Genomic DNA, 57,671 nt, shown 5'->3' with positions numbered 1-57,671 from the left:
CGGGCGGTGGACGCCTCGCCGGCCGCGCTCTGGCGGGTCATCGAGGGCGTGGGCGGCGAGCACGGCTGGTACTCGTTCCCCCTCGCCTGGTCGGTACGCGGCTGGCTGGACCGGCTCGTCGGTGGTGTGGGGCTGCGCCGGGGCCGGCGCGACCCGCACCGCCTCCAGGTCGGCGAGGCGCTGGACTTCTGGCGGGTCGAGGAGATCATTCCGGGCGAGTTGTTGCGGCTGCGCGCGGAGATGCGGCTGCCCGGCCGCGCCTGGCTGGAGATGCGGGCACTGCCGGCCGAGAACGGCCACAGCCGCTACCAGCAACGCGCCGTCTTCCTCCCTCGCGGCCTCGGCGGTCACGCCTACTGGAGTTCGGTGACCCCGTTCCACGCCGTGATCTTCGGCGGGATGGCCCGCAACATAGCCCGCAACGCCGAACAATCCCCCTAACCCACCCCGCGCCCACACCGCCCACGCCGCCCACGCCGCCCACGCCGATCTTGCACTTTGTGTTGTCGATTTGCGTCTTTGGCACCCTAAATCCCCGCAGAAACTGCAAGATCGGCGCGAACGGAGTCGGCGGGGCGGGGCGGGGTGGGGCGGGGTCAGTTTGTGGTTCGGGCGGCGGTGACCTGGAAGGCGGCCCGTTCGCTTGGCGGGACGAAGTCGCGTACCGGCTGGTCGCGCAGGGCACGGGAGAGGACCTCGCCCACCCCGGTCACCATCCGGGCCTGCACGGCCTGACCGACCGCGTCGCGCGGGTCGTCCGGGTTGGCCGCCATCGAGGCGACCACCAACTGCGGGGTGAAGGCCACCACCGTCTCCGTCTCGTACCGCTCGGAACTGCCGGTCTTGCCGGCCACCGGGCGGCCCAGCCGGGATCGCAGATCGGGAGCCGTGGCGCCGTCGCACCGCCCGTACATCGACTGGTCGCCCACCGGGCAGCGGGCCGCGTCCGCCGCCGCCCGGGCCACGTCGGTGTCGAGTACCTGCCGACAGTCCGGCTTGGCGGCATCCACCGGCCGGCCGGCCGAGTCGTTGATCGAGACCACCGGCAGCGGCGCGCACCACGTCCCCTCCGCGGCCACCGTGGCGTACGCCGTGGCCAGGTCCAGCGGGGTCGTCGCGGCGACACCCAGGGTGAACGGGCCCCAGTCCTTCGCGCCGTAGCGGGCCAGCCGCTCGTCGGAGTCGGCCCGCAGCACGATGCCCAGCCGCTCGGCCATCTCGACCACCCGGTCGGCGCCGACCCGCTCGGTCAGCCAGGCGAAGTAGGTGTTCACCGACCGGCCGAACCCGGTCCACATCGTGCGGGGGCCGTCCATCGCCGACGGACTGGCGTTCGCCGGGCACCAGCGGCCGTCACAGCTACCCGCACCGGTCGCCGGGAAGCGGGTGAGCAGTTGCGTCGGCGCCGTGAACTCGGTCGACAGCGGCATGCCGGATTCCAGCGCGGCCAGCATGGTGAAGAGCTTGAACGTCGAACCGGCCTGATACCCGTCGATGGCCCCACCACCGGCCACGAGCTGGTTGACCGTGTTCGGATAGTTCTTCTGTCCGACCGGGTTGTCCTCGACGCTGTAGTTGCGGTTCACCGACATCGCCAGCACCCGGCCGGTGCCGGGCTGCACCACGGCGGTGGGTACCGCCCGCGCCTCGGTGGGCCGGTAGATGCGCAGGACCTGCTCGGTGGTGGCCTGCTGCACGGCCGGATCCAGCGACGAGACGATGGAGAACCCGCCCCGGCGCAGCGTGCGCTGTCGCTCGTCGGCGCTCGACCCGAACGCCGACTGGCTGCTCCACCAGCGGGTGAACCAGTCGCAGAAGAAACCCCAGTCCGAATGCCCGTCGGGCACCCCCGTGCAGTCGTTCGGCGTCTCGCTGGGCCGCAGCTGCAGCGGCTCGGCCTGTGCCGCCGCCGCCGCGTCGGCGGGGACCTGATCCGTCTCGACCAGGCGCTCCAACACGTACGTCCGGCGGTGCAGGGCGCTGTCGGCATCCCCGTTGATCGGGTCGTCACTGTCCGGCGACCGGACCAGACCAGCCAACAGCGCGGCCTGGGGCAGGGTCAACTCAGCCGGCGAGACCGAGAAGTAGCGCTTGCTGGCCGCACCGATCCCGTACGCCCCGGCACCGAAGTAGGCGATGTTGAGGTAGCGGGTGAGGATGTCCTCCTTGCTGAGCTCCCGCTCCAGCGCCAGCGCGTACCGCATCTCCTGGAGCTTGCGGGCGGTGGTGAGCTCGGTGGCCGCCTGGCGCTGCCGCTCGGTCAGCCGGGGATCGCTGCTGAGCACGTTGCGGACGTACTGCATGGTCAGGGTGGAGGCGCCCTGCCGGGTCTTACCGTCGCGCTTGTTCACCGTGAAGGCGCGCACCACACCGCGCAGGTCCACCCCGCTGTGCTGGTAGAACCGGACGTCCTCGGCGGCCACGATGGCCTGGCGCATCACCGGGGCGACCTCGCGCAGCGGGACCTCCACCCGGTCCTCCTGGTAGAAGGAGGTGATCAGGGTGGTGCCGTCGTTGGCGTAGAGGTTGGAGCGCTGCGCGGTAGGCGGCGTGCGGAGCGTGTTGGGCAGCTCCGAGTACGGCGTGGACAGGGCGCTGAAGCCGATCCCGAAGACCAGGGCGGCGGGCAGGGCGGCCCCGGCCAGCACCAGTCCGGCCAGCACGCCGGCGATCACCACGGTCAGCAGTTTGTCGAGTCGGGCCCGGATCATCAGCTCTCCCCGCAGGAGCCGGTCACGCTAGGACCCGTTCAGAATGACCCGGAACGCCCCTTTCGCCCCTGGTTTTCCCCAAACCCGGAGGAAACTCGCACCGCGCTCAGGGCAGCAGCGCGGCGGCCAGCGGCTCGCACCGCGCTCAGGGCAGCAGCGCGGCGGCCAGCGGGTGGACCGTCTCCTCGATCTCGTCCGCGACCCGGGTGAAACACTGGTCGCCGCGACCCCAGGGATCGTCGAGATCGTCGGTGGGCAGCGCCGAGGCGCCCAGCCGGTTGTCGTGCGCCGCCGCCACCAGGGCCACGCCCCGCGCGTACACCGCCTCCGGGGTCGCCTCGGCCGCCGGCAGCGCGGTGACGTCCACCGCGGCCAGCAGCCGGCCGAACTCACCCAGCACGAAGGTACGGGCCGCCGCGTCCGGACGGAGCGCCACCACGTACTCCTGCTGGTCGGCCGTCGCCGTCAGGACCAGGTCGGCGGCGTCGATGTGGTCCGAGCGCAGCTTGCGCGCCGCGAACCCGTCGACGTCACCGCCACGGTCGATGACCTGCCGCGCCGCCGGCGGGTTCATCTCCTCGCCCGCGTGCCAGCCGCCGGTGCCGGCGCTGTGGCTGTGCAGCAGCTCCTCGACGCCGGCCGGATCCTGCGAACGCCGCACCAACCGCTCCCGTGCCGCGAGGGCCAGCAGTCGCTCGGCCATCGGTGAGCGGCAGATGTTGCCCATGCAGACGTGCAGGACGGTGAACGGGGGCACTCAGGCCCCCTGGTGGACGTCGAGGAGATCCGGTACGACGTCGCGCAGCTTCTCCAGCGGGATCGCCCCGGCCCGCAGCAACTGCGGCACCTCGCCGGTCAGGTCGACGATCGTGCTCGGCACCGGATCCGGGCAGGGCCCGGCCTCCAGGTACGCACGCACCGAGTAGCTGAGCTGGTCGCGCGCCTCCTCGGCGGTCACCGCCGCCGGCTGGCCCGTCTTGTTGGCCGAGGAGACCGCCATCGGGCCGGTCTCGCGCAGCACCTCCAGGGCCACCGGGTGCAGCGGCATCCGCACCGCGACGGTGCCGGTCTTGTCGCCCAGGTCCCACTGCAGGCTCGGCGAGTGCTCGACCACGATCGTCAGCGCACCCGGCCAGAACGCCTCCACCAGGTCCCGCGCCGCCGAGGGCAGCGAGAAGACCAGGCCGTCCAGGGTGTGCCGCGAACCGATCAGCACCGGCGGGGGCATCTGCCGACCCCGGCCCTTCGCGTCCAGCAGCGCCTTGACCGCGTACGGCGTGAACGCGTCCGCGCCGATCCCGTAGACGGTGTCCGTCGGAAGGACGACCAGTTCGCCGTTCTTGACCGCCTCGATGGCCGCAGCGATGCCGCGGTCCCGATCGGCGGGCGATCGGCAGTCGTAGAGCATCACGAGGAGTCAGTCTGCCACGCCCGCCCGGGCACGGTGTGCTGGCCGTCCGCCCGTCGGGACGCGGTGGCGTACCGGGGGCGGCCGGTGAGGTCCGGATGCTCCGTGACGGCGTCGAACCGGCCGTCGTGGGCGAACAACTCCGGCACCGCCACGCCGTGCGTGTCGTCGTGCTCGACCCCGATCACGCCCCCGGGTCGCAGCAGCGCCGCCGCCCGGTCGATCACCGGTCGGATCACCGCCAGACCATCGACGCCCCCGAAGACCGCCTCCGCCGGATCGTGCCCGGCCACCTCCGGCGGCACCACCACGTCGACCGGCACGTACGGCGGATTGCAGAGCAGCACGTCCACCCGACCCACCAGGTCGGCGAGCAGGTCGGGCGCGGTCACGTCGGCCTCGACCACCTCGATCGGCCGGTCCCCCGCCGCGGCCCGCTCGGCCGCGTTGCGGCGTAACCACGCCAGCGCCGCCGAGGACCGCTCCACCGCGACCACCCGCGCCCCGGGCAGCTCCTGCGCCACCGCCAACGCGATCGCGCCGGTGCCGCTGCACAGGTCCACCACCAGCGGCTCGGATCTGCCCCGGCCCTGCTCGACACCCCACCCGGCCAGCAGTTCCGTCTCCGGCCGGGGCACGAAGACACCCGGACCGACCGCCAGTTCCAGGTGCCGGAAACCCGCCCGACCGGTCAGGTGCTGCAAGGGCTCCCGGCCGGCGCGACGCCCGACCAGCTCGTCCAGGCGGGCCAGTTGGGCGTCGTCCAGATCGTCGGCGAGGGCCAGCCGACCCCGGGGCACGTCCAGCACGTACGCCGTCAGCAGTTCGGCCTCCACGCGCGCCGGGCCTACGCCGGCCGCGGCGAGTACGCGGGCCGCCCGCGCCACCGCGGCGGACGGACGGGTGCGGCCTGTCCCTTCGGGGGGGTGTTGCGGCAGAGTGGTCACACGATAATCATGGGGCGTCGCGAGGCGACGCCATGAACGGGTGCGTCGAGGCGCACACGACAGGAGGTTGTGGGTGGGCTGGCTCGACCGGGTCCATGACCAGGTTGACACTCTCTCGCACGCCCGCGCTTTGCAGGAAGCAAGTCGCTCCGCGGAGTCGTACACCCTTCTGGAGCGTGTGATCCGCACCACGTCGGACCCGGCGGCCCGCGCGGACGCCATGGTCCAGCGTCTCTCCGCCTTGATCAATCTCGGTCGGACGGCGGAGTTCACCCGGGCCATCGAGGAGGCGTCGGCGGCCGTCCGCGACCTCGCCGAGCCCTACCTGCACGGGCACCTCAACGCGCTGGCCGCGCTCGCCGCCCACCACCAGGGCGCGCTGGACCGCTGCGTCACCCACCTCGTCAAGGCAGCGCGGGCCCTGAACGCCGTGGACGACCCGGACCGGGACACCGCCTGGGGCTGGCACGACCTGGCGATGGCCTACAGCTACCTCAGCTTCCACGGGTACGCCCTGGGCGCGATCGAACGCGCACGGCAGCTCGGGTTGACCGCCGGGATCCCGGAGGAGACGTTCGCCGCGCCGGGCATCCGGCTGCGCAACGCCGTGGCGCTCGACCACAACGGTGACAGCGACGGTTGCCTGCGCGTGCTGCGGGACGTGGCGACCGACCTGGCCCAGTTCGTCCAGAGCGGGCGGGCCGGGCGGCTCCGTCCCAGCAGCCTCGCCGCGTACGGGTACTCGGCGGCACGGCAGGCCGCGCTCGGCGACACCCTGGAACCGACCGGCGACGCCGGCCCGTCCCGGCTGCTCACCCACGGCGGTGACAGCGCCCGCGCGCGGGACCTGCGGCAACTCGGCATGGTCTGCCTGGCCGTCGCGGACGGTCGGCCCATCGAGGCGGTCGCCCGACTGGACACCATCCGGGTGTCCACCGAGACGCTCGGGGCGGCCGAGCCGGCCCGGCTGCGCAGCATCGCGCTCGCCCGCGCCGGCGACCATTCCGCGGCCCACCGGGCGGACCGGCTGGCGTTCCGGCTCGCCGCCCAGCGCAACGACCGGCTGCGCGACGTCTACATCGACGGCATCGCCGCCCGGATCGACCACGAGGAGATGCGTCGCGAGGCGGCACGGTACGAGGGTGAGGCGTTGACCGACCCGCTCACCGGCCTGCCCAACCGGCGTCGCCTGGAGCGGTACATCACTGCCGTCGTCACCCGGGGCGAGCGGGTCGTCATCGGCGTCTGCGACCTGGACGGCTTCAAGGCGGTCAACACCCGGCACGGCCACCACTCCGGTGACCTGGTGCTGCAACGCATCGCCGGGGTGATCAACCGGGTGATGCGCCGGGGAGACTTCGTGGCCCGCTACGGCGGCGACGAGTTCGTCGTGGTGCTCCCGGACACGGGCATGATCGAGGCCACCGAGGTGGCCCGCCGGATCGAGGCGGCGGTACGCAACGAGGACTGGGAGTCGCTGGTACCCGGCACCCCGGTCGGGGTGAGCATCGGCTTCGCCGAGGTCTCCGGCGGTAGCGGGCTGCGCGACGCGCTCAGCGTCGCCTTCGAGCAGGCCGACCGGGAGATGCTACGCGCGAAATCCCGCCCCCGCGCGAGCTGACCACTCCCCCTCTCTCGGGGTCGATCAAGGACTTGTGGTGCCCCACTAAAGCCCCACCACGGGACAATCTCCCCACCACGACTCCATGATCGACGGGAGCGGGCGGGGCGGGGGGGGTTAGCGGCGGGTTAGTTCTGTGTCGCCGGCCAGGCGGGCGGCGCGGTCGGCCTCGGCCAGGGCGTCCAGGACGCCGTCGAGGTCACCGGCGAGAGCCAGGTCCAGGTTGTACGCGGTGTAGCCGATCCGGTGGTCGGTGATCCGGTTCTGCGGGAAGTTGTAGGTGCGGATGCGCTCCGAGCGGTCCACGGTGCGTACCTGCGCCTTGCGGGCGTCCGAAGCGGCGGCGTCGGCCTGCTCCTGGGCGGCGGCGAGCAGCCGGGCCCGCAGGATCCGCATCGCCTGCTCCCGGTTCTGCAACTGGGACTTCTCGTTCTGGCAGGACACGACGATGCCGGTCGGCACATGCGTGATCCGTACCGCCGAGTCGGTCGTGTTCACCGACTGACCGCCCGGGCCGGACGAGCGGAACACGTCGATACGCAGGTCGTTCTGGTCGATGGTGACGTCGACGTCCTCGGCCTCCGGCAGCACCAGCACCCCGGCCGCGCTGGTGTGGATCCGGCCCTGCGACTCGGTCACCGGGACGCGCTGCACCCGGTGCACGCCGCCCTCCCACTTGAGCCGCGACCAGACACCGTTGCCGCCGTCCGGCACACCCTTGGTCTTGATCGACAACGAGACGTCCTTGACCCCGCCGAGGTCGGAATCCTGCGCGTCGATCACCTCGGTGATCCACCCGTGCCGCTCGGCGTACCGGGTGTACATCCGCAGCAGGTCGCCGGCGAACAGCGCCGACTCCTCGCCGCCCTCACCGGCCTTGATCTCGACGATCACGTCCTTGGCGTCGTGCGGGTCGCGCGGGATGAGCAACTCGGCGAGGCGCTCCTCCAGGGCCGGCAGGGACGCCGCGATGGAGTCCGCCTCGGCGGCGAAGGACGGGTCCTCGTCGGCCAGCTCGCGGGCCGCGGCCAGGTCGGCGCGAGCCTGCTCCAGCTCGCCGGCGGCCTTGTGCAGCGGCACCAGCGCGGCGTACCGGCGACCCACCCGGCGCGCGGTGGCCTGGTCGGCGTGGATGGCCGGGTCGGCCAGCCGCTTCTCCAGCTCCGCGTACTCGTCGAGGAGTCCGGCCAGACGCTCGCTGCTCATGCTGCGGATGCTCCTTCGAGGATGCGGCACCGGGAGGGCCAAGGGTGTTGGCGGGCGAAACGCGGACGGCGCCCGTGTCCGGTACAAAACCGGACACGGGCGCCGAACGGGGAGTTACTTGGCCTTCTTGGCCTGAACCTTGGCGTACTTCTGCTGGAACTTCGCGACCCGGCCGGCGGTGTCGAGAACGCGCTGCTTACCGGTGTAGAACGGGTGGCAGGCGCTGCAGGTCTCGACGTGGATCGCGCCGCCCTTGGCGGTGCTGCGGGTCGTGAACGTGTTACCGCAGGAGCAGCTGACCTCGGTGGTCGTGTACTCCGGGTGGATGTTTGCCTTCATCTCGCCTCGGTCCTCTCGTTGGTGGTCGCCGGGTCGCCGTCATCACTCGTCGCGCCGTACGCGACGGGCTCGGGCGTGAACCGGAACCGGTGTGGCCGATTGACCAGTGTGCCATGGGCCTGGGCCGACCCGGTAAGCGGGCCGCACACCTCGTCCGGCATCGTCAACACGGGCCTACCTGTCCGCATTCCCGCCGTCCGGGCAGGCATTCGTCCGGGGCCGTCGTGCCCCACCCGGGGTACGCGACGGCGGACGGGCCGGTCATGCCGAAGGGGGTACGGCCGCGGCCGTACCCCCTTCGTCGTCGGTCACCGGTGCGGGATCACTCCCCCGGCGTCGACTTCGCGATCTGCATCAGGAACTCGATGTTGGTGCGGGACTGCTTGAGGCGGTCCAGCAGCAGGTCCATCGCCGCCTGCGAGTCCAGCGAGTGCAGCACCTTGCGGAGCTTGTGGATGATGGCCAGCTCCTCGGGCGCGAGCAGGACCTCTTCCTTACGGGTGCCGGACGGGTTGATGTCGATGGCCGGGAAGGTCCGCTTGTCGGCGATCTTCCGGTCCAGCTTCAGCTCCGCGTTACCGGTGCCCTTGAACTCCTCGAAGATGACCGTGTCCGCCATCGAACCGGTCTCCACCAGCGCCGTGGCGATGATGGTCAGGGAGCCGCCGTTCTCGATGTTGCGGGCCGCGCCGAGGAAACGCTTCGGCGGGTAGAGCGCGGTGGAGTCGATACCACCCGACATGATCCGGCCGCTGGCCGGCGCCGCCAGGTTGTACGACCGACCGAGCCGGGTCACCGAGTCGAGCAGCACGACGACGTCGTGCCCCAGCTCGACCAGACGCTTGGCCCGCTCGATGGCCAGCTCCGCCACCGTGGTGTGGTCCTGCGGCGGGCGGTCGAACGTGGCCGCGATGACCTCGCCCTTGATCGACCGCTGCATGTCGGTGACCTCTTCGGGCCGCTCGTCGACCAGCACCACCATGAGGTGGCACTCCGGGTTGTTGCGGGTGATCGCGTTGGCGATCGCCTGCAGCACCATCGTCTTACCCGCCTTGGGCGGAGACTGGATGAGCGCCCGCTGGCCCTTGCCGATCGGCATGACCAGGTCGATGACCCGGGTGGTCAGGATGTGCGGCTCGGTCTCCAGCCGCAGGCGCTCCTGCGGGTAGAGCGGCGTGAGCTTGTAGAACTCGGGCCGACGCCGCGCCTCCTCCGGCTCCATCCCGTTGATCGTGTCCAGCCGCATCAGCGGGTTGTACTTGTCCCGCCGCTGGTCGCCGCTGTTGCCGCCCTCGCGGGCCGCCCGCACGGCGCCGGTGATCGCGTCACCGCGACGCAGGCCGTACTTCTTGATCTGGGACATCGAGACGTACACGTCGTTCGGGCCAGCCAGGTAGCCGGTCGTCCGTACGAAGGCGTAGTTGTCGAGCACGTCGATGATGCCGGCCACGGGGACGAGCACCTCGTCCTCGCCGACCTGCGGCTCACGGCCGCCGCCGGTGTCCCCGCCGGTCTCGCCGCGCTCGCCACGACCACGCCGACGGTCCCGGAAGCGGCTGCGCCGGCCACGCCGACCGCCGCCCTCGCCGTCCTCGTCGTCGCTGTCGCGCTCGACGCGCTGACCACGGTCGTTACGGTCGGCGCGCTCCGAACGGTCGTTGCGGTCGCCCCGATCGTTGCGGTCGTTGCGCTCGCCCCGCTCGGCACGGTCGCTGCGGTCGTTGCGCTCGGCACGCTCACCCCGCTCGGAGCGCTCGCCCCGATCGTTGCGCTCGCCCCGATCGTTGCGCTCGGCACGCTCGCCCCGCTCAGCACGGTCGCCCCGCTCAGCACGCTCGCCCCGATCGTTACGGTCGCTCCGCTCGGCACGCTCGCCCCGATCGTTGCGCTCGGTACGGTCGGCACGGTCGTTGCGCTCGGCACGCTCGCCCCGGTCGTTGCGCTCGACCCGGTCACGGCGGTTCTCGCCACGCTCGGAACGCTCGCCGCTCTCGACCTCGTCGGTGCGCGCCTCGGCGCCACGCGGCTCGGAGGTGCCGACCTCGGAGGTACGGGCCTCCGCGGCAGCGGTCCGGCTGCGCCGCGAACGACTGCGGCTCTCGGTCTCGGTGGCCGGCTCGGCCGGCGCCTGGTCGGTGCTGCGACCCTCGGCCGTCGGGCGGTCCACGGTCTCCCGCACCTCCTCACGCGCCGGAGCGGCCGCCGCGGCGACCTCGGCCCGCGGTCGAGGGGTTCCGGCGGCGTTGCCGCCCTGCCGCTCGGAGATCGCGGCGATCAGCTCACCCTTGCGCATGCGAGCAGTGCCGGAGATGCCGAGCGACGCGGCCAGGCTCTGCAGCTCTGGCAGCAGCATCGCCGACAGACCGGTACCGCTGCGCCGACGACGGGCGGGAGCGGCAGCGGTGGCATCGCCAGCGACGTTGGAAACATCCGACGTCACGTCGGTGGTGTCGCTCAATGGATTCCTTCCCTCGATAAGGCCGGGACTGCCCGGAGTCGGAGCTCAGGTGGCCGGGCGGCCTCGGTTCACCCGCCTCGCAAGGACGCGTCGCGGGAGTCTGTGACACAGCAGCCGGTGGTTTCCCGACCCACCAAACGTCGGTGGGTAGGTCTCGCCGTCTGCGGCGACCTGTGGAAACTGCGGTGCGGCGTGGGCCTTGGCAGGGGTGACGGGCTGACCGCCGAGAGCTTCGGGGGTGCGCCGCCCCGCAGGAGATCGCGTGCTTCGCGGCTGTGCTAGGTCTAGAGCGTAATCAACTCTTCCGACCTGCGGCAACAGGGTCCCGCTCGGCGTGTCCAAGTCTACCCCGGGCGACCCGGGCGCCGCTGACGTCTATCGGTAACTTCCAAATCTGCCAGTCTGTTCCCGCGTCGAAGCCCGCTGGCGGCTCGCCGAACGCCAGCACGCTCGGCCCGGCGCCGGAGACCACAGCCGCCACACCCGCCTCTCGCAGCGCGCTGACCAGCGACGACGTGCCCGGCATCCCGGCCGCGCGGTAATCCTGGTGCAGCCGGTCGACGGTGGCCGGCATCAGCAGCGCCGGATCCGTGGTGAGCGCGTGCACCAGCAACGCCGCCCGTCCCGCGGTCAACGCGGCGTCGGCGTGGGGCACGGTGGCCGGCAGGGCCGCCCGCGCGGTCGCGGTCAGGCCGCGCTCGGAGGGCACGAAGACAGTAGGTCGTACGGCGTCGGCGACCGGCAGGGACACCGCACGAGCGCCGGCCGTCTCGGTCCAGGCCAGCGTGAAGCCGCCGAGCAGGCACGGCGCGACATTGTCCGGATGGCCCTCGATCTCGGCGGCCAGCCGGAGGAGAGCCGGCTCGTCAAGCCGCTCCACGCCGTCGGCGACCAGGGCACGGGCCAGCAGCACCCCGGCCACGATGGCAGCCGACGACGAGCCGAGGCCGCGCGCCTGCGGTATCCGGTTGACGCACTCCACGCTCAGGCCCGTGGGCTGCGCGCCGAGGACGTCGAAGGTGGCACGCATGGCCCGCACCACCAGGTGCTGATCGTCGGCCGGCAGCTCACCGGCACCCTGACCGGTCACCGTCACCTGGACCCCGCCGGACGACACCTCGGCGGCCAGGTCGTCGTAGAGCCCGAGGGCGAGCCCCAGCGCGTCGAAGCCCGGACCGAGGTTGGCACTCGTCGCGGGAACCCGGACCCGGACCGGCCCGGCGGTGAAGTTCGTCGGCACGCGCTCATGCTAGGGCCCGACACCGACGATCCGGCCGCTCGCCCGCACCGTGGGACCGGCCGGGTGTCAGCCGGCGGCGTCGGAGACGGGCTCGGCGGCCGGGTCGGTCAACGAGAGACGCCGGGTGGCGATCCGCCAGCCGACCGCGTACACGACGGTGACCAGCCCGCAGCCGGCCAGCACCACCCGCTCGTCCACCACGTCCACGACCAGGGCCACCGCCAGTTGACTCACCGAGATGGCCAGTGTCGCGAGCATCATGTCGGTGGCGAACACGCGTCCGCGCAGCCGGTCCGGCACCTCACCCTGGAGGGCGAAGTTCGACATCACCCAGTTGCTGCCGCCGGCGAAGTGCGCCACGAACACCAACAGCAGCACCAGCGGGAACCAGCGGACGACGGAAGCGCCCACATAGGACAGCCCGTAGAGCGACATGGACAGCGCGAGGCCGGGCAGCAGCCAGGACCGGTTGGTCAACACCCGACGCATCAGGATGGGCCCGACCAACGCCCCCGCGCCGCGTACCGCGAAGAGCAGACCCGCGCCCAGCGAACCAACCCCGTACACGCTGGCGAGCAGCGGAAACACGGTCAGCACCCCGTTGCCCAGGCCGACCGCCGACTTGACCGTCACCAGCGCCAGCACCCGAGGTCGGTGCCCGATGTAGCCGAGCGCCTCGCGGACCGCCGACCAGGTCCGCTGCGCCGGCAACAACGGGTCGCGGGCCACCTGCAACGGCCGGCGGATCCGCGTGGCGAGGCCCGCGGCCAGCGCCAGGCCCGCCGCCGCCACCCAGAAGCAGGCGTACGGGCCGGCGGCCGAGCTGAGCACTCCACCCAGTGAGGCGCCCACCACCGTCATGGTGCCCCAGGCCGAACCGGCCACGGCGTTGCCGGCGGCCAGCTCGTGCGGCTCCAGAACGTTGGGCAGCGCCGCCTGCGCGGCGGGCGAGTAGAACGCCTTGGCGACCGCGACGGCCCCGATCGCCACCAGCGCCAACCAGGCCGTGCCACGGTCACGGACACCGAGCAGCAGCAACACACCGGCCAGCGCGGCCACGTTCGCGACAATCATGATCTTGCGCCGGTCGAACCGGTCGGCGATGGTGCCGGTGTACGGCAGCAGCAGCGCCACGATGCCGGTGTCCACCGCCAGCACCAGGGCGCCCCAGACGCCGCTTCCCGTCAGGTGGGGCAGCAGCACCAGCAGCGGCACCATGACGAACCAGTCGGCCCCGAAGACCACCAGCTCGGCGAGGAAGAGATTGCGGAAGCTCCGATTGCCGGTAAGGACCGAAAGGGTGGACGCCACGGACCGGCACCCTACCCGGTGGGCGTCGGGGCCACACCCGCTCCCAGCAGCGACGAGACGGTGACGAAGGTGTATCCGCGCTCCCGGAGTCCGCGAATCATGTCGGGGAGGCCGCGCAGCGCGACCAGCCGCCGCCGCTGACCGACGTCGTGCCCGAGCAGGATCGTCCCGGGCCGGACGCCGTCCACGATCCGGCGGGCATGACCGGCCGGATCGTCGGGAAACTCCCGCTCCACCATCTGCAACGACCAGAGCACCAGCCGGTAGTTCAACCGGGCGGCCGCGTGCAGCACCGCACCGCCCAGGTGACCGTACGGCGGACGGACCAGGCGGGGGGCCCGGCCCGTCACGTCGGTGATCACGTCGTGGGTGCGACTCAGGTCGTCGTACGCCTCGGCGGCGTCCAACTGGGCGAGGTCCCGGTGCGCCCAGCTGTGATTGCCCACCTCGTGCTCGCCGAGCCGGTCGCGTACGAGGTCGGGGTGCTTACGGACCTGGCTGCCGACCAGGAAGAACGTGGCGGGCACCCGGTGCTGGGCGAGGGTGTCCAGCACCATGGGCGTCCACTGTGGCGCCGGGCCGTCGTCGAAGGTGAGCGCGACCAGCCGCTGGGTGGTCGATCCCGACCAGACGACCGGCAGGACGCCCGCGCCGACGTCCTGCGCCCCGTTGCCGACGGTGGCGCTGGCCGGGCCGCCGGCAAGAGGCAGCCGCCGGTGGGTCAACCAGACGTCCGTGACGCCCGCCCCGGCGGCCGCTCCGGTCACCACCAGGGCGCTTCGGCGCAGCAGGTCGCGCCGGGACCACCCGCGCGCGCCCTCGGTCATCCGCCTGCCCCACTCGTCACCGCCGACATCTACCAGGAGTATGCAAGAAGTGACGCAAGGCTGCGGTCAGGTCGTTCGATCGATGTGGGCACAAAGAGCAGCGCCCCCGACAGGAGATCCTGCCGGGGGCGCTGCCCGCGATGTCGGTCGGCTACTCGGTCGGCTCCGACGGGGGCAGCGGCGACCTGCGGCTGCGGGGCAACCGCAGCACCTCGAACTGGTCCGTGCCGTCCACCAGCGCACCGGACGGCGCGGGGCGCGTCGCCGACGGCTGCGCGCTCTCGGCCGACGCGGCCGGTACGCCCGTCGGCACCGCCACCTGGTTCGGACCGTCCGGCTCGACGTTCTCCGACCCGCTCGGCACGGCGTCGCCGGAGCGCCGCCGATGACGCCGCTCCCGCAGCGACTCCTTGGTGTGCTCCACCATCGAGTAGAGCGTCGGCACCAGGACCAGCGTCAGCAGCGTCGAGCTGAGCAGGCCACCGATCACCACGACCGCCAGCGGCTGCGAGATGAACCCACCCTCGCCGGTCAGCCCGAAGGCCATCGGCAGCAGCGCGAAGATCGTCGCGACCGCGGTCATCAGGATCGGTCGCAGCCGACGCCGGCCACCCTCGACCACCGCCTCCTGGACTCCCATGCCCCGCGCCCGGTACTGGTTGATCAGGTCGAGCAGCACGATCGCGTTGGTCACCACGATGCCGACCAGCATCAGCACACCGATCAACGCCGGCACGCCGAGCGGCGTACCGGTGATCAGCAGCAGACCGATCGCGCCGGTGGACGCGAACGGGATGGAGATCAGCAGGATCAACGCCTGGGTGAGGCTGCGGAACGTGGCCACCATGATCAGGAACACGATCGCGATGGCGACGAGCACCGCCAGGCCCAGGTCGCCGAACGCGTCCGACTGGTCGGCGCTGACTCCACCGATGGTGAGGGTCGCTCCCGGGACGTCGATGCCGTCGAGCCGCTTCTGCAGCTCCTTCGTGGTCGCGCCCAGGTTGGACCCGGTCGCCGCGCCGGTCACCGAGACACTGCGCTCACCGTCGATCCGGGTCACCTGCTGCGGCCCCTCGGCCTGCGTGACGTCCGCGATGTCGTCGAGCTTCACCGGCCCGACCGGAAGGGCGCGCAGCTCCTCCACCGAGACCGGAGCGGTCGCGCTCAACCGCAGCACCACGTCCTGCTGACGCCCGTCGAGCGCCACCTGACCCAGCGGAGCGCCACGGAACGCCTGCGACACGAGCTGACCCACGGCGGCCTCGGTGAGGCCGACCCGACCGGCAGCGACCCGGTCGACGGTCACGTCCACCCGCGGCACCCGCGCGGCGAGGCTCGTGGTGACGTCCTCGACGTCCGGGACGTCGTCCATCGCCGTACGGGCCGCCTCGGCGGCGCGGGTCAGCACCTCCGGGTCGCTGGCCTGGACGATCACCTCGAGCTGACTGGTCGACGCGTCCTGGCCACCGCCGAAGCTGACCTCGCCCACGCTGGTGCCGAGCTTGTCGAACTCCCGGCGCAGCTCCTCGCGTACCTGCTTGGCGTCCTTGTCGCCGCCGAGCGCCAATGACCAGCTCGCGACGTTGTTACCGCCGCCACCCGCCCACGGCGTGTCGCCGCCGCCGGCCGTCACCTGGTACGTCTCGACTCCGTCGATCCGGCCGAGGACCGCCTCGACCTGCTTGGCCGCCGCGTCGGTGGCGGCCAGACCGCTGCCCGCCGGCAGCTCCTGCCGGAAGCTGAGCGTGTCCTGGCCGGAGTCGTCCAGGAAGTTCGTCTCCAGCTTCTGCGCCAGCCCGAAGGTGGCGAAGAGCACCAGCAGGCCGAGCCCGACGGTGATCCAGCGGGTCGACCGCTTACGGGTGGCGAAGCCGATCACCGGCAGGTACGCCCGCTGCAACGGGTTGTGCAGCTCCTTCTCCTCCGCGTCACGACGCACCGCCTCGTCGTCGACGGTGCCGCCACGCGGCTTGAGGAACCAGTACGCCAGCACCGGGATCACCGTCAGCGAGACCAGCAGCGAGGCGAGCAGGGCCACCGTCACGGTGATCGCGAACGGCGCGAAGAGCTGCCCCACGAACCCGCCGACCAGCGCGATCGGGGCGAACACCGCGACCGTGGTGAGGGTGGACGCGGTCACCGCGCCGGCCACCTCACGGACGCCGGTGATGATCGCGTGCTGCTTCTCCTCGCCGTACTCCAGATGCCGTTTGATGTTTTCCAGCACGACAATCGAGTCATCCACCACCCGGCCCACCGCGATGGTCAGCGCGCCGAGGGTGAGCAGGTTGAGCGAGTAGTCGCCGATCCAGAGGGCGATCAGCGCCACCAGCACGGAGAGCGGGATGGAGACCGCGGTGACCACGGTCGAGCGCACCGACAGCAGGAAGACCAGGATGACGATGACCGCCATCAGCAGGCCCAGCAGGCCCTCGGTGGTCAACGACTCGATCGACTTCTCCACGAACGGCGCCTGGTCGAACACCACCGTCAGGTCCGCGCCGGAGGCGTCCTTCAGGTCGGCCAGCCGGTCGCGGATCTCGTGGGAGATCGCCACCGCGTTGCCGTCCGGCGAAGCGGTGACGGCGATACCGAGGCTGTCCTTGCCGTTGGTCCGGGTGATCGCGGTGGCCGGGGCGAGCTGCTGCTCGACCGTCGCCACGTCACCGAGGCGCACCGGCGCTGCGCCGGGCGCGACGACGATGCCGCGCAGGTCGTCCACGGTGGCGACCGGCGTTCCGACCTGCACGGGCAGGGCCAGACCCCCCGAGGTCACCGCGCCGGCTGGGATGGAGACGCCGTTGGTCTTCAGGGCGGTGCCGATCGCGGTCGGCGCGAGCTTCGCCGCGGCCAGCTTGGCCGGGTCCGGGGTGACCACCACGACGTCGTCGCGGGTGCCGGTCACCTCGACCGTACGAACGCCCTCGATGCCCTCCAGCTCCGGCACCACCGTCGCGCGCAGCTTCTCGGCGAGCGCCCGCTCGTCCGCGCCGCCGGCCGCGGCCAGCACCACCGCCGGCAGGTCGTCGGTGCTGCCCGCGATGACCTGCGGGTCGACGCTGTCCGGCAACTGGGCGTCGATCCGGCTCAGCGCGGTCTGCATCTTGTTGACCACGTCGTCCAGGTCGGTGCCGAACTCGTACTCGACCTGGACGGTGGCCGAACCCTCGCGGGACGTGGAGGTGACCTTGTCCAGCCCCGGAATGCCCTGCAGGGCGTTCTCGATCGGCTCGGTCACCTGCGACTCGACGATCTCGGGTCCGGCGCCGGGGTAGGCGGCCACGATGAACGCGGCCGGGAACTCGAGCGACGGCAGCAGTTGCTGCTTCAGCGACGGCACGGCGAACGCTCCGAACGCCGTGGTCACCACCGCGATGAGGGCGACCAGCCCTCGGTTGGCGAGGCTGAATCTGGCGAGCAGCGACATCGGCCTGGCTCACTCCTGAAAGAGAATGCGGGCGGGGATACCTGAAAGTGTGCCGGACTCGATCACCGGAACCCCCGCCGCCCCCGGCGGCGGCCCACCGCCAGCCGCGCCAGCGCTCTCAGGCGAGGTCGAGGGCCCGGGCCGCGGCCAACGGATCGTTGCCGATGGTCAGCGGGGCGGGCGCGGTGGAGATCGCCCACTCCGGGTCCTTCAGGCCGTGACCGGTCACCGTGCAGACCACCGTCGAACCGGCCGGCACCGCGCCCGCCGCGGCCTGCTGGAGCAGGCCGGCCACGCTGGCCGCGCTGCCCAACTCGACGAACACGCCCACCTCACGGGCGAGCAGCCGGTACGCCGACAGGATCTCCCGGTCGGTCACCGCCGCGATGAGGCCGCCGGAGGCTTCCCGGGCGTCGAGCGCCTTCGTCCAGCTCGCCGGGTTGCCGATCCGGATCGCGGTGGCGATGGTGGACGGCTCCGGCACCACCTGGCCGGTCACGATCGGCGCCGCTCCGGACGCCTGGAAGCCGTACATCTTGGGCGCGCGGGTGGTGACGCCGGCGGCCTGCTCCTCCGAGTACCCCATCCAGTACGCGGAGATGTTTCCGGCGTTGCCGACCGGCAGGCAGTGGATGTCCGGAGCGTCGCCGAGCGCCTCCACGATCTCGAACGCGGCCGTCTTCTGCCCGTGCAGGCGGTCGATGTTGACCGAGTTGACCAGGGCGACCGGGTGATCCTGGGCGAGCTTGGCGGCGAGCGCCAGGCAGTCGTCGAAGTTGCCGCTGACCTGGAGCAGCTTCGCCCCGTGCACCAGCGCCTGGGCCAGCTTGCCCAACGCGATCTTGCCCTGCGGCACCAGCACCGCGCAGGTCAGCCCGGCCCGCGCCGCGTACGCCGCGGCGGAGGCGCTGGTGTTGCCGGTGGAGGCGCAGATGATCGCCTTGTTGCCGGCCTCGACCGCCTTCGACACCGCGAGGGTCATCCCCCGGTCCTTGAAGGAGCCGGTCGGGTTGGCCCCCTCCACCTTCAGGTAGACGTCACAGCCCAGCCGGGCCGAGAGCACGGGCGCCGGCAGCAGCGGGGTGTTCCCCTCGTGCAACGTGACGACCGGCGTGGCCGTGGTGACGGGCAGCCGATCCCGGTACGCCTCGATCAGACCCCGCCACATGTCAATCTCCTCGCTTTACCGCAGCTCCGACCCGAGCACCAGGTCACCCTGGACCACCCTGCCGGAGCCATCGATGGCACACCCCGGGTTACCCACCTGGCGGGACGCCCGAGCCGCCCTGATGGTCCAACGACTCAGGCGCCGCCCTCGACCCGCAGCACGCTCGTCACCGACCGGACGATGTCCAGACCGCGCAGCTCGTCGACGGTCGCGGCGAGCGCGGCGTCCGGCGCCACGTGGGTGACGATGACCAGCTCGGCGTCGCCGTCGCGGCCGGGAGCGCCACCGGCCGAGCCCTGGCGCACGGTCGCGATCGACACGTCGTGCCGGGCGAACACGCTCGCCACGGCGGCCAGCACACCCGAGCGGTCGGCCACGTCGAGGCTGACGTGGTAGCGGGTCAGCGCCTCGCCCATCGGCCGCACCGACAGGTCGGCGTACGCGCTCTCGCTGGCCGCGCGGACCCCGGCGAGCCGGTTGCGGGACACCGCCACCACGTCGCCGAGCACGGCGCTGGCGGTCGGCGCGCCGCCCGCGCCCCGGCCGTAGAACATGAGCTGACCGGCCGCGTCCGCCTCGACGAAGACCGCGTTGAACGCATCGCCGACGCTGGCCAGCGGGTGGCTACGCGGGATCATCGCCGGGTGCACCCGGACGCTGACCGTCTCCTGACCGGCCGCGTCGACGCCCCGGGCCGCGATGCAGAGCAGCTTGATCGTGCAGCCCATCGCCTGGGCGCTGGCCATGTCCGCGGCGGTCACCTCGGTGATGCCCTCGCGGTGCACGTCGGCCGCGCCGACCCGGGTGTGGAACGCCAGCGAGGCGAGGATCGCGGCCTTGGCCGCGGCGTCGAAGCCCTCCACGTCGGCGGTGGGGTCGGCCTCGGCGTACCCCAGCTCGGTGGCCTCTTCCAGGGCCTCGGCGAAGCCGGCGCCGGTGGCGTCCATCGCGGACAGGATGAAGTTGGTGGTGCCGTTGACGATGCCGGTGACCCGGTTGATCCGGTCGCCGTGCAGCGACTCGCGCAGCGGGCGCAGCAGCGGGATGGCGCCGGCGACGGACGCCTCGTAGTAGAGGTCCCCGCCACCCTCGGCGGCTGCCTCGTGCAGGGCCACGCCGTCCTCAGCGAGCAGCGCCTTGTTGGCGGTGACCACGCTCTTGCCGGCGCGCAGTGCCTCGACCAGCCAGCTCCGGGCCGGCTCGATCCCGCCGACCACCTCGATGACCACGTCCACGTCGTCGCGTTTGATCAGGCCGAGCGCGTCGGTGGTGAACAGGCTCTCGTCGATCGGCAGGTCACCACGGTCGCGGCCGAGCCGACGGACGGCGACGCCGGCGATCTCCAGTGGAGCGCCGATGCGGGCGGCCAGGTCGGCCGACTGCTCGTGCAGCAGCCGGACCACCTCCTGGCCGACCGTGCCGCAGCCGAGCAGAGCCAAGCGCACAGGTGACGTCATCCCACATCCAATGCCAGCAGGTCCTCTTCGGTCTCCCGCCGGACGATCAGGCGCGCCTGGCCGTCACGTACCGCGACGACCGGCGGCCGGGGCACATGGTTGTAGTTGCTGGCCATGCTCCGGCAGTACGCGCCGGTGCCGGGCACCGCGACAAGATCTCCGGGCTGCACGTCGGCGGGCAGGAATTCATCCTTCACCACGATGTCCCCGGACTCACAGTGCTTTCCCACCACGCGGGCGAGCAACGGCGCCGCGTCCGAGGCGCGCGAGGCCAGCGTCGCGGAGTAGGACGCGTCGTAGAGGGCGGTACGGATGTTGTCGCTCATCCCGCCGTCCACGCTGACGTACGTCCGGATGCCGTCGAGGTCCTTGACCGTGCCGACCTCGTAGAGCGTGAACACGGCCGGCCCGACGATGGCCCGACCCGGCTCGATCGACAGGTGGGGAACGGCCAGGTTCTCCGCCGCGCACTCCGAGTCGACGATCTTGCGCAGCCGCTTGGCCAGGTCCTGCGGGGTCGCCGGGTCGTCCTGGGTGGTGTACGCGATGCCGAAGCCGCCGCCCAGGTCCAACTCGGGAAGCTCCACCCCCCGGGCGTCGCGGATCTGCGCCTGCAGGGCGAGCACCCGACGGGCCGACACCTCGAAGCCGCTGGCGTCGAAGATCTGCGACCCGATGTGCGAGTGCAGCCCACGCAGCTCCAGTACGTCCTCGTCGAGGATCTTGAACGCGGCGTTGGCCGCCGCTCCCCCGGCCAGGGAGAAGCCGAACTTCTGGTCCTCGTGGGCGGTCGCGATGAACTCGTGGGTGTGCGCCTCGACGCCCACGGTGACCCGGACCAGCACCCGGGGGCGGACGCCGCGCTCGCGGGCCAGCGCGGTCAGCCGGTCGATCTCGGTGAACGAGTCGACGATGATGCGGCCCACCCCGGCGTCCAGCGCCCGACCCAGCTCGGCGACCGACTTGTTGTTGCCGTGGAAGCCGATCCGCTCCGGCGGCATCCCGGCCGAGAGCGCGGTGGCCAGCTCGCCGCCGGTGCAGACGTCCAGGTGCAGGCCCTCCTCGGCGATCATCCGGACCACCGCCCGGCAGAGGAACGCCTTGCCCGCGTAGTAGACGTCCTCGGTCGGGAAGGCCGCCCGGAAGTCGCGGCAGCGTGAGCGCAGGTCGGCCTCGTCGAGGACGTACACCGGGGTGCCGAACTCGGTCGCGATGTCGCGGACGCTCAGGCCCGCGACGGCGACCGCGCCGTCCGCGCCGCGCGTCACGCTGCGCGGCCACAGCGCCGGCACGAGGGCGTTGACGTCGGCCGGGGTACGCAGCCAGGCCGGCCCCTGGTTGCTGATGTCCGCGTGCAGCGCACCAGCCTCGTGAGCCCGCATTACTTGTCTCCGCTTCGCGACTGCGGGGCTCGCAAGCTCACTCCTCGCGCTCGCACGCGATCACATCCTCTCGGGGGCGGAGACGCCGAGCAGGCGCAGACCGTTGGCGATCACCGTGCGGGTGGCGTTGTTGAGCCAGAGCCGGGCGCGGTGCAGGTCGGTGACCTCCTCGTCGCCCAACGGCAGCACCCGGCAGTTGTCGTAGAACCGGTGGTAGGAGGCGGCGACGCTCTCCTCCAGGTAGCGGGCCACCCGGTGCGGCTCGCGCAGCTCGGCGGCCGTGGCCACCACCGCCGGGAACTCGGCGAGCGCCTTGAGCAGCTCGTTCTCCTTCTCGTGCTCGAGCAGCTCGGGGCGGAACGCGTCGGCGTCGCCCGGAACCAGGCCCACCTCGGCGGCGTTGCGGGCCACGCCCGCCGTCCGCGCGGCCACGTACTGCACGTAGTAGACCGGGTTGTCGCGGGTCGCCCGCGTCCACAGCTCGATGTCGATGTCGATCGGTGAGTCGCTGGAGTAACGGGCCAACGCGTACCGGGAGGCGTCCACGCCGATCGCCTCGACCAGGTCCTCCAGGGTGATCACCGTGCCGGCCCGCTTGCTCATTCGCATCGGGGCGCCGTCGCGCAGCAGGTTGACCAGCTGCCCGATGAGGATCTCCAGGTTGCGCTCCGGGTCGTCGCCGAAGCAGGCGGACATCGCCTTCATCCGGCCGATGTAGCCGTGGTGGTCGGCGCCCAGCATGATCACGACCCGCTCGAAGCCGCGCTCCCGCTTGTCCAGGTAGTAGGCGCAGTCCGCGGCGAAGTACGTCCACTCGCCGTTGGACTTGCGCAGCACCCGGTCCTTGTCGTCACCGAAGTCGGTGGTCCGCAGCCAGGTCGCGCCCTCGGACTCGTACAGGTGGCCCTGCTCGCGCAGCCGCGCCAGCGCGAGGTCCAGCTCGCCCCGATCGTGCAGGTCCTTCTCATTGAAGTAGGTGTCGAACTCCACGCCGAAGTCCCGCAGCGACGAGCGGATCTCGTCGAACATCAACGCGACACCCTCGACGCGGAACACCTCCTGGGCGGCGGCGTCGTCCAGGCCGAGCACGTCGGGCCGGCGGGCCTGCACCTCGGTCGCGATCTCCGCGATGTACGCGCCGCCGTAGCCGTCCTCCGGCACGGCCTCGCCCTTCGCGGTGGCCAGCAGCGACCGGGCGAAGCGGTCGATCTGCGAACCGGCGTCGTTGAAGTAGTACTCCGTGCCGACCTCGGCGCCGGTGGCCCGCAGCAGCCGGCTCAGCGCGTCGCCGACGGCCGCCCAGCGGACGCCCCCGATGTGCACGGGACCGGTGGGGTTGGCCGACACGAACTCCAGGTTGATCTTCTCGCCCGCGAGGCGGTCGCTGCGGCCGTACTCCGCGCCGGCCTCGACGATCACCCGGGCGAGCTGGCCGGCGGCGGCGGCGTCCAGCCGGATGTTGAGAAAGCCCGGCCCGGCGATCTCCACCGACTTGACCCCGGGCGCCCGACCCAGCTCGTCGGCGAGGGCGCTGGCCAGCTCACGCGGCGGGACGCCCACCTTCTTGCTCAACTGCAGAGCGAGCGTGGAGGCGTAGTCGCCGTGCTCGGGGTTGCGCGGTCGCTCCACCACCGTGCGCTCCGGCAGCGCGGCGTGATCCAGGCCACGGTCGGTGAAGACGGCGTGGGCGGCGGTGAGGACGACCGAGGCGAGTTCTGCAGGAGTCACCCAACCATGTTATCGGGGGTAGACTCGGGCACTCGGCGGCTACCCTGCGCGTCAACCGGCCCGCCATCTCCCCTGACCGACCGACTTGACGAGGCACGATGAGCATCAGCACCCCGGGTGGCCCAGAGCGCCGCCCGACCGTGGTCAGCACCGGCAAGAAGCCGGCCGCAGGCCGGCCGGCGCCTGGCGCCAAGGCCGGTACCGGCAAGCCGACGGGCTCCCCCCGGGCCGGTGGCAAGGGCCCGCGCAAGCCGGTCGCACCGGTCAAGGTGAGCCAGGGCCGGGCGTGGGGTCCGATCGCGCTCTTCGTCGCCGTGGGCGTTCTCGCGGCCGGCATCATCGGCTACGGCGCCTGGGCCGCGGTCCAGGGCTCCAAGCCGTGGGACAAGCGGGCCAACGCCATCGACGGCATCACCAACATCCGCAAGTCCGACCCGGAGAGCCTCAAGTACGAGGCGCACAAGGCCGGCCCGCTGACCTACAAGTACTCGCCGCCCGTGGGTGGCGTGCACAACGCGGCCTGGCAGAACTGCATGGGCGACGTGTACGACGCCCCGATCGCCAGCGAGCACGCCGTGCACAGCCTCGAGCACGGCGCGGTGTGGATCACGTACCGCCCGGACCTGCCCAAGGACCAGGTCGACAAGCTCGCCGGCAAGGTGCGTGGCGTCGAGAAGATGCTGATGAGCCCGTACGAGGGCCTGGACAAGCCGATCTCGCTCCAGGCGTGGGGCTACCAGCTCAAGGTCGACAACGCCGACGACAAGCGGATCGACGACTTCATCAAGGACCTGCGGGTGAACGCCTCGGTCGAGGGCCCCACGGCGCTCTGCAACCAGGGCGTCACCGCCACCGGCACCACCCCGCGTGAGCTCCAGCAGCAGCCGCCCACCCAGTAAGGACCTCGATGACAGCCCCCACCACCACCGACAGCGAGTACGACGAGACCCAGGCCGGCCCAGACGAGGGCGGCCGGGCGCCGGCACGGCGCTACGGGCTGCTCGCGCTTACCGCCCTGCTGGTGGTGGGGCTGTTGCTCGGGTACGCCGGCGGTCTGCTCACCCCCCGGCTCACCCGCCCCGGTGACGCCTCGGTCGAGGCGGGTTTCGCCCGGGACATGACGACCCACCACACCCAGGCCGTGGAGATGAGCCTGATCGCGTACCGGTCGGCGACGCTGCCCGAGGTCCGGCAGATCGCCGTCGACATCGCCACCGGTCAGCAGGGTGAGATCGGCGCCATGCAGACCTGGCTGCGCGAGTGGGGGCTGAGCCCGACCGGCTCGCAGCCGCCGATGTCGTGGATGTCCGACGGCGCGGCCGTCAAGGACGGGCTGATGCCGGGCATGGCCACGCCGCAGCAGATGGCCGCCCTGCGCGACGCCAAGGGCATCGAGGTCGACCGGCAGTTCCTGACCCTCATGTACAACCACCACCTGGGCGGGATCCACATGATCGACGCGGCGCTCGCCGAGACCGACAACGCCGAGGTGGTACGGGTGGCCGAGACCATGAAGTCCACCCAGCAGTCCGAGCTGAACAACCTCCGGCAGCTCCAGGCGCAGGCCAAGGGCTGATCCACTCCGCACGGGCACACCGGGCCCGCGTCCCGCCGCACCTCGGCGGGACGCGGGCCCGGCCCGTATCCGGCCGCTGCCCCGCGGCGGGACACGCCGCTGCCCGCCGCGCCGCTGCGCGGGCGCGGCGGGCAGCGGCGGGGGGCGGGGCACGGTCTCGGTGATCGACTCGGATTCCTGCAAATCGGGCTGTCGGCGCGGCCGGGACGCCCCGACTTCCACGAACCCGAGTCGACCATGACATCCACGACGCGGGGGCGCGCATGATCCACCCGAGATCGGCGATGTGGCGGTGTCCAGGCGCGCGGATGCCGCCACATCGGCGACCTGGCGGCGGACCACGCCGGATCGCCACCCGAGCCACGCCGCCCGCCGGACCCGCCGGGCCATCCGGCGACCGTGGCGTCCCATAGATACCTATTCGTCACTTGTGGCCGTTTTGCCCTAGACAGGCGATTACATCGCTTAGAGAGTTTTCTCCACACATATCGTGACCAGTAGTGATTCGTGCTCGTTGCCCAAGACGTGGGGGTTGCACTCAGAGACGCACGGCGCTCGGTCACCAGTTGGTGCCGACGCCACACCATCGGCGGTGACGGGGCGGTGGCAGCCGTCCGTCGCGGACAGCGGCAGGGCGAGCCGGGAATGCTCAGCCGCGAGCAGGAACTCGAACTGATCGACACACTCCGGGGCGTCCACCCCGACGAGTTCGGCCTGGACGAGGAGCTGTGGACGCGGCAGAGCCTCACCACGCTCATCCAGCGCCGGTTCGACCTTCCGCTGGACGTGGGCGCGGTCGGGGCGTACCTGCGGGCCTGGGGGTTGGGTCCGCGCGAGCCGCGCGAGCGTGCCTGCGGGCTCTGCGTCAGCGCGGTCGAACGGTGGGTACGCAGCGAGTACCCGGCGATCACCCGGACGGCCCAGGAGCACCTCGCCGAGGTCTACTGGATCGGGCGGGTACGGCTGCGCGGCACGATGCCGGCCGCCGACGTGATCTCCGCCGTGTCGTCCCGGGGCCGGGTGCGCTTCATGATCACGACGCCGACGGTCGACCCGCCGCTCCCCCGCGACTTCGTACTGCGACTCAGTGGCGAGGAACAGCGCACCGTGCACCTGATCGTGGACGGGTCCTGGCCCCGCAACGAGTGGCCGCGCCGGCTGCCCCGGCGGATCGTCCTGCACCCGCTGCCCAGTTGCGGACGGGCGGTCGCGGCCTGAGTACCGGGTGGGCCGGTCGCCGACACGACCGGCCCACCCGATACCGATTCGGCGTACGCGGAGGAGGTTTGCTAGTCTTCTCCAGTCGCTGAGCCCCCGTAGCTCAGGGGATAGAGCACCGCCCTCCGGAGGCGGGGGCGCAGGTTCGAATCCTGCCGGGGGCACAAGCTTTCGCGCTCCATGTCCGCTGAGAAGCGCGGACCTGGGGCGCTTGTCATTTCTGTCCCGGGGCCGAGCCCCGGACCCCACGCCCCGCCGCCGGCTCGCGTCGAACCGTCCCCGCCCCGGACCCCACTCCCCCGCCGCCCCGGCTCGCGTCGAACCGTCCCCGCCCCGGACCCCACGCTCCCGCCGCCGGCTCGCGTCCAACCGCCCCGCCCGGACCCCACGCCCCGCCGCCGCGCTCGCGTCCAACCGCCCCGCCCGGACCCCACGCTCCCGCCGCCGGCTCGCGTCCAACCGCCCCCGCCCGGACCCCAGGCCCGAACCCATCGACTCCGCGATCTTGCAGTTTCGGTTGTGATTTTGGGCGGGATGCGCCTTTTGCCGCCGCAGAAAGTGCAAGATCGCGGGGACCGTGGGGGCGCGAGGCGGAGCGGCGCGGGGTGGGCGGGGGCGGGGCGGGGGCGGGGCTGGGAGAGATTAGGCGTTGATGTACTCGGCCAGGTGTTGTCCGGTTAGGGTGCTGCGGGCCGTTACCAGGTCGGCCGGGGTGCCTTCGAAGACGATTCGGCCGCCGTCGTGGCCGGCGCCCGGGCCGAGGTCGATGATCCAGTCGGCGTGCGCCATGACGGCCTGGTGGTGCTCGACGACGATCACCGACGTGCCGGAGTCGACCAGCCGGTCCAGCAGGCCGAGCAGTTGCTCCACGTCGGCGAGGTGCAGGCCGGTGGTCGGCTCGTCGAGGACGTAGATGCCGCCCTTCTCGGCCATCCGGGTGGCCAGCTTGAGCCGCTGCCGCTCGCCGCCGGACAGGGTGGTCAACGGCTGGCCGAGGCTGAGGTAGCCGAGCCCGACGTCGACGAGTCGGGCGAGGATGGCGTGCGCCGCCGGGGTACGCGCCTCGCCCGTGCCGAAGAACGCCGCCGCCTCGGTCACCGACATGGCGAGCACCTCGCTGATGTCCCGGCCGCCGAATCGGTATTCCAGTACGGACGCCTGGAACCGCCGCCCCTCGCACTCCTCGCAGGTGGCGGCGACGCCGGCCATCATCCCCAGGTCGGTGTAGATGACGCCGGCGCCGTTGCAGCCGGGGCAGGCACCCTCGGAGTTGGCGCTGAACAGCGCGGGCTTCACACCGTTGGCCTTGGCGAACGCCTTGCGGATCGGGTCGAGCAGACCCGTGTACGTCGCGGGGTTGCTCCGTCGGGAGCCGCGGATCGCGCTCTGGTCGACCGACACCACGCCGTCGGTGCCGGACACCGAGCCGTGGATGAGCGAGCTCTTGCCCGAACCGGCCACGCCGGTCACCACCACGAGCACGCCGAGCGGGATGTCGACGTCGACGTCCCGCAGGTTGTGGGTGTTCGCGCCCCGCACGGCGAGCGTGCCGGAGGGTGTACGCACCGACGACTTCAGCGCGGCCCGGTCGTCCAGGTGCCGCCCGGTCAGGGTGTCGCTGGCGCGCAGCCCGTCGACGGTGCCCTCGAACACCACCTCACCCCCGCCGGTGCCGGCGCCCGGACCGAGGTCGACGACGTGGTCGGCGATGGCGATGGCCTCCGGCTTGTGCTCCACGACCAGGACGGTGTTGCCCTTGTCGCGCAGTCTCAGCAGCAGGCCGTTCATCCGGGCGATGTCGTGCGGGTGCAGCCCGATCGTCGGTTCGTCGAAGACGTACGTGACGTCGGTGAGCGACGACCCGAGGTGGCGGATCATCTTGGTGCGCTGCGCCTCGCCGCCGGAGAGCGTGCCGGACGGTCGGTCGAGTGACAGGTAGCCCAGCCCGATCTCCTCGAACGAGTCGACGAGGTGTTGCAACCCGCTGAGCAGCGGCGCGACCGACGGCTCCCGGATCTCCCGGACCCAGGCCGCCAGGTCGCTGATCTGCATGGCGCAGACGTCGGCGATGTTCTTGCCCGCGATCTTCGACGAGCGGGCCTCGGCGCTGAGCCGGGTGCCGTCGCAGTCGGGGCAGGTCGTGAACGTGACCGCCCGGTCCACGAAGGCACGGATGTGCGGCTGCAACGTGTCGATGTCCTTGGCGAGGAACGACTTCTGGATCTGCGGGATCAGGCCCGAGTACGTCAGGTTGATGCCCTCAACCTTGATCTTGGTCGGTTCCCGGTGGAGCAGGTCCTGCAGCTCCCGCTTCGTGTACTTGCTGATGGGCTTGTCCGGGTCGAAGTAGCCGCAGCCCCGGAAGATCCGCCCGTACCAGCCCTCCATGCTGTAGCCGGGGATCGTGATCGCGCCCTCGTTGAGCGACTTGCTGTCGTCGTACAGCGCGGAGAGGTCGAAGTCGGTGACCGCGCCCATCCCCTCGCAGCGCGGGCACATGCCGCCCAGGCGGTTGAAGGTCGCCTTCTCGGTCTTCGTCTTGCCCGCGCCACGTTCCACGGTGATCGCGCCGCTGGCCCGGACCGACGGGACGTTGAAGGAGAAGGCGTTCGGCGAGCCGATGTGCGGCTGCCCGAGCCGGCTGAACAGGATGCGCAGCATCGCGTTGGCGTCGGTGGCGGTGCCGACGGTGGAGCGGGCGTTGGCCCCCATCCGCTCCTGGTCGACGATGATCGCGGTGGTGAGCCCGGCCAGCACGTCGACCTCGGGCCGGGTCAGCGTCGGCATGAAGCCCTGGAGGAAGGCGCTGTAGGTCTCGTTGATCATCCGCTGCGACTCGGCGGCGATGGTGCCGAACACCAGCGAGCTCTTGCCCGAGCCGGAGACACCGGTGAACACCGTGAGGCGACGCTTCGGCAGCTCGACCGTGACGTCCTTGAGGTTGTTGACGCGAGCGCCCTGTACCCGGATCAGGTCGTGGCGGTCCGCGACGTGCGCCGCGGGCGAGTCCGTGGCCTTGCTCATCGTCTCTCCATCTGCTGGGGTGGCGGGGCCCCGGTCACGCTAGGGGTGGCCGCGTGACCTGCGCTTCTCGATTCCTGATGGGTCTGGTGACCTGCTTCGCCGTACAGGATGGCAGCCCGGCGGTCGACAGCGCCGCCTCCCGGCGGTACGTGCTGGGGGGCATACCGACCAGTTCGGTGAAGCGGGTGCTGAAGGTGCCGAGCGACGAGCAGCCGACCGCGAAACAGACATCGGTGACGCTCAGGTCGCCACGACGCAGCAGGGCCATGGCGCGCTCCACGCGCCGGGTCATGAGATAGCTGTACGGCGATTCGCCGTAGGCGAGCCGGAACTCCCGGCTGAGGTGCCCCGCCGACATGTGGACGCCCCGGGCGAGCGCCTCGACGTCCAACGGCTGCGCGTACTCCCGGTCGATGCGGTCGCGGACGCGACGCAGCCGCGCGAGGTCGGCGAGGCGCTGGCTCTCCGTGGATCGGCTGGTCACCCGGCAAATCGTGCCACAGACCACCGACAAGACAGGACCGCCGGACGGCCGAGCCGGAGCCGAGCCGCGTGGCGGCGGGTGGGGCAGTCGTCGGGGCGTACCGTCAGGTGGTTTCGCGGCGGGCGCGGGCCCGGCGCTTGCCCTCGTGCATGGCCTGAACGCGGGCCACCGGGATGGCGCGACCCTCGGTGACCAGGTCGGCGGGGATCCGCTGGGGTTCCGGCAGCAGCGCGACCCACGGGTCGGTCCCGGCGAGCAGCGCCGGGACCGTCCGGATGGTGAAGTCCGCCGGGGTCACCTCGGTCAGGTCGGCCCAGTCGACCGGGAAGGACACCGGCATCCCGGGCCGTAGTCGCGGGCTGTACGCGGCGACGACCGTCGCCCCGCCGGAGCGGGTGGCGTCCACGAAGACCTTCCCGCCCCGGTCCTCGCGGATGTACGCCGTGGTGGCGAGCGCCGGGTCGAGCCGTTCGGCGCGGACGGCGAGCGCCCGGGTGGCCGCCGCCAACTCCTCGGCGGTGGCGTCGCCGGTGACCGGGACGAAGACGTGCACGCCCTTGGCGCCGCTGGTCTTGACCGCTCCGACCAGGCCGGCGTCGGCGAGCGCCTGGCGGACCAGCAGGGCCGCGTCGACCGCCGCCCGGAACCCGTCGCCCTCGGGCGGGTCCAGGTCGAGCACCAGGTGGGTCGGTCGGTGCAGGTCGGCAACCGTGGCCAGGGTCGGGTGGTACTCGACGGCCCGCTGGTTGGCGAGCCAGAGCAGGGTCCGCCGGTCGTCGCAGAGGGCGTACGAGATCTCCCGGTGCGACGCCTCGGCCCAGACGGGCGTCCGGCGTACCCAGTCCGGGGTGTAGCGGGGCAGGTTCTTCTGCATGAACGGCGGCTGGCCGGGGCGGACCCGGATCACCGACAGCGGCCGGTCCCGGAGTTGCCCGATGATCGGCCCCCGGACCGCGTCGAGGTAGTCGACAAGGTCGCGCTTGGTGGCGTCGTCACGGTCGGACAGCGGCTGGTCCAGGTTGGTCAGGGCCACGCCGTCGCGGGTCTCGTCAGCCTCACTCACCCGATCACCCTCGCGGCCTCGGCGTCGTCGGTCAACCGGACGCGGCGCTCGGAGGCCTGCCGATTTCGAGGACCACGGTCGGTGGCCGGCCCGTCGACCGGTCCGTCGACGTCGGGTCGCGCCCCGCCCGGCCGGCGCGGCACCGTGCAAGCGCCAGCAGCAGGGCGGCGAGCACCAGGGCGGCGGCCACCGCGAACGCCACCCGGTAACCGCCGGCCAGCGCGGCCGCCTCGGCCTGACCGGAGGCCCGCAGAGCGTCGCTGCGGGCCGCCGCGAGGGTCGCCAGCGTCGCCAGGCCGACCGCCCCGCCGACCTGCTGGGTCGTGTTGGCCAGACCGGAGGCGAGCCCGGCGTCGGCGTCGGTCGCGCCGGCCATCGCCAGCGTGGTGACCGCCGGCAGGGTCAGGCCGCCGGCCACCCCGAAGATCAACATCGCCGGGAGTACGTCGGTGAGGTAGCCACCGTCGGCGGACAGCCGGGCGAGCAGCAGGAAACCGACGGCGGCCAGGCCGAGCCCGGTCACCAGCACGGTTCGGGCGCCCCAGCGGGCGATCAGCCTGCCCGACAGGCCGAGCGACACCGCCGCGATCACTACGGGGGTGGGCAGGAACGCCCAGCCGGTCGCCGCCGCGTCCAGCCCGAGTACCAGTTGCAGCTCCACGGCGAGCAGGAACTGGAAGCCGAGGAACGCGGCCACCATGAGGAACTGCACGGTGTTCGCCGCGAGCAGCCCCGGGACGCGCAGCAGTCGGGGAGGCAGCAGCGGGGTGGACGCCACGCGCTGGCGTAGCGCGAAGCCGCCGAGCAGCAGCGCGGCGAGCGCCACCGCGCCGAGGGTGCGCCGGCTGGTCCAGCCGTGCTCACCCGTACCCACGATGCCCAGCACGGCCGCCATCAGGCCGGCGGTGGCGAGCACGGCGCCCGGCACGTCGAGGCCGGCCCGCAGGCCGATGCCCCGCTCGGCGGGGAGCCGGCGGACGGCGGCGAGCAGGATCGCCGCCCCGATCGGGAGGTTCACCAGGAAAATCGAACGCCAGCCAGCCAGCTCGGTCAGCACTCCCCCGGCCACCGTGCCGATCGACGCGCCGGCCGCCCCGGTGAAGCTGTAGACGGCGATCGCGCGGGCCCGCTCGGCCGGCTCGGGATAGAGCCGGACGATCATGCCGAGGCTGACCGCCATGGCCAGCGCGCCACCGACACCCTGGCCGAACCGCGCGCCGACGAGCAGGGCCGGATTGCCGGCCACCGCGCAGGCCGCCGAGGCCACGGTGAACAGCACGACGCCGGCCAGGAAGACCCGGCGTCGGCCGAGCAGGTCACCGAGACGGCCGGCGAGCAGCAACAGCCCGCCGAACGCCACCAGGTAGGCGTTGACCACCCAGGCCAGCCCGGCGGCGGTGAAGCCCAGGTCGCGTTGGACGGCGGGCAGGGCCACCGACACGACGCTGCCATCGAGAATGACCATGAGGCTGCCGGCGCAGAGCACCAGCAGCGCCGGCCAGCGGGACGGGGTCGCTCGGTCCACGGAATCCTCCTTGGTGCACGGTTTGTTACCGACGCCATCGTCTGTGACCATGAGCGGGAGCGGAAGGAGGCACTGTTGTGTCCCAGAGGAACAGCGATGTGTCCGCGCTGGTGGAGGCCGAGCTGACCTGCTCACCCGGGAACGTGCCCTTCACCCCCGGGCAGGCGCGGGCGTGCACCGTCCGTGAGGTGCTCGACCGGGTCGGCGGCAAGTGGAGCATCGGCATCCTGGTGGCGGCCTCGCACGGCCCGGTGCGCTTCACCGAGTTGGAGCGGCACATCGAGGGCATCAGCCGGCGGATGCTCACGCTGACCCTGCGCAACCTGGAACGCGACGGCCTGCTGCACCGCACCGTCTACCCGACCGTGCCGCCCAAGGTCGAATACGTGGCCACCCCGATGGCCCTGGAGCTGTACGAGTCGCTGGTGGCCCTGACGAGCTGGGCCGAGCGGCACCGCCGCGCCATCGCCGAGGCGCGGACCCGGTACGACGCGGAGCACGCGGACTAGACAGGAATCGGGTGTGGGGAACGCCACCCGGTTCGTCTGACCGATCGGTCAGGGTCTGACCGATCGGTCAGGCATGCTGGTTCACGGAGGTGGACCGGTGATGGCCAGAGCGGTGTCCGAAACGCACGGCGAGATCCTCGCCGCGGCGGCGCGACGGTTCGCGGTGACCGGCTACCGGGGCACCTCGTTGCAGGACATCGCCCGCGAGGTCGGCTGCTCCAAGGCCACCGTGCTCTACCACTTCGCCAACAAGGAAGCCCTGCTCGCCGAGCTGATGGCACCGGCCATCATGGTGCTGACCGACCTCGACGACCAGCTCAGCGGCCTGACCGGCGCGGCCGCCCAGGACGTCGCCGCGGTCGGCTTCGTCGACCTCGCGGTCCGGTTCCGGCGGGAGATCGCCGTCCTGCGCGGCGAGTTCCCGGAGCTGCTGTGCCAGCCGGCCTTCGCCCACATCCAGCAGATCTCCGAACGGCTGCGCGACGCGCTGGCCGGCCACTCCGACCGTCCCGGCGCCCGGATCGCCGCGCTGGTGCTGCTGGCCGGCATCTCCGAGGCATGCGCCGAGTTCGTCGACATCCCCGACGACGAGCTGCGTCCCGCCCTGCTCACCCTCGCCCGGCGGGCCGTCGAACCCGTCGGGACACCCCAGCCCCAACCACCCACGACCGAGGACAAGGACTCCTGATGGCCACCCTGCTCTACCGGCTCGGCCGGGGCGCGTTGCGCCGGCGACGGCTCGTCGTCGCGCTCTGGCTCGTCGTACTCGTCGGCGCCGGCCTGGCCGCGGCGACCCTGCGCGGCCCGACGGCGAGCAACTTCACCATGCCCGGAACCGAGAGCCAGCGCGCCCTCGACCTGCTCAGCGAGCAGTTCCCCGCAGCCAGCGGCGCCACCGGCACGATCACGCTCAAGGCGCCCGGCGACGGCCAACTGGCCTCCCCGGAGGGCCAGGCCGTGGTGCAGGAGCTGGTCCAGCAGGCCGGGACGCTGCCCGGCGTCGTCGGCGCGGTCAACCCGCTCCAGGTCGGCGCCGTCTCGCCCAACGGCCGGTACGCGCTGGTGCAGGTTCAGTTCGCCACCGGGGCGGACGAGGTGACCGACGCGCAGAAGACCGCGTACGAGGAGGTCGGCGCGGCGGCCAAGGCGAAGGGCTGGCAGGTCGCCCCGGGCGGTGAGGTGCTGGGCGGGGAGCCGGAGATCGGCTCGACCGAGGCGCTCGGCGTCCTGGTCGCCGCGATCGTCCTGATCATCACGTTCGGCTCGCTGGTGGCCGCCGGCATGACCATGCTCAACGCGCTGATCGGCGTGGGCGTCGGCATGGCCGGCCTGTTCGCGCTGAGCGGCGTCATCGAGTTGACCAGCACGGCGCCGATCCTCGCGCTGATGCTCGGCCTCGCCGTCGGCATCGACTACTCGCTGTTCATCACCTCCCGGCACCGGCAGAACCTGCTCGACGGCCTGCCCCCGGACGAGGCGGTCGGCCGGGCCGTCGGCACCGCCGGCTCCGCCGTGGTCTTCGCGGGCGCCACCGTCGTCATCGCGCTCGCCGGCCTGGCCGTGGTGGACATCCCGTTCCTCACCGTGATGGGTCTCGCCGCCGCCGGCACCGTCACCGTGGCCGTCCTCGTCGCCATCACCCTGCAGCCGGCGCTGCTCGGCTTCGCCGGTCGCCGGGTGCTCCCCCGCCGGCTGCGGGCACTCGCCAACGAGGGCACGCCGGGCACCGACGCGGACCTCGACCGGCCGGCCCCGGCCGAGGACCGCACCCGGTTCGGCTTCCGCTGGGCCCGGTTCGTCACCCGTTTCCGCGTACCCGTGATCCTGGTCGGGCTGCTCGGTCTGGGGCTGCTCGCGCTGCCCACGCCCGACATGCGGCTGGCGTTGCCGGGCGCGGCGACGGCCGCCGTCGGCTCTCCGGCCCGGGTGGCGAACGACCTGACCGTCGAGGGCTTCGGCCCGGGCTTCACGGGCCGGCTCGCGGTGGTCGTCGCGGGCGACGACGCACCGGCGACCGCGGCCGCCGTACCGCAGGTCACCGCGCTGCTGCAACGTACCGAGAACGTCCTCGCGGTGGCGCCGCCGCAGCTCAGCCCGGACGGCCGGACGGCGCTGCTCGGCGTGGTGCCCAAGACCGGCCCGACCGACGAGGCCACCGAGACGCTGGTGCACGACATCCGCGACTCGGTCAGCGGCATTCGCGGCGCGGACGTCCTGCTCACCGGCGTCACCGCGATCGGCATCGACGTCTCCGAGAAGCTCTCCGACGCGCTGCCGGTCTACCTGCTGCTGGTGGTCGGGCTGTCGGTCCTGCTGCTGATGCTGGTGTTCCGCTCGCTGCTGGTGCCGGTCAAGGCCGCGCTGGGCTTCCTGCTCACCGTCGCCGCCACGTTCGGCATCACGGTGGCGGTGTTCCAGCAGGGGCACCTCGCCGACCTGGTCGGCCTGGACACGCCCGGCCCGCTGATCAGCTTCCTGCCGATCCTGCTCATCGGCATCCTGTTCGGGCTCGCCATGGACTACGAGGTGTTCCTGGTCTCCCGGATGCGGGAGGACTTCGTGCACGGTGAGAGCGCCCGGGCGGCCACGATCAGCGGCATGGGGCACGGCGCCCGGGTGGTCACCGCCGCCGCGCTGATCATGATGTCGGTGTTCGGGGGCTTCGTCTTCCTCGATGACCCGGTGATCAAGTCGATGGGCTTCGCGCTCGCCATCGGCGTGGCGATCGACGCCTTCGTGGTCCGCATGACCATCGTCCCGGCCGTGATGTCCCTGCTCGGCGACCGCGCCTGGTGGCTGCCCCGCTGGCTGAACCGCGCCCTGCCCAACGTCGACATCGAGGGCGAAGGCCTCCGCGACCACCTCACGACCCAGGAACCCACGAGGGTCTAGGTCCCAGCCCGGTCGATCATGGAGTTGTGGTGCCCGTCGTGCCCTGACTCGGGCACTTCGTCCGGCACCACAACTCCATGATCGGCGCGGGCCCGGTCACACACCGGCCGGGTACGTCTCCATCTCGCCGGGGGCGGCGGGGACCGCCAGCGGGTGCAGGGCCGTCGTTTCGTCGCACCAGATGAGCGCGTCATAGCGCGCGGCCAGGCGCGTCGGCACATAGTTGCCCCAGGACTCGAACGACGGGTCGTAGACCACCCCGATCGCCCGGTGGTCCGCCGGCTCGGTGACCCAGCCCGGCTGGTCGTCACCGCCGAAGACGAGCACCGCCCGCTCGGGCATCAGCTCGTGCAACCGCCGCTCCACCGAGCCCTCCCGTGCCGGCGGCACCACCATCGCCTCCGAGGGCGAGCCCCACCGGGGAGCGGCGATCACCGTGCCCCGGTAGGTGCCGAACCCGATCAGCGCCACCGCGTCGTCGCCGTGCCGTTCGCGGGCCAACTGACCAATGTTGACCATCCCGTCCGCGGCCATGTCGGTGGCCCGCGCGTCCCCCACGTGCGTGTTGTGCGCCCAGACGATCCCTCGGGCGTCCGGGCCGTAGCGGTGCAGCAGCCGGTCCAAAGTGTCCTGCATGTGGGTGTCGCGGATGTTCCACGAGTCCGGACCGCCGGCCACCATCGCCCGGTAGTAGCGCTCCGCGCCGGCCACCACCTCCGCGTTCTGCCAGGCCGAGAAGCGGTCCGGGCCGTCCGACATGGCCTGCTCCCGGGTACGCGCCAACAGCCGGACCACCTCCTCCTCGCACCGGGCGGAGACGAACCGGCTGGCCGCGCCGTACTCCTCGACCCGCTTGCCGTACGGCTCGAAGCACCGGTACGCGTCCTGCGCCGCCTCCAGCGAGGTCGGGTCCTCCTCCCCCAGGTAGTCGAAGATCGCCTGCATCGACTCCCAGAGGCTGTAGACGTCGAGCCCGTGGAACCCGGTCCGCTCGCCCTCCGGCCGTTGCAGGTTCCACGCCCGCAGCCACCGGCAGAAGCGCGCCACCTCGGCGTTGGCCCACATCCAGGTCGGCCACCGCTCGAAGCGCTCCAGCGCGCTCTGCGGATCGAGGGCCCCGCCGGGCGCGGCGGTGACCGAGCGGTGCACCCGGTCGCAGTCCGGCCAGTCGCCCTCCACGGCCACGAACGAGAAGCCGCACTCCGCGATCAGTCGACGGGTCAACTGCTCACGGAGCCGGTAGTAGTCGTAACTGCCGTGCGTGGACTCGCCGATCATCACCACCCGGGCGTCCCGAACGCGCTCCAGCAACGGGTCGAAGTCGCTCGGCGCGCCGAGCCGCTGAACCAGCATGGCAGCGGCTACCCGGCGCTCACGCCGACAAACCGTCGGCGCGTCGCGAGCCGACACGCCGTCAGCGTGTACGCCTGACACGAGCGGGTAGCCAACCGACATGACCGTGTCAGGCGTGCAGTTGCAGGAGTACCTGGCCGGGCTCGACTACCCGGTCTCCCGCGAGGACCTCGTCCGCTGGGCGCAGGAGAACGGCGCCGACACGAGCATGCTGCACATGCTCCAGGCCCTACCACCCGAACAGTTCGACAACCCCGAAGAACTAACCGAGGCCCTAACAACCCCCACCTAAACCCCAGACCCCGTTGTACGGGGTGGGAGGGGTTTGGGGGATAGGGAGGGTCAGGGAAGGCGGATCGTGCGGGATTGTTGGCGGGCCTCCTCGGCGGCGGCGATGATCGTGACCACCTCGCGGCCAAAGCGGACGTCGCAGCGGTGGTCGTGGGCACCGGTCCGGACCTGCTCGACGAGCTGGTCGATCGCCACACCGAACGCCGTCGCGGCGTCGTTCTCGCCGTGCGGCACGGTCTCGATGCCGTTCTCGCCGTAGAACACGAACTCGCGGGCCATCGCCTCGGTCGGCGCGTCCAGGGAGAGCGAGGCGCTGCTGGTCGCACCACCCTCGTGGGTGAGCAGCAGGTGCACCATCCCGCTCGGGCCGTCCATCGCGGCCACCTGGGTGACCCGCCCCAGCACCGGCAGAAGGATCGAGAGCGCGTGCGGGGCGATGTCCCAGAGCGCGCCGTGCTCGCGACGCCACAGCGAGCCGCCGTACGGGCTGCCGTCCTGGAAGATCGACGCGAAGGCCGTGGTGCGGCCGTGCTGCCAGCCACCGGCGGCGGCGGTCGACGCGAGGAACGCGGTGACGTTCGGCTGGAACCGCTGGGTGAAGAACACCACCGAGGCCACTCCCGACGCCTGGGCGGCGGCGACCACCCGGTCGGCGTCGTCCACGCTGAGCGCCAACGGCTTGTCCAGCAGCAGGTGCCGGCCGGCGTTCGCGGCACGGACCGCGATGTCGGCCTGGACGTCCGGCGGCAGCGCGACGGCGATGGCCTCGCACTGCTCAATGAGGGCGTCGACGTCGGCGTACGCGGGCACGCCGTACCGCTCGGCCAGCGCGGAGGCCCGCTCCGGGTTACGCCCCCACACCCCGACCAGTTCCGCGTCCGGGTGTGCGTGCAGCGCCTTCCCGTGCGTCTCGATCGCCCAGTGACCGGTGCCGAACAAGCCGAACCGCAGCACGTGTACCTCCGCCGTTTCCCCCGACCGTGGCGACGCCACGGACGTGATCCACGCTAGTCGCCCCAGCAGGTCCGTCGGCGGCGGGTCGCCAACCGGAGCAGCACGCGTACTGCCGACCGGGGGTGACCGTGGTCCGACGAGTGCCTGTCGAGCTGCCCCAGATCCGGGGCGCCCCACACCGTCCTGCAGAGCCCCATCCGACTTCCGACGCTCGCCCCACTGCTGGCGCAGAGATCCGAGATGGCCTTGCCCCAAATCTGGGGCAGCTCGACAGCGCCTGCATACCCCCTCGGGCTGCCGCGCGGCCGAACGCACCGGCCGCCCGCCCCGACACACTGGCCGCGCGGCCGGACGCACCGGCCGCCCGCCCCGACACACCCGCCGCGTTCGCGGACGCGGCGGGGCGCGATGGCCAGGCAGCGCGCGGCGGGTACTACGACGGTTAGTAGGCTGTGCCGGTGACCGAGGCGACGACCGGGTGGGGCCGATGACCAGCGCGGCGGCCGGCTCGCCGGTAGACGGGCCCCTCGCGACGGTGTCGATCGTGCTGTCGCTGCTCGTCGCCGTGTGGGCGCTGGTCGCGGCGGTACGCCACCGGCCGCCGGACCGGGTGCAGTTCGCCGGTCTGGCCGTACTCGAGTTGGTGTTGCTCGCGTTGGGTGTGCTGGCCCTGGTGGCGGTCGGCGGCGGCGACCGGCCGGGCGAGCCCGGCGCGTTCTTCGGCTACCTGGTCACGCTGGTCTGCCTGCCACCGCTGGCCTGGGTGCTGGCCCGGATGGAACCGACCCGGTGGGGGTCGGCGATCGTCTGCGCGGTCTGCCTGGTGACGCCGGTCGTGGTGGTGCGGTTGCAGCAGACCTGGGAGGTCCTCGGTGGTTGAGACTCGTCCGGCCCGACAGCGCACGAACTCCGGGCCCGGCCGTCTGTTGATCGCGGTCTACCTGCTGTTCGCCATCGCGGCGACGAGTCGGGCGGGCCTACAGATCGCCACGAAGTTCGACGAGGCGCCGGTGGCGTACCTGCTCTCCGCCCTGGCCGCGCTCATCTACATCGTGGCCGCGGTAGGTCTGGCCCGAGCGGGACACACCGGTCGACGGGTGGCGCTGGTGTGCTGTTCGGTGGAGTTGGTCGGTGTCGTCGCGGTCGGCATCCTGAGCCTGGCCGACAAGGCCCTCTTCCCCGACGAGACGGTGTGGTCGCAGTTCGGTAGCGGGTACGGCTACATCCCGCTCGTCCTGCCGGTGCTGGGCCTTTTCTGGCTCTGGCGCACCCGCCGCGACCCGGCCTGACCGACCGGGCCGCGGAACGGAAGCGGCGCGGGTCAGGCCCGTGGTCCGCCGGCCACGTAGATGACCTGACCGGAGACGAAGCCGGCACCCTCGCTGGCCAGGAACGAGATGGTGTGGGCGACGTCCTCCGGGCGACCCGGGCGACGGACCGGGATCTCGGCGGCGGCGTGCTTCTGGAGGTCCTCGAAGTCGACCTTCATGCGGGCGGCGGTGGCCGCCGTCATGTCGGTGACGATGAAGCCGGGCGCGACGGCGTTGACGGTCACCCCGAACGGCCCCAGCTCGATGGCGAGCGTCTTGGTGAAGCCCTGGAGGCCCGCCTTGGCGGCGGCGTAGTTCGCCTGCCCCCGGTTGCCCAGCGCGGAGGTGCTGGACAGGTTGACGATCCGCCCCCACTTGCGGTCCACCATGTGCTTCTGAGCGGCCTGGCTGAACAGGAACGCCCCGCGCAGGTGTACGCCCATGACCGTGTCCCAGTCGGTGTTGGTCATCTTGAACAGCAGGTTGTCGCGCAGCACGCCGGCGTTGTTGACCAGGACGGTGGGGGCGCCCAGTTCGGCGGCGACCCGCTCCACGGCGGCCCCGACCTGGTCGCGGTCGGACACGTCGGCACCCACGCCGAGCGCACGGCCACCCGCGCCGGAGATGGCGTCCACCGTCTCCTTGGTGGCCGCCTCGTCGATGTCGACGACCGCCACTGCCATCCCGTCGGCGGCCAGCCGCCGGGCGGTGGCGGCACCGATACCGCGTGCGGCTCCGGTGACGATGGCGACGCGGTGCTCCTCCGACATGATTACCTCCGGGTAACTTTGGGGTGATCGAAGGAGCTTAGCCTCAGAACCCCCGACCCCGGCATAGGCGAATCCACCGGTATCCGTACCCGGAGACCTTCACCGCGCCGAGCTTGCCCAGCTCGCCGTAACCACGGTCAGTGAGCACGTCGATCGGCAGGTCGGCCTCCGCCTCGAGGCTGCTCAGGTCCACCTCGACGTCGTCGGTACCCAGGTTGTGCAGGAAGACCATCGTGCCGGTCGGCCCGTCCGCGCGGTGCGCCAGCACCCCGGGCGGCATCGCCACGTCGATGTGCGTGGTGGAGCCGGAGCCGATCTCGGGGGCCTCCCGAAGGGTACGGATCATGCGCTCGAACCAGGCGAGCAGCGACTTCGGGTCGCCACGCTGGGCGGTGACGTTGACGTTCTGGTAACCGAACTCACCCTTGTCGATCACCGGGCGGACCAGCTTCTCCGTATCCGCGGTGGAGAAGCCGGCATTCGGCTTGTACGACCACTGCATCGGCGTACGGATCGCCTCCCGACCGGGCAGCGACAGGTCCTCGCCCATCCCGATCTCCTCGCCGTAGCGCAGCACCGGAGTGCCGCGCAGGGAGAACTGCAGGGCGTACGCCAGCTCGATGCGCCGCCGGTCGTTGCCGAGCATCGGGGCGAGCCGACGGCGGATGCCCCGGTCGTAGATGCGCATGTTCTCGTCCGGGCCGAACTCGGCGTACACCTGGTTGCGCTGTTCGGTCGTCAACCGGGACAGGTCGATCTCGTCGTGGTTGCGCAGGAAGGTGGCCCACTGCCCACCGACCGGGAGCTTCGGCGTGTCACGCAACGCCTCGATCAGCGACTCCGGGTCCTGCCGCGCGAGGGCGAGCATGAGCCGGCCGTTGAGCATGAAGTCGAAGAGCATGTGGATGCGGTTGCCGGATCCGCCGGCGTCGCCGAAGAACGTCGGAAGCTGGTCCGGTTCGACGTTCGCCTCGGCGAGCAGGACGGCGTCCCCGCGCCGCCACTGCACGTGCTGGCGCATCTCGGTGAGGAACTCGAAGTCCTTTGGGGAGTCCGGGTTGCCCGGCTCGGTCAGCTCGATGATGAACGGCACCGCGTCCATCCGGAAGCCGGAGACTCCGAGCTGGAGCCAGAACGACATGATCTTCTTAACCTCGGCCCGGACCTCCGGGTTGGCGAAGTTCAGGTCCGGCTGGAACTTGTAGAAGCGGTGGTAGAACCACGCCTTCGCGGTGCGGTCGTAGCTCCACGTCTCCTTCTGCTCCCCGGGGAAGACCATGCCCTGGTGGCGGTCGTCCGGCTCGGTGTCGGACCAGACGAACCAGTCCCGGTACGGCGAGTCGGGCGAGGAACGGGCGGACTGGAACCAGGGGTGCTCGTCCGAGGTGTGGTTGACCACCAGGTCGATGATCACGCGGATGCCCCGGTTCTGCGCCTGGTGCAGCAGTTCGGCGAAGTCACCGAGGGTGCCGAAGCGGGGGTCGACGTTGTAGAAGTCGGTGACGTCGTACCCGTCGTCGCGGTTCGGCGACGGGTGGATCGGGTGCAGCCACAGGCACGTCACGCCCAGCCGGGCCAGGTAGTCCAACCGGCCGATCAGACCACGGATGTCGCCCACACCGTCGCCGTCGGAGTCGGCGTACGTGTCGATGTCGAGGCAGTAGACGACGGCTTCGGAGTACCAACGGTCACCCATGCCGCGAAAATCTCTCCAGTTGATCTCCGCGGCAAACCTGCCGGGGCGGCTGCGGTCGGTACCCTGCCCGGCATGGAGACCGACCTCGTACCGCCGAGCGATGAGTTGGACTGGTCCCGGGGCCGGTGGCTGCACCCGCCGGTGCGCGCCGGACACGGTCCGACCGGTGAGCTGGTCGTCGAAGCCGGGGCGGAGACCGACTTCTGGCGGCGGACCAGCTACGGCTTCGTCCACGACAACGGGCCGGCGCTGCTCGCGCCGCTACCCGTCGGCGCGGCCATGGAGGTGAGCTTCCGGCTCGACTTCTCCGCGCAGTTCGACCAGGCCGGCGTGCTGGTCCGGGTGGACGAGCGGACGTGGGTCAAGGCGGGTGTCGAGGTGAGCGACGGCGAGTCGCAGCTCGGTGCCGTGGTGACCCGGGAGTTCTCCGACTGGTCGGTGGCCCCGGTGCCGGGCTGGGCGGGTCAGGAGGTGACGGTCCGGGTCAGTCGGGCCGGTGACGCGCTGACCGTACGGGCGCGGGTGACCGACGCGCCGTGGCGGCTGGTCCGACTCGCCCCGCTGGACCCGGAGGCCGAGGCGATGGCCGGCCCGTTCTGCTGCGCGCCGACGCGCGGCGGCCTCACGGTGGCGTTCACCGCCTGGCGGCAGGGCCCGGCCGACACCGCGCTGCACCCGGAGGGCTGAGCCCGTCCGTGGCGCGGATCACCCGCAGGTGTGCCGCGCCGATCATTGGGTATGACAACCCGATCCCCCCGTAGGCCCGTCGGAAGGATGACCAATGGCGTACGCCCAGACTGGTGACCCCTCCGAGTTCACCGGCCTGACCGGGTGGGTGGCGTCCGTCATCGAGGCGATGGGTCCGGTCGGCGTGGCCCTGCTGGTCGCGTTGGAGAGCATCGTCCCGCCGATCCCCAGCGAGATCGTGCTGGCGATGGCGGGTTTCCTCGCCCACGAGGGTCGGTTCAACGTCGTCCTCGTCATTGTCGCCGCGACGGTCGGCTCACTGGTCGGCGCGCTGGTGCTCTACTGGCTCGGCGCGGCGCTCGGCGAGGAACGGCTCAAGCACTGGCTGGACCGCATCCCGCTGGTGGACCGCGACGACCTGGAGAGGGCCGACCGCTGGTTCGAGCGGCACGGCCGGTGGGCGGTGCTGATCGGCCGGGTGGTGCCGGTGGTCCGCAGCCTGGTCTCCGTCCCGGCCGGGGCCAACCGGATGCCGCTGGGCGAGTTCGTCCTGCTCACCACCATCGGCAGCGGCGTGTGGAACGCCCTCATCGTCGGGTCCGGTTACGCGCTGGGCAGCCGGTGGCAGAACGTCGAGCGGTACAGCGACTGGTTCAACTACGCAATCGGCGCGGTCTTCGTCGTCATGGTGGTCAGCTGGGTGGCCCGCAAGATCCGCCGCCGCCGGCAACGCGACGACCGGCGGTCGGTGACCGCCGGTCGCTGATCCGCGTCCGCGCCGCGATCAGGGCACCTGATGCCCTGCGGCGGGTGCCGGCGCTGCCTGCGGCCGGCGCAGCACCACCTGCTCCAGCGCCGACCAGGCCGTCGTCGTCACCAGGTAGATCACGGCGGCGAGCGGCAGCACCAACGCCACCACCACGGTCGTGAACGGCAGCAGAGGCAGCAGCCGACCGAGGGTGGCCGCCCCCGGCCCCTCGGTGGGCGTACCGGCCACCGTGCCGACCGCCGCCGACGCACGTCGCGCCCGGCGTGACGACCACCAGGCCAGCGCCAGCAGCAGGACCAGCAGGCCGGCGAAGAGCGGTCCGGCCGCGCCGGCCAACCCGTCGCTGAGGTGGTGACCCAGCGGTACGCCGGCCAGCCGCTCGTCGAGCAGTCCCGTGCCGCCCTCGTCGGTGGCGAACAGCCGGTACAGGACCAGCAGGAACGGCGCCTGGATCAGCAGCGGCAGGCAGCCGGCGACCGGGTTCGCGCCGGCCGTGCGGTACAGCGCGAACACCTCGCGCTGGAGGGTCGCCGGGTCGTCGGCGTACCGCTGCTGTAGCTCGCGGACCTGCGGGGCGAGCGCGGCGCGGCGTCGCTCCCCGCGGACCTGCGCGACGGTCAACGGTGTGATCAGCAGCCGGACGGCGACGGTGAGCAGCACGATGGCGGCGACGGTCGCCGTGCCGTCGGCCAGCGGTTCGAGCAGGTCGGTGAGCCAGGACAAAGCGCTGCCGGCGACGCCGACGACGGTGTGCAGCGGTGCGAAGGAGAGCATGGGAAACCCCTCGGTCCGATTCCGGTGGGTCCTGGAGCCGTCGTGGACGGCACCTAGGACCAATGACGGTGGGATCGGCCGCGCGGCGAGGTGTTGCTACGCGGCGCGGGGGCGTCCGGGTGCGCGGGGGCGGGGTCGTCCGGCGGCGTCCGGATCGATCTGGCGGGGTGTCCGGCGGCTGCGGGCCCGGGCACGCAGCCCGGCCCAGCGTCGCGCGACACCGGGTGCGCGGGACGGGCCGAGCGGGCGCGCGGCGAGCAGCGCGGCGACGAGGACCAGGGCGGTCAGCGCGGCCCCGGCGAGCAGGTCGGCCGGACGGTCGGCGAGCATGCCGAGCTGGGCGAACGCGGACATCCACGTGGCCCAGAGGAATCCCAGCAGCACCGGCACGGGCTCAGCATAGGACCCGGTGTCACGTCCCCCGGCCGGATCGCCGATGGTCCGGCGACACGCCGGAGACGCCGTGCCGTCACCACGTTTCCGGGCGTTACCACCCTGGGTAACCAAACGTCCGACCGGCGCGGACGGACCGCGGGCGGCAGAAACGGACGGTGGTGCGCGATGACCGGGCAGGTGGCGGAGGCGCACGGGACGACCGCGGGGACCGAGGTGCTCACCGTTGGCGTCGAGGAGGAGTTCCTGCTCGTCGACCCACACACCGGCGCCGCGGTGCCCGCCGTGGACCTCGTGCTGGAACAGGTCCCGGCGGAGCTACGCGGTCAGGTCGAGCGCGAGTTCCAGACCAGCCAGATCGAGATCGGCTCGCCGCCCGGGCTGGAGCTGTCCTCGATCCGGCACTCCCTCGGCGTACTCCGTAAGGCCCTTGCCGACGCGGCCGAGCGGGCCGGCGTACGGCTGCTCGCCATCGGCACCGGTCCGGTGGACGGCCCGGTGCCCCCGGTCGTCGACAAGCCCCGTTTCGACCGGATGATCGAACGGTTCCGGCTGCTCGTACCCGGTCCCGGTAACAACGGCATGCACGTGCACGTGGGTGTCCCCGATCCGGAGACCGGCGTGCAGGTGCTCAACCACGTCCGGCCGTGGCTGCCTACGCTGCACGCCGTCACCACCAACTCGCCGTTCTCCCGTGGCGAGGACACCGGCTACGCGAGCTGGCGGTCGGTGGAGTGGGAGCGCTGGCCGTCGGTCGCGCCGACGCCCTTCCTGGAGTCGCACGAGCACTACCAGCGGCTCATCCGCCAGTTGATCGCCAGCGGGGTGATGCTCGACGAGGGGATGCTCTACTGGTACGCCCGGCTGTCGGCGAAGTACCCGACCGTCGAGCTGCGCATCGGCGACGTCTGCCCGACCGTGGACGACGCGGTGCTGGTCGCCGCGCTGGTCCGGGCCCTGGTGGCCACCGCCATGGACGACGTCGAGGCCGGCCGCCCCGCGTTGCGGACCGACCACCACCTGCTGGTCGGCGCGCACTGGCGGGCCGCCCACGACGGCCTGGAGGGCGAGGGCGTCGACGTCACCACCGGCGAGTTGCGTCCCGCGTGGGAGTTGCTGGACGAGTTCGTGGAACGGCTGCGGCCGGCGCTGGAGCGGCACGGCGACTGGGCCGAGGTGTCCGACCTGCTGGGTGGGCTACGCCGCCACGGCACCGGCGCGGCCCGGCAGCGCGCCGTGTACGCCCGTACCGGACGGCTCGTCGACGTCGTGCAGGACGTGGCGCGACAGACCCGCGGTTGAGCGCCCGCATGACAGGATGATCCTGTGGCGCAACGACTGATCGTCATCGGCGGGGACGCCGCCGGCATGTCGGCGGCGTCCCAGGCACGCCGCCGCCGCGACCGGGACGACCTGGAGATCGTGGTCTTCGAGCGGGGACATTTCACCTCCTACTCGGCCTGCGGCATCCCGTACTGGATCTCGGGGCTGGTGCCCGGCCCGGAGGATCTGATCGCCCGCGCGCCGGAGACGTTCCGCACGAAGTTCGACATCGACGTGCGGTTGCGCCACGAGGTGACGGCCATCGACCTCGAACGGCGCGAGGTGGTCGCCCGGGACCTGGACCACGGCCGCGAGGTCACCGAACGCTTCGACGAACTGATGTACGCCGCCGGCGCGACACCGACCAAGCCCCCGTGGGCGCAGTCGGACGTGGCCGGCGTGTTCGGGGTGCAGACCCTCGACGACGGCGCGGCGCTGCGCGACTGGCTGGACGCCGAGCCGCAGCCGCGCCGGGCGGTGGTGGTGGGCGGCGGCTACATCGGCGTCGAGATGGCCGAGGCGATGATCCAGCGCGGCCTGTCGGTGACGCTCGTCGAGCAGGCCGAGCAACCCATGTCGACGGTCGACGCCGACATGGCCGAACTCGTCGCCGATGCCATGCGTGGCCTCGGCATCACCATCCGCGCCGGCCTGCCGGTGACCGGCCTCGAACAGCGGGACGGCCGGGTGTCCGCCGTGGTCACCGCCGAGGGGCCGATTCCGACCGACGTCGTGGTCCTGGGTCTCGGGGTACGCCCCAACATCGGGCTCGCGGAGGCCGCCGGGCTGCCGCTCGGGCCGACCGGCGCGATCCGGGTGGACCGGCGGATGCGGGTCCCCGGCTTCCCGGGGGTCTGGGCGGCCGGCGACTGCGTGGAGACCCTGCACCGGGTCAGCGGGATGCCGGTGTACATCCCGTTGGGTACCCACGCCAACAAGCAGGGCCGGGTGGCCGGCATCAACATCGGCGGCGGGTACGCCACCTTCACCGGCGTGATCGGCACGGCCGTGACCAAGGTCTGCGAACTGGAGGTCGGTCGCACGGGCCTGCGGGAGCGGGACGCCTCGGCGGCCGGCTTCGACTTCGTCTCGGTGATCGCAGAATCGACCAGCCGGGCCGGCTACTACCCGGGTGCCCGGCCGATGACCGTCAAGCTGATCGCGGAACGACCCAGCGGCCGTCTGCTCGGCGCGCAGATCGTCGGCTGGTCCGAGGCGGCCAAGCGGATCGACACTCTGGCCGTCGCGTTGTGGAATGGCATGACCGTGGACGACATGACCGCACTGGACCTGGGCTACGCTCCGCCGTACGCGCCGGTCTGGGATCCGGTGCTGATCGCCGCCCGCAAGGCGGTCGACGCGCTCGCCGCTCTCGATCGCTGACCCGCGCCCGCCGTGGAGGTCCACCCCGTGACCCAGACCCCGACCAGGTCCGCCGCGCGCCGACGACCGACCATGGTCGATGTCGCGCGGCACGCCGGAGTAAGCCTGAAGACGGTCTCCCGGGTGGTCAACGACGAGCCGGTGGGTCAGGAACTGCTCGGCCGGGTGCTGGCCGCCATCACCGAATTGGGCTTCCGGCGCAACGACATCGCGCGCAACCTGCGCTCGCGACAGCTCAACGCCACCGTCGGGCTGTTGATCGAGGAGATCGCCAACCCGTTCTACGCCACGATCGCGAGCGTGGCCGCCGAGATCGCCGCCGCGCACGGCACGATGCTGATCACCGCCTCCTCCGAGGAGGACCCGGAGCGCGAACGCGCCGTCCTGCAGGACTTCACCCAGCGCCGCGTCGACGGGCTGCTGGTCGTGCCGGCCGGCCCGGACCACTCGTTCCTGCGCCGCGAGGTCGAGCTGGGCATGCCGGTGGTCTTCGTGGACCGGCCACCGCAGGGTCTGCTCGCCGACACCGTGCTGTTGGACAACTCCGGCGGCGGCCGGTCCGGGGTCGAGTCCCTGCTCGACGAGGGGCACCGGAGGGTGGCTCTCCTGCTCGGCGCGCCGAGCGTGCCCACCATGCGCGAGCGGCTGGTCGGCGCGCGGACGGCGCTGGCGGCCGCCGGGGTCGAGCCGGACGACTCCCTGGTACGCGACCACCTGATCGCCCCCGAGGACGCCGGGCGGGCGGTCGCCGCGCTGCTCGACTCCCCGAACCCGCCCACCGCCTTCTTCTGCGGCAACAACCGGCTGACGGTCGGCGCGTTGCAGGAGTTGCACCGCCGGGGCAGCGACGCGTCGCTCGTCGGGTTCGACGACTTCGAGCTGGCCCACCTCATGCCCAGGCCGTTCACGGTCGTCGCCTACGACACCCGGGAACTGGCCCGGGTAGCCACCGAGCGCCTGTTCCACCGCATCGCCGGCGACGACTCCCCACCAACGACGACAGTCCTCCCCACCCGCCTCCTACCCCGAGGCCTCCTCTAGTTCTCGGGCCGCCCCCCTGCCCCCTGCCCCCTGCCCCCTGCCCGCTGCCCCCCTGCCCGCCTGCCCCCCTGCCCGCCGATCTTGCGCTTTCTGTTGTTGTTTTGCGCGGGTCCGGCCGTTTCGTCGGGACAGGAAGTGCAAGATCGCGGAGGTCTCGGGGTGCCGGCCACGGCGATCATGGACTTTAGGGTGTGGGCCGGCACGGTTGGTGAGGGCACGAAGTTCCGCATGAGTGTCTGTGGCGACCCGGTCCCTGACCCACCGGAGCACGCAGAACCCGATGAAGACAGGCCCTCAAGCGCGTCGGCGGTGTTTCCTGGGGCGCGGCTCAGGAGTCGGTGATCTGCTTTCGATGACGCTGTTGTCGGCCTGGTAGTACGTCGGGGCTCCTGACGATGGGATGCGTGCCGCGTCGGGGTGCCAACTGGTGGTGATGCTCATGGAGTTCATCTGTGCCGTTGTGTAGCTGATGGCTTGCTGGTCGACGCTGCTGTTGCCGTACTGGATGGTCGGTGTGGCGGCGGTGGGGGCGTAGCTCGGGCCGGCGGGGTTGTAGGCGGGACCTGCGCTGTCGGCGTATTGGGTGTAGGTGGACTCGTAAGAGGGCGCATAGGTGGACCCGTAATTGGGCGCGTAGAGGGTCGGCTGGTTGACGCCGTAGGACGCGGTCGTGCCGTATTGAGCCGGGTACTGACTGACCTCGGGCAAGGGGTAGGGGTCCTGGGGTGTGAATGATGACTGAGCCGCGACCGAATAAAGGTTGGTGTTCTGGAATATCAGGTCTGATCCGGTGGCGGGTGGACCTGCGTAGTACGGGGGTGCGGCGTCGTGGGTGTACGGCCCGGAGGGCGCCGAGTAGGAACGGGCGGGGCTGCCTGGGGCGGGCAGCCGCTGTGGCGGGTGGATGACCTGTTCGTTCTGGTGCGCCTCGACGGGTACCCTCGGGCGCCATCCCTGGGGCAGTGGGATCCTGCCGGGTGCGGCGATCTCCGGGTCGCCCCTCGGGGGCAAGCGGTCGGGGTTCGGCTGCAGGACGGAGCTGTTGCCGTATACGTTCAGGATGAACGACCGTCTGGGCAGTCCGTGGGCATCGGTGAAATCGTTCACCACCGCCAGGCTCAGAACGCTGGCGTTGGGATTGGCGAGTCGGCCGGTGGCGCCAGCCCAGGCCGCGATGAGTGAGTGATCGACGATGGCGGGGTTGTCGATGACCTCCTGGTAGGCCACCGGTACGAACAGTCGCGGGGGCCAGCCGGCGGGCGGGTCGATTCGCTGAGCTGCCGCGGCCCTCGGGTCGGCACCGCCGGGGGCAAGATCAGGATGGTTCGCCAGGAGACAGCTCCTGCCAAGCTGCTCAGCCGTGTAGTACCCGGCGGGAAGCCCGTGCGACCGGGCAAAGTCATCCAACACTCCCGGGCTCATGCCAGCGAGGCTGGTGGCGGTACGCCCCAACCGGCCTGTCGCATGGGTCCAGGCCACCACGATGCGGGCGTCGGCGATGCCCGGGTTGTCGATGACCGCCTGATAGGCCGCCGGGGTGAACACTCGCGTCCAGCGGGCGGGCGGGTCGATTCGCTGAGCTGCCGCGGCCCTCGGGTCGGCACCGCCGGGGGCAAGGTCAGGATGCTTCCCCAGGAAATACTTCGCGCCATCTGACTCGAGTGTGTAGTAGCCGGCGGGGAGCCCGTGCGACTGGGCAAAGTCACCCAACACTCCCCGGCTCAACTGACCGGGGCTACTGGTACCACGCGCAAGTCGGCCCGACCTGTGTGCCCAGCTCAGCGCGAGGCTGGTATCGGCGAGGCCCGGGTTGTCGATGATCTGCTGGTAGGCCATCGGCGTATAGGCGGGGGCGGGTCCAGGTCGTCGGGGCATGCTTCTGGTCCTCTCGTGCGGGCGGTCGCTGTCTAGCTCCCCAACGGCGCGTCCACAACGAAGGTTCAACACGAAACGGGCCCACCCGAATCAGTGCCCGCCGCAGCTCCGCACACGGCGCCATTGCGCCTGCTCACCCGCGGTCACCAGGTCCTGCTCACCCGCGGTCACCAGGTTTGGTAGGAGCGGCGCCGCTTGAACGGAGTACGCGGGCTGCCGCGCGCTGGCCCGCCTGGCCACCGAGCGCCTCTTCGAACGCAGCGCCGGCGACGACTCCCCACCGTCAACGACAGTCCCGCCCACCCGCTCCAACACCCAGGCCTCCCCAACCCCGCGCCGCGCCCGCCCCCGCCCCCGCGCCCGCGTCCGCGCCCGCGCCCGCGCCCGCCGATCTTGCACTCTCTGTCGCCGCCTTGCGCGGATTCGACCGTTTCGCCGGGACAGAAAGTGCAAGATCGCGCAGGTTCAGGGGTGGTGCCCACGGCGATCACGGACTTGTGGTGCCTCGCGTATGCCGCAAACAACCACGGAACGCCCACCACAAGTCCATGATCGACCCGGGCGGGGGCGGGGCGGCGCGGGGCGGGGCGGGGCGGGGCGGGGGGCGGGGGTGGGTCAGGTTGTTGTGGTTAGGCGGGCTTTTAGTTCGGCTTGGGTTGGGGGGTTGGCGCCTCGGCGGGCGCAGGTCAGGGCCGCGACGGTCGCCGCTTGGCGCAGCACTGTCGTCCACTGCTGCTCGGTCACCGCGGCGAGCCGTTCGGTCGGCCGGTCGCCGAGCGCGTCGATGTCGGCCAGGGCGGCGAGCAGGCCACCGGTGAACGAGTCGCCCGCACCGACGGTGTCCACCACCGTGGTGCGTACGGCCGGCTGCTCGTGTAGCACCCCGTTCGGGGCGAGCAGCCACACGCCCTCACCGCCGCGGGTCACCACCGCGCAGGACACTCCGGCCTCGCGCCACTCGGCCATCACGTCGGCGATCGACCGGTCCGGATAGAGCCAGGCCAGGTCCTCGTCGCTGGCCTTGACCAGGTGCGCGAGGGGCACCTGCCGGCGTACCCGCTCCTGCTCGGCGGTCCGGTCGGTGACGATGCTCGGTCGCAGGTTGAGATCGATCGAGAGGGTCAGCCCGCCACGGTCACGTTCGCGGGCGAGCAGCCCCTCCAGCGCCTGCGCGCCGGGGGCGAGCGCGAGGGCGAGCGACCCGGTGTGCAGGGCCGTCGCCGAGGAGCCGGCGAGGTCGGGCAGTTCCTCCGGCGTCCACTGCCAGTCCGCGGCACCGTCGAGCCGGAACTCGTAACTGGCCTGGCCGGTGGCGTCCAGGGTGGCGACCGCCACCGAAGTGGGCTCGGACGCGTGGACGGCCCAGCGCAGGTCCACCTGGTTGGCCGCCAGGTAGTCGGCGATCTGCCGGCCGTACTCGTCGGGGCCGAGGCGGGCCAGCAGCCGTACCGGCTGGTCGAGCCGGGCCAGGGTGACCGCCACGTTCGCCGGCGACCCGCCCGGGACCGCCCGTTGCCCGTCGGCGGTCACCACCAGGTCGATGAGGGCCTCCCCCGCCACGACGATCATGCGGTCACCGTGCCGGGGGCGAGCGGGCCGGGGCCACCGAGGCCGTCGGCCGAGCGGGACAGCAGCACCGCCTGGTACGCGTGGTACACGTCGGGTCGACCGTGCCAGACCGTGTCGGCGGGCAGGTTCCGCGGGTCCAGCTCGTGCCGCCAGCCGGTGCCGTCGATCAGGTAGCGGCGCGCGTACGCCCAGAAGACCCGGTACCAGTCGGCGTAGACGGCGTCCCCGGTGCGGCGGTGCAGGGTGACCGCCGCGCCGATGGCCTCGGCCAGCACCCAGTGCATCCGGGAGCGGACCACGGGCCGGTCGTCCCAGTCGATTGTGTAGACGAAGCCGTCCGCGCCGTCGACCGCCCAGCCACGTCGCAGGGCGGCGGCGAAGAGGGTACGGGCGTCGGCGAGCAGCCAGCCCGGCGGCTGCGGCAGGACGGCTTCCAGTTCGAGCAGCAGCCGGGCCCATTCCAGCCAGTGGCCCATCGTCGAGCCGTACGGCCGGAACGGGTCGGCGGGCTGGTCGCGGTTGTAGTCGAGCAGCGGCGTCCAGTCGGTCGTGAAGTGCTCGGGCAGCCGCCAGTCGTGCCGGGCGGCCTCGGTGTGCACCAGGTGGGTGGCGATCCGCAGCGCCCGGTCGGTCCAGCTCGTGTCCCCGGTGGCGGCGGCAGCGGCGAGGAACGCCTCGACCATGTGCATGCTGCTGTTCGCGCCCCGGTAGTCCTCGGTGACCGTCCAGTCGCGGTTCCACGACTCGCGGACCGCGCCCGCCTCGTCGTCCCAGAACCGGTTCAGGACCACGCTGAGCGCGTCGGCGAGCAGGCGGTCCGCGCCGGGGCGCCCAGCCCGCGCGGCGCTCGACGCGGCGAGCAGCACGAACGCGTGGTCGTACCCGGCCTTGCGCTCGTCGATCGGGGTGCCCTGCTGGTCCACCGCGTTGAACCAGCCGCCGTCCCGGTCGTCGCGCAGCAGCGTGTCGAGCGCGGCGATGCCGTGGTCGACGATGGCGGCGGCATCCGGGTCGCCGTTGCGGTGGGCGAGCGCGGCCACGTGGGTCATCCGGCAGGTGATCCAGGTGTAGACGGCTTCGCCCCGGTCCGGGGTGCGGTCGTCGGTCAGCCACCAGAAGCCGCCCTCGGGTCGGACCGAGCGGCGGGCCGTGTCGAGCAGCGTGCGGGTCTGGTCGGCGAGGAACCCGTCCAGGTCAGGCAGGTCGGGCACCCCTGCCGGGGCAGGGGTCGGTTCGGCGTCGGAGCGGGGCGCGTCGGTCATCTCAGCTGGTCACCGTCGAGGAGCGAAGGGGCATACGGCAAGGATCGGCGGACGGACCGGGTCCGCGCCGGCAAACCCGCTAACGGTACGCCCGGAGCTGGTCGACCGAAGGGGTACGGCGCAAGAAGGATCATGAGGAACATCATCCCGTTTGCCCGTTGACATCGTTGTCACCCCCTCAACCCTGCTCCGACCGCCGGCTCACTGTCAATTCCGTCCCGTGCCCAGGGCCTGTTTCATAAGGGCGGTCGAGCCGAGGCGGAGTCCGGGCGGCGATCCGGCAAGGCGCGGTGTCGTCCGGATACCGGTGTTGTATCCGGACACCACCGCAACGCCGCCGGTCGTCGTCCGGGCCCGCCGCAGGCCGGCCAGTTCGTATGAAACACGCCCTAGTAGTGCTCGTCGATCGGCCGACGCGCCTCCTCGAACAGCGCCGGCCCCTCGTAGCGCACCGGAGGCAGCGCCGGGGTGGCCGGCTTGACCTCCTCGAACTGCTCGCTGGAGAGCGCGTACACCACCCGGCCGAGGCCGGAGCGGTCGATCGCCGTCGCGCACATCGGGCAGGGCTGGCAACTCGTGAACATGGTGGTGCCGGCGGCCACCTCGGCGGACAGCTCCCGGGCGGCCCAGCGGGCCAACTTCAACTCCGGATGGGCGGTGATGTCCGAATCCGAGACCACGGTGTTGTGGTCCTCGACCAGGACGACACCGTCCGCGTCGACCAGCAACGAGCCGAACGGCCGTTCGCCGGACGCCCCGGCCTGGCTGGCGATCTCCACGGCGCGGCGGAGGAACTTCTCGTCGTCGGGTGTCACACGGCCTCCTGGTCACGTCCTGCTGCGGAACGGGGCGAGCGTGGCCCGGATCTGGTCGCCCGCGCCCCAATCGTCGTCGAACTGGGCCAGCACCGCGAGGTGCTGTCGCAATTGGACGATCGGCATCCGGGCCCGCCAATCATCGTCGAGCGACGTCAGCTCGACGTAGACGTCGAAGAACCGCCGCGCCTCAGGCGGGGGCGACGTCGTCCAGACGTGGGCGAGGTCGACCTCGGCCCACAGGTAGGACACCGCCGGGTCGATCAGCGCCGGCTCCCCGTCCGGTGTGGCCAGGATGTTCTGCGCCCACAGGTCGCCGTGCGTGAGGCACGCGGGCCGGTCCGGCAGCAACTCGGGCAGCCGCGAACAGAGCCGTTCCAGTGCCGCCCGGTCCTGCCGGTCGAGCGCGGCGTCGACACGGGGCTCGCCGAGCCAGCGGAGCAGCCGGTGCTGCGCGAAGAACGCGAACCCGTCGTCGTTCCAGGTGTTGACCTGTCGGCGACGCCCCAACCAGTTGTCCCGGTGCCAACCGAAGCGCGGATGGGTCGTGCTCAGGTGCAGGTGGGCCAACTGTTGCGCGAACCGCTCCCAGAACGCCGCACTGCTCGGCCTCGGCCGCAGCAGCGACAGCACCAGCACGTCCCGGTCCGCGAGGATCACCTCGGGCGTCGGCACGCCGCCCAGGTCGCGCAGCGCGGCCAACCCGTCTGCCTCGGCGGGGAAGACGTCGTCGGCCGGCGTCTCGGCGAACGCCTTGACGAACACCGACGGCGCGTCCCGGCGGGTGGCGATACCCGCGAGCGCCGCGAGCCCGCCCGCCGCCGGTTCGACGGCGACGACATCACGCATTCCGGCGCGCAGCAGGCTTTCCCGTAAGAACGGCCCCGGTCGCATCACGACAGGCTCCCGGATGTCCGATCCGCTGTCGACCCGGTATGCCACCCGCCCCGGCGCGGGCAGGATGGCGGGATGGAACTGCCCGAGGGGCTTGGTTGGGTACGAGCGTCAGCGGTGGGCCGGGCCTGGCTGACCGCGCTGCCGACGCTGGTGGCGGAGTGTGCCGAGCGGTGGTCGCTGCGGCTCGGTCCGCCGTTCCGGTACGCGTACGCCTCGCTGGCGCTCCCCGCTGATCTGCCCGACGGTACGGCGGCGGTGCTCAAGGTCCAGTTCCCGGATGAGGACAGCCGGTACGAGGCCCACGCGCTCGGCCACTGGGCCGGCGACGGCGCGATCCGGCTGCTCGCTCACGACCCCGAACGGCGCGCGCTGCTGGTAGAGCGCTGCCGACCCGGTACGCCCCTGCACGAACTACCGATGGACCGGGCGCTGGACGCGGCGGTCGACCTGCTGCCCCGGCTCTGGCGACCGGCCGGCGCGCCGTTCACCCCGCTCGCCGAGGAGGCCGCCGGCTGGCTCGACCGGATGCCGCGCAGTTGGGAACGGGCCGGCCGGCCGTACGAGCGGCGGCTCCTCGACGCGGCGCGCGCCCTGCTGGTCGACCTGTCGGCGAGCCAGGGCGAGCAGGTGCTCGTCAACCAGGACCTGCACGCCGGCAACGTGCTCGCCGCCGAGCGCGCCCCCTGGCTGGCGATCGACCCCAAGCCGCTGATCGGCGAGCGGGAGTTCTCGGTGGTGCCACTCGTACGCGGTCCGGAGCTGGGTCACTCGCCGGCGGCCGTCCGGCACCGACTCGACCGACTCAGCATCGACCTCGGGCTGGACGTCGAGCGGGTGCGGGGCTGGGCGATCGGCCACTGCCTGGCCTGGAGCATCGCCGACCAGGTCGTCTTCACGCACCAGGTCGAGGTGGTCCGCTGGCTGCTCGGCACCGACTGATGCCGAGGGTCAGCGGGCCTGGCAGGTACGGCACCAGTAGAGGTTGCGGCCGACCAGCTCGCCGCGACTGACCTCGGTGCCGCAGATGTGGCAGGGGGCGCCGGCGCGGCGGTAGACGTACACCTCGCCGCCGTGCCGGTCGACGCGCGCCGGTCGACCCATCGCCTCGGGCAGGTGGGCGTCGCGGACGGTGTCGATCCGACCGTGTTCCAGGGCGAGCCGCATCAACGCGACCAGGTCGAGCCAGAGGGCGTCCCACCCGGCCCGGGTCAGCGCCCGACCGGGCATCGTGGGCGGCAGCCCGGCCCGGAACAGCGCCTCGGTCACGAAGATCAGGCCGGTGCCGGCCACCACCGACTGGTCCAGCAGCAGGGCCGCGAGGGGCGTCGGGCTGCGGGAGATCCGGGCGTACGCCCGCTCGGTGTCGGCGTCGGCGCGCAGCGGATCCGGGCCGAGGCGGGCCCGCAGGGCGTCGACCTCGGGCGGGGTGAGCAGTTCGCAGGCGGCCGGACCGCGCAGATCCAACCAGTGCCGGTCACTGGTCAGCCGCAGCCGCACCTGGCCGACGGGCTCGGGGGGCGTCCCTGATCCGTCGGTGAATTTGCCGTACAGCCCGAGGTGCACGTGCAGGGTCACCTCGTCGGCGAAGTGGTGCAGCAGGTGCTTTCCGTACGCCTCGGTGCTGTCCAGGACGGTCCCGGAGAGCCGCGCGGCGCCATCGGCGAAGCGGCCCTGCGGGCTGTCGGCGTGCAGCTTGTCACCGGCGAACAGCTCGGCGTGCCGGGCCGCCAGGCGGTGGATCGTGTGTCCCTCTGGCACGGGTGCCAAGGATAGCCAGTCGCACCGGGGCCACCGGGTGACGCTGCTCCTTCACGCCGAACGCCGGGTGGATCCGCCCCTGATCCGCGGGCCGTACCCGGAATCGGTGTCAGGAAACGCCGAGGTGGGTATTTCGGGGTCGTAGCGCGTGGGTGCCACCCCTGAACGTCGGCCACCACGCATTCAACAGGAGGTGTGTAGTGGTCAGGATTCCTTCGCTGTCCCGGCGGTCCGAGCAGACGCCGACGCGGGACGAGAACCTTGACGGTCCCGATACCCCGGTCACCGAGACGGGCCGGACCGACGACGGCCGACCGGTTGTCACCGACCGGGACGCCGACCAGACGACGTACCGCAGCGCCACGGCGACCGGCGACGCCACCGCGACGACCGGGCGCACCGGCGAGGCCGAGCGACGGGCCGCGGAGCGCGCGGCCGTGGCCCGCGCCGCCACCGCCCGGCCGGTGGAGACCGACACCGCCCGCCCGACGGAGGGCGAGGCCCGGCCGCTCGCCGCCAAGACGGGCACGGCCGCCGTCCCGACCATCGAGCGCGACAACGACCTCGACGGTACGACCCGACGGCCGGAGCGCGACCCGGACCTCGACCGGACGACGACCCGCCGGCCCGACGTGACCGACCGTCCGGTCGACACGACCCCCGCTCGCGACACCGAGCCGGAGCCGGTGACGCGCGGCCCGAAGCCGCGGGCCAGCCTGCTCGCCACCCTCGGCCTGATCGTCTCCGTCGTCGGCGCGCTGTTCGTGCTGAGCGGCACCCTGGCCGGGTACGGCATCGGGCTCGGCGCGGTCGGCGCGGTGCTGTCGGTGCTCGGCCTGATGGCGACCCGCCGCCGGCACGTCGCCGGCAAGACCGACGCGCTGTTCGGCATCCTCATCGGCCTGGCGGCGGTGGTGGTCGGCGTGCTCGCGATGACCGGTCAGTTCGTCTGGCCGACCACGGACGGCGACTGGGTGCAGCGTCTCCGGGAGTGGCTTGACTCACAGTTTGTGGATCGTTTCTAGCGGGCACTGTTCCGCTCGCCGGTGGTGCACCGGCGAAGAGCCGGCGGTTCGCCGGCAGCCCGACGGTGGTTCACCAGCAGGGCGACACCCTTTCAGGGGCGGCGATTCGCCGCCCCTGAAGTGCATCCAGACCCCCCACCCCACCCCACCCCACCCCCACCCCCACCCCCACCCCCACCCCCACCCCCACCCCCACCCCCAC

48 protein-coding genes, 1 tRNA gene and 1 pseudogene (1 of these 50 running past the window's edge) are annotated in these 57,671 nt (G+C 72.0%); 19 read left to right on the top strand and 31 right to left on the bottom strand.

From position 1 onward, the window contains the following. Positions 1–441, top strand: the 3' end of a protein-coding gene (locus AB0B55_RS26775) for an SDR family oxidoreductase (protein ID WP_357174580.1). 1,023 nt of this gene lie to the left of the window's left edge; only the last 441 of its 1,464 coding nucleotides appear in the window; its start codon lies beyond the left edge, outside the window; the stop codon is at positions 439–441. Between the two features lie 155 nt (positions 442–596). Here the strand turns inward: AB0B55_RS26775 and AB0B55_RS26770 are convergent, their stop codons facing one another. The 4 genes from AB0B55_RS26770 to prmC form a co-directional block, all read right to left on the bottom strand. Further along, positions 597–2,711: a transglycosylase domain-containing protein gene (locus AB0B55_RS26770; RefSeq protein WP_357133958.1), complete on the bottom strand. Its 2,115-nt coding sequence runs from the start codon at positions 2,709–2,711 to the stop codon at positions 597–599. Positions 2,712–2,856: 145 nt separating this feature from the next. After that, entirely contained in the window at positions 2,857–3,468 is a 612-nt protein-coding gene (locus AB0B55_RS26765) for a phosphotyrosine protein phosphatase (RefSeq protein WP_357133954.1), read from the bottom strand. Then, positions 3,469–4,119: an L-threonylcarbamoyladenylate synthase gene (locus tag AB0B55_RS26760; RefSeq protein ID WP_355052883.1), complete on the bottom strand. Its 651-nt coding sequence runs from the start codon at positions 4,117–4,119 to the stop codon at positions 3,469–3,471. It abuts the gene before it with no gap. Next, positions 4,119–5,066: a peptide chain release factor N(5)-glutamine methyltransferase gene (prmC, locus tag AB0B55_RS26755; RefSeq protein WP_357174577.1), complete on the bottom strand. Its 948-nt coding sequence runs from the start codon at positions 5,064–5,066 to the stop codon at positions 4,119–4,121. The genes AB0B55_RS26760 and prmC overlap by 1 nt, the downstream gene beginning before the upstream one ends. Before the next feature lie 73 nt (positions 5,067–5,139). On the opposite strand from prmC, the gene AB0B55_RS26750 reads away from it, so the two are divergent. Next, entirely contained in the window at positions 5,140–6,687 is a 1,548-nt protein-coding gene (locus tag AB0B55_RS26750; RefSeq protein WP_357133948.1) for a GGDEF domain-containing protein, read from the top strand. A gap of 117 nt (positions 6,688–6,804) precedes the next feature. Here AB0B55_RS26750 and prfA read toward each other — a convergent pair whose 3' ends face one another. The 11 genes from prfA to argS all read right to left on the bottom strand — a co-directional run bounded on the left by prfA (position 6,805) and on the right by argS (position 23,233). Next, on the bottom strand, positions 6,805–7,893 hold the full coding sequence (prfA, locus tag AB0B55_RS26745) for a peptide chain release factor 1 (RefSeq protein WP_357133945.1): 1,089 nt from the start codon (positions 7,891–7,893) through the stop codon (positions 6,805–6,807). A 114-nt stretch (positions 7,894–8,007) separates the two neighbouring features. Further along, the gene (gene rpmE, locus AB0B55_RS26740; protein WP_088987870.1) at positions 8,008–8,232 is read right to left on the bottom strand and encodes a 50S ribosomal protein L31; all 225 of its coding nucleotides are present in this window, start codon (positions 8,230–8,232) and stop codon (positions 8,008–8,010) included. Positions 8,233–8,554: 322 nt separating this feature from the next. After that, positions 8,555–10,690 carry a transcription termination factor Rho gene (gene rho / locus AB0B55_RS26735; RefSeq protein ID WP_357174574.1) on the bottom strand — a complete coding sequence of 712 codons (2,136 nt, stop codon included), beginning with the start codon at positions 10,688–10,690 and terminating at the stop codon, positions 8,555–8,557. A 295-nt stretch (positions 10,691–10,985) separates the two neighbouring features. Next, complete coding sequence (gene thrB, locus AB0B55_RS26730; protein ID WP_357174571.1) at positions 10,986–11,930, bottom strand: homoserine kinase; 945 nt, start codon at positions 11,928–11,930, stop codon at positions 10,986–10,988. A 66-nt stretch (positions 11,931–11,996) separates the two neighbouring features. After that, entirely contained in the window at positions 11,997–13,241 is a 1,245-nt protein-coding gene (locus tag AB0B55_RS26725; protein WP_357133934.1) for an MFS transporter, read from the bottom strand. 11 nt (positions 13,242–13,252) lie between these two features. Then, positions 13,253–14,068 carry a polysaccharide deacetylase family protein gene (locus AB0B55_RS26720; RefSeq protein ID WP_357133931.1) on the bottom strand — a complete coding sequence of 272 codons (816 nt, stop codon included), beginning with the start codon at positions 14,066–14,068 and terminating at the stop codon, positions 13,253–13,255. A gap of 151 nt (positions 14,069–14,219) precedes the next feature. Continuing rightward, entirely contained in the window at positions 14,220–17,498 is a 3,279-nt protein-coding gene (locus AB0B55_RS26715) for an efflux RND transporter permease subunit (protein ID WP_357174568.1), read from the bottom strand. 118 nt (positions 17,499–17,616) lie between these two features. Next, positions 17,617–18,666 (bottom strand): threonine synthase, encoded by a 1,050-nt coding sequence (gene thrC, locus AB0B55_RS26710; protein WP_357133925.1) that lies wholly within the window; start codon positions 18,664–18,666, stop codon positions 17,617–17,619. 134 nt (positions 18,667–18,800) lie between these two features. Further along, positions 18,801–20,111, bottom strand: coding sequence for a homoserine dehydrogenase (locus AB0B55_RS26705; protein ID WP_357134032.1), 1,311 nt, complete (start codon positions 20,109–20,111; stop codon positions 18,801–18,803). Positions 20,112–20,119: 8 nt separating this feature from the next. After that, the gene (gene lysA / locus AB0B55_RS26700; RefSeq protein WP_357174565.1) at positions 20,120–21,505 is read right to left on the bottom strand and encodes a diaminopimelate decarboxylase; all 1,386 of its coding nucleotides are present in this window, start codon (positions 21,503–21,505) and stop codon (positions 20,120–20,122) included. A gap of 60 nt (positions 21,506–21,565) precedes the next feature. Continuing rightward, positions 21,566–23,233 (bottom strand): arginine--tRNA ligase, encoded by a 1,668-nt coding sequence (argS, locus tag AB0B55_RS26695; protein WP_357133919.1) that lies wholly within the window; start codon positions 23,231–23,233, stop codon positions 21,566–21,568. Positions 23,234–23,331: 98 nt separating this feature from the next. Here argS and AB0B55_RS26690 point away from each other — a divergent pair, with 98 nt between their 5' ends. The 4 genes from AB0B55_RS26690 (at position 23,332) to AB0B55_RS26675 (ending at position 26,191) form a co-directional block, all read left to right on the top strand. Then, a complete protein-coding gene (locus AB0B55_RS26690; RefSeq protein ID WP_357174562.1) occupies positions 23,332–24,132 on the top strand; it encodes a DUF3105 domain-containing protein in 801 nt (266 codons plus the stop codon). An 8-nt stretch (positions 24,133–24,140) separates the two neighbouring features. Continuing rightward, complete coding sequence (locus tag AB0B55_RS26685; protein WP_357174559.1) at positions 24,141–24,809, top strand: DUF305 domain-containing protein; 669 nt, start codon at positions 24,141–24,143, stop codon at positions 24,807–24,809. A 525-nt stretch (positions 24,810–25,334) separates the two neighbouring features. Then, positions 25,335–26,027: a winged helix-turn-helix domain-containing protein gene (locus AB0B55_RS26680; RefSeq protein ID WP_355052838.1), complete on the top strand. Its 693-nt coding sequence runs from the start codon at positions 25,335–25,337 to the stop codon at positions 26,025–26,027. A gap of 92 nt (positions 26,028–26,119) precedes the next feature. Beyond that, a tRNA-Arg gene (locus AB0B55_RS26675) sits at positions 26,120–26,191 on the top strand. Between the two features lie 478 nt (positions 26,192–26,669). On the opposite strand, the gene AB0B55_RS26670 is transcribed toward AB0B55_RS26675, so the two are convergent. The 4 genes from AB0B55_RS26670 to AB0B55_RS26655 form a co-directional block, all read right to left on the bottom strand. Further along, positions 26,670–29,051, bottom strand: coding sequence for an excinuclease ABC subunit UvrA (locus tag AB0B55_RS26670; RefSeq protein ID WP_357174556.1), 2,382 nt, complete (start codon positions 29,049–29,051; stop codon positions 26,670–26,672). Positions 29,052–29,085: 34 nt separating this feature from the next. Further along, positions 29,086–29,535, bottom strand: coding sequence for a helix-turn-helix transcriptional regulator (locus AB0B55_RS26665; RefSeq protein ID WP_357133907.1), 450 nt, complete (start codon positions 29,533–29,535; stop codon positions 29,086–29,088). 103 nt (positions 29,536–29,638) lie between these two features. Next, positions 29,639–30,598: an ATP-dependent DNA ligase gene (locus AB0B55_RS26660; protein ID WP_357174553.1), complete on the bottom strand. Its 960-nt coding sequence runs from the start codon at positions 30,596–30,598 to the stop codon at positions 29,639–29,641. Between the two features lie 31 nt (positions 30,599–30,629). Further along, on the bottom strand, positions 30,630–32,123 hold the full coding sequence (locus tag AB0B55_RS26655; RefSeq protein WP_357174550.1) for an MFS transporter: 1,494 nt from the start codon (positions 32,121–32,123) through the stop codon (positions 30,630–30,632). Positions 32,124–32,245: 122 nt separating this feature from the next. Here AB0B55_RS26655 and AB0B55_RS26650 point away from each other — a divergent pair, with 122 nt between their 5' ends. The 3 genes from AB0B55_RS26650 (at position 32,246) to AB0B55_RS26640 (ending at position 35,524) form a co-directional block, all read left to right on the top strand. After that, a complete protein-coding gene (locus AB0B55_RS26650) occupies positions 32,246–32,632 on the top strand; it encodes a helix-turn-helix domain-containing protein (RefSeq protein ID WP_355052881.1) in 387 nt (128 codons plus the stop codon). Positions 32,633–32,732: 100 nt separating this feature from the next. Further along, positions 32,733–33,320, top strand: coding sequence for a helix-turn-helix domain-containing protein (locus tag AB0B55_RS26645; RefSeq protein ID WP_357174547.1), 588 nt, complete (start codon positions 32,733–32,735; stop codon positions 33,318–33,320). After that, positions 33,320–35,524: an MMPL family transporter gene (locus tag AB0B55_RS26640; RefSeq protein ID WP_357174544.1), complete on the top strand. Its 2,205-nt coding sequence runs from the start codon at positions 33,320–33,322 to the stop codon at positions 35,522–35,524. The genes AB0B55_RS26645 and AB0B55_RS26640 overlap by 1 nt, the downstream gene beginning before the upstream one ends. A gap of 96 nt (positions 35,525–35,620) precedes the next feature. On the opposite strand, the gene AB0B55_RS26635 is transcribed toward AB0B55_RS26640, so the two are convergent. After that, complete coding sequence (locus AB0B55_RS26635; RefSeq protein WP_357133892.1) at positions 35,621–36,877, bottom strand: erythromycin esterase family protein; 1,257 nt, start codon at positions 36,875–36,877, stop codon at positions 35,621–35,623. A gap of 100 nt (positions 36,878–36,977) precedes the next feature. Here AB0B55_RS26635 and AB0B55_RS26630 point away from each other — a divergent pair, with 100 nt between their 5' ends. Continuing rightward, complete coding sequence (locus AB0B55_RS26630; RefSeq protein WP_357133889.1) at positions 36,978–37,169, top strand: DUF2795 domain-containing protein; 192 nt, start codon at positions 36,978–36,980, stop codon at positions 37,167–37,169. 50 nt (positions 37,170–37,219) lie between these two features. Here AB0B55_RS26630 and AB0B55_RS26625 read toward each other — a convergent pair whose 3' ends face one another. Then, a complete protein-coding gene (locus AB0B55_RS26625; protein WP_357174541.1) occupies positions 37,220–38,122 on the bottom strand; it encodes a Gfo/Idh/MocA family oxidoreductase in 903 nt (300 codons plus the stop codon). 452 nt (positions 38,123–38,574) lie between these two features. On the opposite strand from AB0B55_RS26625, the pseudogene AB0B55_RS26620 reads away from it, so the two are divergent. Together AB0B55_RS26620 and AB0B55_RS26615 are read left to right on the top strand one after the other, a co-directional pair. Then, positions 38,575–39,002: pseudogene (locus AB0B55_RS26620) on the top strand (hypothetical protein). Further along, a complete protein-coding gene (locus AB0B55_RS26615; protein WP_355052829.1) occupies positions 38,995–39,411 on the top strand; it encodes a hypothetical protein in 417 nt (138 codons plus the stop codon). Before AB0B55_RS26620 ends, AB0B55_RS26615 begins: the two are co-directional and overlap by 8 nt. Before the next feature lie 32 nt (positions 39,412–39,443). Here the strand turns inward: AB0B55_RS26615 and fabG are convergent, their stop codons facing one another. Further along, positions 39,444–40,202: a 3-oxoacyl-ACP reductase FabG gene (gene fabG / locus AB0B55_RS26610; RefSeq protein WP_357133882.1), complete on the bottom strand. Its 759-nt coding sequence runs from the start codon at positions 40,200–40,202 to the stop codon at positions 39,444–39,446. Between the two features lie 43 nt (positions 40,203–40,245). Then, positions 40,246–41,898 carry an alpha-amylase family protein gene (locus AB0B55_RS26605; protein ID WP_357133879.1) on the bottom strand — a complete coding sequence of 551 codons (1,653 nt, stop codon included), beginning with the start codon at positions 41,896–41,898 and terminating at the stop codon, positions 40,246–40,248. A gap of 72 nt (positions 41,899–41,970) precedes the next feature. On the opposite strand from AB0B55_RS26605, the gene AB0B55_RS26600 reads away from it, so the two are divergent. Then, positions 41,971–42,585 carry a DUF1349 domain-containing protein gene (locus AB0B55_RS26600; protein WP_357133876.1) on the top strand — a complete coding sequence of 205 codons (615 nt, stop codon included), beginning with the start codon at positions 41,971–41,973 and terminating at the stop codon, positions 42,583–42,585. A gap of 94 nt (positions 42,586–42,679) precedes the next feature. Next, complete coding sequence (locus AB0B55_RS26595; protein WP_357174538.1) at positions 42,680–43,351, top strand: DedA family protein; 672 nt, start codon at positions 42,680–42,682, stop codon at positions 43,349–43,351. 18 nt (positions 43,352–43,369) lie between these two features. Here AB0B55_RS26595 and yidC read toward each other — a convergent pair whose 3' ends face one another. Together yidC and AB0B55_RS26585 are read right to left on the bottom strand one after the other, a co-directional pair. After that, positions 43,370–44,128 carry a membrane protein insertase YidC gene (gene yidC / locus AB0B55_RS26590; RefSeq protein ID WP_357133870.1) on the bottom strand — a complete coding sequence of 253 codons (759 nt, stop codon included), beginning with the start codon at positions 44,126–44,128 and terminating at the stop codon, positions 43,370–43,372. Positions 44,129–44,224: 96 nt separating this feature from the next. Continuing rightward, positions 44,225–44,518 (bottom strand): DUF6412 domain-containing protein, encoded by a 294-nt coding sequence (locus AB0B55_RS26585; RefSeq protein WP_357133867.1) that lies wholly within the window; start codon positions 44,516–44,518, stop codon positions 44,225–44,227. 171 nt (positions 44,519–44,689) lie between these two features. On the opposite strand from AB0B55_RS26585, the gene AB0B55_RS26580 reads away from it, so the two are divergent. The 3 genes from AB0B55_RS26580 to AB0B55_RS26570 all read left to right on the top strand — a co-directional run bounded on the left by AB0B55_RS26580 (position 44,690) and on the right by AB0B55_RS26570 (position 48,268). Continuing rightward, the gene (locus AB0B55_RS26580; RefSeq protein ID WP_357133864.1) at positions 44,690–45,823 is read left to right on the top strand and encodes a glutamate--cysteine ligase; all 1,134 of its coding nucleotides are present in this window, start codon (positions 44,690–44,692) and stop codon (positions 45,821–45,823) included. 24 nt (positions 45,824–45,847) lie between these two features. Next, on the top strand, positions 45,848–47,227 hold the full coding sequence (locus AB0B55_RS26575; RefSeq protein ID WP_357174535.1) for an FAD-dependent oxidoreductase: 1,380 nt from the start codon (positions 45,848–45,850) through the stop codon (positions 47,225–47,227). A 72-nt stretch (positions 47,228–47,299) separates the two neighbouring features. Next, positions 47,300–48,268 (top strand): LacI family DNA-binding transcriptional regulator, encoded by a 969-nt coding sequence (locus AB0B55_RS26570; RefSeq protein ID WP_357134028.1) that lies wholly within the window; start codon positions 47,300–47,302, stop codon positions 48,266–48,268. A gap of 294 nt (positions 48,269–48,562) precedes the next feature. Here AB0B55_RS26570 and AB0B55_RS26565 read toward each other — a convergent pair whose 3' ends face one another. The 5 genes from AB0B55_RS26565 to AB0B55_RS26545 all read right to left on the bottom strand — a co-directional run bounded on the left by AB0B55_RS26565 (position 48,563) and on the right by AB0B55_RS26545 (position 54,638). Beyond that, positions 48,563–50,104 carry a hypothetical protein gene (locus AB0B55_RS26565; protein ID WP_357174532.1) on the bottom strand — a complete coding sequence of 514 codons (1,542 nt, stop codon included), beginning with the start codon at positions 50,102–50,104 and terminating at the stop codon, positions 48,563–48,565. Positions 50,105–50,758: 654 nt separating this feature from the next. Further along, positions 50,759–51,712, bottom strand: a complete 954-nt coding sequence (locus tag AB0B55_RS26560; protein ID WP_357133855.1) for a carbohydrate kinase — start codon at positions 51,710–51,712, stop codon at positions 50,759–50,761. Beyond that, positions 51,709–52,974 (bottom strand): AGE family epimerase/isomerase, encoded by a 1,266-nt coding sequence (locus AB0B55_RS26555; protein ID WP_357133852.1) that lies wholly within the window; start codon positions 52,972–52,974, stop codon positions 51,709–51,711. The genes AB0B55_RS26560 and AB0B55_RS26555 overlap by 4 nt, the downstream gene beginning before the upstream one ends. A gap of 389 nt (positions 52,975–53,363) precedes the next feature. Continuing rightward, on the bottom strand, positions 53,364–53,789 hold the full coding sequence (locus AB0B55_RS26550) for a nucleoside deaminase (RefSeq protein ID WP_357174529.1): 426 nt from the start codon (positions 53,787–53,789) through the stop codon (positions 53,364–53,366). A gap of 12 nt (positions 53,790–53,801) precedes the next feature. Further along, complete coding sequence (locus tag AB0B55_RS26545) at positions 53,802–54,638, bottom strand: fructosamine kinase family protein (protein ID WP_357174526.1); 837 nt, start codon at positions 54,636–54,638, stop codon at positions 53,802–53,804. A gap of 120 nt (positions 54,639–54,758) precedes the next feature. Between AB0B55_RS26545 and AB0B55_RS26540 the strand changes: the two genes are divergently transcribed. Further along, complete coding sequence (locus AB0B55_RS26540; protein WP_357174523.1) at positions 54,759–55,625, top strand: aminoglycoside phosphotransferase family protein; 867 nt, start codon at positions 54,759–54,761, stop codon at positions 55,623–55,625. Between the two features lie 9 nt (positions 55,626–55,634). On the opposite strand, the gene AB0B55_RS26535 is transcribed toward AB0B55_RS26540, so the two are convergent. Then, positions 55,635–56,444, bottom strand: coding sequence for a DNA-formamidopyrimidine glycosylase family protein (locus AB0B55_RS26535; protein ID WP_357174520.1), 810 nt, complete (start codon positions 56,442–56,444; stop codon positions 55,635–55,637). A 200-nt stretch (positions 56,445–56,644) separates the two neighbouring features. Here AB0B55_RS26535 and AB0B55_RS26530 point away from each other — a divergent pair, with 200 nt between their 5' ends. Then, positions 56,645–57,469, top strand: a complete 825-nt coding sequence (locus tag AB0B55_RS26530; protein WP_357134881.1) for a DUF4190 domain-containing protein — start codon at positions 56,645–56,647, stop codon at positions 57,467–57,469. Positions 57,470–57,671: the final 202 nt, after the last annotated feature.

Origin of the sequence: Micromonospora sp. NPDC049107, assembly GCF_040648595.1 — a bacterium.
Taxonomy (GTDB): domain Bacteria; phylum Actinomycetota; class Actinomycetes; order Mycobacteriales; family Micromonosporaceae; genus Micromonospora.
This window is presented reverse-complemented; position numbering and strand designations above follow the sequence as displayed.

Coding starts and splice junctions, on each gene's coding strand:
- AB0B55_RS26670 (WP_357174556.1), bottom strand. CDS start 29,051: ATGAGCAAGGCCACGGACTCGCCCGCGGCGCACGTCGCGGACCGCCAC.
- rpmE (WP_088987870.1), bottom strand. CDS start 8,232: ATGAAGGCAAACATCCACCCGGAGTACACGACCACCGAGGTCAGCTGC.
- AB0B55_RS26560 (WP_357133855.1), bottom strand. CDS start 51,712: ATGATCGTCGTGGCGGGGGAGGCCCTCATCGACCTGGTGGTGACCGCC.
- AB0B55_RS26580 (WP_357133864.1), top strand. CDS start 44,690: ATGACCGGGCAGGTGGCGGAGGCGCACGGGACGACCGCGGGGACCGAG.
- lysA (WP_357174565.1), bottom strand. CDS start 21,505: ATGCGGGCTCACGAGGCTGGTGCGCTGCACGCGGACATCAGCAACCAG.
- AB0B55_RS26760 (WP_355052883.1), bottom strand. CDS start 4,119: ATGCTCTACGACTGCCGATCGCCCGCCGATCGGGACCGCGGCATCGCT.
- AB0B55_RS26545 (WP_357174526.1), bottom strand. CDS start 54,638: ATGCGTGATGTCGTCGCCGTCGAACCGGCGGCGGGCGGGCTCGCGGCG.
- prfA (WP_357133945.1), bottom strand. CDS start 7,893: ATGAGCAGCGAGCGTCTGGCCGGACTCCTCGACGAGTACGCGGAGCTG.
- fabG (WP_357133882.1), bottom strand. CDS start 40,202: ATGTCGGAGGAGCACCGCGTCGCCATCGTCACCGGAGCCGCACGCGGT.
- AB0B55_RS26565 (WP_357174532.1), bottom strand. CDS start 50,104: ATGGCCTACCAGCAGATCATCGACAACCCGGGCCTCGCCGATACCAGC.
- AB0B55_RS26570 (WP_357134028.1), top strand. CDS start 47,300: ATGGTCGATGTCGCGCGGCACGCCGGAGTAAGCCTGAAGACGGTCTCC.
- AB0B55_RS26685 (WP_357174559.1), top strand. CDS start 24,141: ATGACAGCCCCCACCACCACCGACAGCGAGTACGACGAGACCCAGGCC.
- AB0B55_RS26715 (WP_357174568.1), bottom strand. CDS start 17,498: ATGTCGCTGCTCGCCAGATTCAGCCTCGCCAACCGAGGGCTGGTCGCC.
- AB0B55_RS26540 (WP_357174523.1), top strand. CDS start 54,759: ATGGAACTGCCCGAGGGGCTTGGTTGGGTACGAGCGTCAGCGGTGGGC.
- AB0B55_RS26605 (WP_357133879.1), bottom strand. CDS start 41,898: ATGGGTGACCGTTGGTACTCCGAAGCCGTCGTCTACTGCCTCGACATC.
- AB0B55_RS26720 (WP_357133931.1), bottom strand. CDS start 14,068: ATGACCGAGGGCGCGCGCGGGTGGTCCCGGCGCGACCTGCTGCGCCGA.
- thrC (WP_357133925.1), bottom strand. CDS start 18,666: ATGTGGCGGGGTCTGATCGAGGCGTACCGGGATCGGCTGCCCGTCACC.
- yidC (WP_357133870.1), bottom strand. CDS start 44,128: ATGCTCTCCTTCGCACCGCTGCACACCGTCGTCGGCGTCGCCGGCAGC.
- AB0B55_RS26630 (WP_357133889.1), top strand. CDS start 36,978: ATGACCGTGTCAGGCGTGCAGTTGCAGGAGTACCTGGCCGGGCTCGAC.
- AB0B55_RS26770 (WP_357133958.1), bottom strand. CDS start 2,711: ATGATCCGGGCCCGACTCGACAAACTGCTGACCGTGGTGATCGCCGGC.
- AB0B55_RS26555 (WP_357133852.1), bottom strand. CDS start 52,974: ATGACCGACGCGCCCCGCTCCGACGCCGAACCGACCCCTGCCCCGGCA.
- AB0B55_RS26600 (WP_357133876.1), top strand. CDS start 41,971: ATGGAGACCGACCTCGTACCGCCGAGCGATGAGTTGGACTGGTCCCGG.
- AB0B55_RS26645 (WP_357174547.1), top strand. CDS start 32,733: ATGGCCAGAGCGGTGTCCGAAACGCACGGCGAGATCCTCGCCGCGGCG.
- AB0B55_RS26640 (WP_357174544.1), top strand. CDS start 33,320: ATGGCCACCCTGCTCTACCGGCTCGGCCGGGGCGCGTTGCGCCGGCGA.
- AB0B55_RS26595 (WP_357174538.1), top strand. CDS start 42,680: ATGGCGTACGCCCAGACTGGTGACCCCTCCGAGTTCACCGGCCTGACC.
- AB0B55_RS26690 (WP_357174562.1), top strand. CDS start 23,332: ATGAGCATCAGCACCCCGGGTGGCCCAGAGCGCCGCCCGACCGTGGTC.
- AB0B55_RS26635 (WP_357133892.1), bottom strand. CDS start 36,877: ATGCTGGTTCAGCGGCTCGGCGCGCCGAGCGACTTCGACCCGTTGCTG.